The organism is Planktothrix rubescens CCAP 1459/22 (assembly GCA_904830895.1).
Taxonomy (GTDB): Bacteria; Cyanobacteriota; Cyanobacteriia; order Cyanobacteriales; family Microcoleaceae; genus Planktothrix; species Planktothrix agardhii.
On record LR882958.1, the window covers coordinates 2,645,144 to 2,702,814 of the forward strand.

General features: G+C 39.5%; 53 protein-coding genes and 1 pseudogene (2 of these 54 running past the window's edge). 22 read left to right on the top strand and 32 right to left on the bottom strand.

Going from position 1 to position 57,671, the window contains the following annotated elements; genetic code table 11:
• Positions 1 to 116 carry the 5' end (the start) of a Uma2 family endonuclease gene (locus NMG86_RS12420; protein ID WP_026797761.1) on the bottom strand. 451 nt of this gene lie to the left of the window's left edge, so only the first 116 of its 567 coding nucleotides appear in the window; the start codon lies at positions 114 to 116; its stop codon lies beyond the left edge, outside the window.
• Between the two features lie 92 nt (positions 117 to 208).
• Positions 209 to 1,081, bottom strand: coding sequence for an S-methyl-5'-thioadenosine phosphorylase (locus NMG86_RS12425; RefSeq protein WP_026786694.1), 873 nt, complete (start codon positions 1,079 to 1,081; stop codon positions 209 to 211).
• Between the two features lie 309 nt (positions 1,082 to 1,390).
• On the opposite strand from NMG86_RS12425, the gene NMG86_RS12430 reads away from it, so the two are divergent.
• Positions 1,391 to 3,040: a glycoside hydrolase family 10-like protein gene (locus NMG86_RS12430; RefSeq protein WP_081694479.1), complete on the top strand. Its 1,650-nt coding sequence runs from the start codon at positions 1,391 to 1,393 to the stop codon at positions 3,038 to 3,040.
• Between the two features lie 360 nt (positions 3,041 to 3,400).
• Here the strand turns inward: NMG86_RS12430 and NMG86_RS12435 are convergent, their stop codons facing one another.
• From NMG86_RS12435 to NMG86_RS12445, 3 genes are all read right to left on the bottom strand, one after another.
• Positions 3,401 to 5,035 carry an alpha-D-glucose phosphate-specific phosphoglucomutase gene (locus NMG86_RS12435; RefSeq protein ID WP_026797763.1) on the bottom strand — a complete coding sequence of 545 codons (1,635 nt, stop codon included), beginning with the start codon at positions 5,033 to 5,035 and terminating at the stop codon, positions 3,401 to 3,403.
• A gap of 94 nt (positions 5,036 to 5,129) precedes the next feature.
• Positions 5,130 to 6,677 carry a sensor histidine kinase gene (locus NMG86_RS12440; protein ID WP_144018153.1) on the bottom strand — a complete coding sequence of 516 codons (1,548 nt, stop codon included), beginning with the start codon at positions 6,675 to 6,677 and terminating at the stop codon, positions 5,130 to 5,132.
• Positions 6,678 to 6,840: 163 nt separating this feature from the next.
• Positions 6,841 to 7,491: a Uma2 family endonuclease gene (locus tag NMG86_RS12445; protein WP_026798663.1), complete on the bottom strand. Its 651-nt coding sequence runs from the start codon at positions 7,489 to 7,491 to the stop codon at positions 6,841 to 6,843.
• A gap of 179 nt (positions 7,492 to 7,670) precedes the next feature.
• Between NMG86_RS12445 and uvrC the strand changes: the two genes are divergently transcribed.
• Positions 7,671 to 9,530, top strand: coding sequence for an excinuclease ABC subunit UvrC (gene uvrC, locus NMG86_RS12450; RefSeq protein ID WP_026797764.1), 1,860 nt, complete (start codon positions 7,671 to 7,673; stop codon positions 9,528 to 9,530).
• Between the two features lie 60 nt (positions 9,531 to 9,590).
• Here the strand turns inward: uvrC and NMG86_RS12455 are convergent, their stop codons facing one another.
• Positions 9,591 to 12,014 (bottom strand): PAS domain S-box protein, encoded by a 2,424-nt coding sequence (locus tag NMG86_RS12455; RefSeq protein WP_499103733.1) that lies wholly within the window; start codon positions 12,012 to 12,014, stop codon positions 9,591 to 9,593.
• Between the two features lie 687 nt (positions 12,015 to 12,701).
• On the opposite strand from NMG86_RS12455, the gene ltrA reads away from it, so the two are divergent.
• Positions 12,702 to 14,429 carry a group II intron reverse transcriptase/maturase gene (gene ltrA, locus NMG86_RS12460; protein ID WP_026796660.1) on the top strand — a complete coding sequence of 576 codons (1,728 nt, stop codon included), beginning with the start codon at positions 12,702 to 12,704 and terminating at the stop codon, positions 14,427 to 14,429.
• Positions 14,430 to 14,506: 77 nt separating this feature from the next.
• Here the strand turns inward: ltrA and NMG86_RS12465 are convergent, their stop codons facing one another.
• From NMG86_RS12465 to NMG86_RS12495, 7 genes are all read right to left on the bottom strand, one after another.
• Positions 14,507 to 14,938 carry a cache domain-containing protein gene (locus tag NMG86_RS12465; RefSeq protein WP_144018152.1) on the bottom strand — a complete coding sequence of 144 codons (432 nt, stop codon included), beginning with the start codon at positions 14,936 to 14,938 and terminating at the stop codon, positions 14,507 to 14,509.
• Between the two features lie 47 nt (positions 14,939 to 14,985).
• Complete coding sequence (locus NMG86_RS12470) at positions 14,986 to 16,023, bottom strand: BMP family protein (protein WP_043938658.1); 1,038 nt, start codon at positions 16,021 to 16,023, stop codon at positions 14,986 to 14,988.
• Between the two features lie 112 nt (positions 16,024 to 16,135).
• Positions 16,136 to 17,743, bottom strand: coding sequence for a WGR domain-containing protein (locus NMG86_RS12475; RefSeq protein WP_052338708.1), 1,608 nt, complete (start codon positions 17,741 to 17,743; stop codon positions 16,136 to 16,138).
• A 22-nt stretch (positions 17,744 to 17,765) separates the two neighbouring features.
• Entirely contained in the window at positions 17,766 to 18,023 is a 258-nt protein-coding gene (locus tag NMG86_RS12480; RefSeq protein ID WP_043937028.1) for a hypothetical protein, read from the bottom strand.
• 176 nt (positions 18,024 to 18,199) lie between these two features.
• Entirely contained in the window at positions 18,200 to 20,923 is a 2,724-nt protein-coding gene (locus NMG86_RS12485; RefSeq protein ID WP_499103706.1) for a DUF4912 domain-containing protein, read from the bottom strand.
• A 347-nt stretch (positions 20,924 to 21,270) separates the two neighbouring features.
• Complete coding sequence (locus NMG86_RS12490) at positions 21,271 to 21,582, bottom strand: DUF2973 domain-containing protein (RefSeq protein WP_026786687.1); 312 nt, start codon at positions 21,580 to 21,582, stop codon at positions 21,271 to 21,273.
• A gap of 196 nt (positions 21,583 to 21,778) precedes the next feature.
• A complete protein-coding gene (locus NMG86_RS12495; RefSeq protein WP_026786686.1) occupies positions 21,779 to 22,111 on the bottom strand; it encodes a DUF2605 domain-containing protein in 333 nt (110 codons plus the stop codon).
• A gap of 277 nt (positions 22,112 to 22,388) precedes the next feature.
• Here NMG86_RS12495 and NMG86_RS12500 point away from each other — a divergent pair, with 277 nt between their 5' ends.
• The 3 genes from NMG86_RS12500 (at position 22,389) to NMG86_RS12510 (ending at position 25,469) form a co-directional block, all read left to right on the top strand.
• On the top strand, positions 22,389 to 22,820 hold the full coding sequence (locus tag NMG86_RS12500) for a DUF4278 domain-containing protein (protein ID WP_026797767.1): 432 nt from the start codon (positions 22,389 to 22,391) through the stop codon (positions 22,818 to 22,820).
• 122 nt (positions 22,821 to 22,942) lie between these two features.
• Positions 22,943 to 25,105, top strand: coding sequence for a TolC family protein (locus tag NMG86_RS12505; protein WP_026786684.1), 2,163 nt, complete (start codon positions 22,943 to 22,945; stop codon positions 25,103 to 25,105).
• A 55-nt stretch (positions 25,106 to 25,160) separates the two neighbouring features.
• Positions 25,161 to 25,469, top strand: coding sequence for a 2Fe-2S iron-sulfur cluster-binding protein (locus NMG86_RS12510; RefSeq protein WP_026797768.1), 309 nt, complete (start codon positions 25,161 to 25,163; stop codon positions 25,467 to 25,469).
• 54 nt (positions 25,470 to 25,523) lie between these two features.
• On the opposite strand, the gene coaBC is transcribed toward NMG86_RS12510, so the two are convergent.
• The 3 genes from coaBC to NMG86_RS12525 all read right to left on the bottom strand — a co-directional run bounded on the left by coaBC (position 25,524) and on the right by NMG86_RS12525 (position 27,737).
• Positions 25,524 to 26,768 carry a bifunctional phosphopantothenoylcysteine decarboxylase/phosphopantothenate--cysteine ligase CoaBC gene (gene coaBC / locus NMG86_RS12515; protein ID WP_026797769.1) on the bottom strand — a complete coding sequence of 415 codons (1,245 nt, stop codon included), beginning with the start codon at positions 26,766 to 26,768 and terminating at the stop codon, positions 25,524 to 25,526.
• 43 nt (positions 26,769 to 26,811) lie between these two features.
• A complete protein-coding gene (gene isiD / locus NMG86_RS12520; RefSeq protein WP_026786681.1) occupies positions 26,812 to 27,024 on the bottom strand; it encodes a protein IsiD in 213 nt (70 codons plus the stop codon).
• A gap of 89 nt (positions 27,025 to 27,113) precedes the next feature.
• Positions 27,114 to 27,737, bottom strand: coding sequence for an alpha/beta hydrolase (locus tag NMG86_RS12525; protein WP_026797770.1), 624 nt, complete (start codon positions 27,735 to 27,737; stop codon positions 27,114 to 27,116).
• A 279-nt stretch (positions 27,738 to 28,016) separates the two neighbouring features.
• On the opposite strand from NMG86_RS12525, the gene NMG86_RS12530 reads away from it, so the two are divergent.
• The 3 genes from NMG86_RS12530 to NMG86_RS12540 are packed head-to-tail and all read left to right on the top strand — an operon-like array spanning position 28,017 to position 29,963.
• Positions 28,017 to 28,496, top strand: a complete 480-nt coding sequence (locus tag NMG86_RS12530) for a hypothetical protein (RefSeq protein WP_026797771.1) — start codon at positions 28,017 to 28,019, stop codon at positions 28,494 to 28,496.
• A 3-nt stretch (positions 28,497 to 28,499) separates the two neighbouring features.
• Positions 28,500 to 29,228 carry a hypothetical protein gene (locus NMG86_RS12535; protein WP_237157284.1) on the top strand — a complete coding sequence of 243 codons (729 nt, stop codon included), beginning with the start codon at positions 28,500 to 28,502 and terminating at the stop codon, positions 29,226 to 29,228.
• 3 nt (positions 29,229 to 29,231) lie between these two features.
• Positions 29,232 to 29,963 (top strand): GUN4 domain-containing protein, encoded by a 732-nt coding sequence (locus tag NMG86_RS12540; protein WP_141296215.1) that lies wholly within the window; start codon positions 29,232 to 29,234, stop codon positions 29,961 to 29,963.
• 378 nt (positions 29,964 to 30,341) lie between these two features.
• Here NMG86_RS12540 and NMG86_RS12545 read toward each other — a convergent pair whose 3' ends face one another.
• Both NMG86_RS12545 and NMG86_RS12550 read right to left on the bottom strand, forming a co-directional pair.
• Positions 30,342 to 31,631: a Glu/Leu/Phe/Val family dehydrogenase gene (locus tag NMG86_RS12545; RefSeq protein ID WP_026797773.1), complete on the bottom strand. Its 1,290-nt coding sequence runs from the start codon at positions 31,629 to 31,631 to the stop codon at positions 30,342 to 30,344.
• Positions 31,632 to 31,806: 175 nt separating this feature from the next.
• A complete protein-coding gene (locus NMG86_RS12550) occupies positions 31,807 to 32,199 on the bottom strand; it encodes a winged helix-turn-helix transcriptional regulator (RefSeq protein ID WP_026786676.1) in 393 nt (130 codons plus the stop codon).
• A 373-nt stretch (positions 32,200 to 32,572) separates the two neighbouring features.
• Between NMG86_RS12550 and ppsA the strand changes: the two genes are divergently transcribed.
• Together ppsA and NMG86_RS12560 are read left to right on the top strand one after the other, a co-directional pair.
• Positions 32,573 to 35,002: a phosphoenolpyruvate synthase gene (gene ppsA, locus NMG86_RS12555; RefSeq protein WP_026786675.1), complete on the top strand. Its 2,430-nt coding sequence runs from the start codon at positions 32,573 to 32,575 to the stop codon at positions 35,000 to 35,002.
• 255 nt (positions 35,003 to 35,257) lie between these two features.
• Positions 35,258 to 35,560: a (2Fe-2S) ferredoxin domain-containing protein gene (locus tag NMG86_RS12560; RefSeq protein WP_026786674.1), complete on the top strand. Its 303-nt coding sequence runs from the start codon at positions 35,258 to 35,260 to the stop codon at positions 35,558 to 35,560.
• A 137-nt stretch (positions 35,561 to 35,697) separates the two neighbouring features.
• Here NMG86_RS12560 and NMG86_RS12565 read toward each other — a convergent pair whose 3' ends face one another.
• On the bottom strand, positions 35,698 to 36,594 hold the full coding sequence (locus NMG86_RS12565; RefSeq protein WP_026786673.1) for an alpha/beta fold hydrolase: 897 nt from the start codon (positions 36,592 to 36,594) through the stop codon (positions 35,698 to 35,700).
• A 411-nt stretch (positions 36,595 to 37,005) separates the two neighbouring features.
• Here NMG86_RS12565 and NMG86_RS12570 point away from each other — a divergent pair, with 411 nt between their 5' ends.
• Positions 37,006 to 37,479 (top strand): ATP-binding protein, encoded by a 474-nt coding sequence (locus NMG86_RS12570; RefSeq protein WP_026786672.1) that lies wholly within the window; start codon positions 37,006 to 37,008, stop codon positions 37,477 to 37,479.
• Positions 37,480 to 37,615: 136 nt separating this feature from the next.
• On the opposite strand, the gene NMG86_RS12575 is transcribed toward NMG86_RS12570, so the two are convergent.
• Complete coding sequence (locus NMG86_RS12575) at positions 37,616 to 37,939, bottom strand: DUF6439 family protein (RefSeq protein WP_026786671.1); 324 nt, start codon at positions 37,937 to 37,939, stop codon at positions 37,616 to 37,618.
• 44 nt (positions 37,940 to 37,983) lie between these two features.
• Here NMG86_RS12575 and NMG86_RS12580 point away from each other — a divergent pair, with 44 nt between their 5' ends.
• A complete protein-coding gene (locus NMG86_RS12580) occupies positions 37,984 to 38,370 on the top strand; it encodes a sll0565 family protein (protein WP_026786670.1) in 387 nt (128 codons plus the stop codon).
• A 106-nt stretch (positions 38,371 to 38,476) separates the two neighbouring features.
• On the opposite strand, the gene NMG86_RS12585 is transcribed toward NMG86_RS12580, so the two are convergent.
• The 4 genes from NMG86_RS12585 to NMG86_RS12600 all read right to left on the bottom strand — a co-directional run bounded on the left by NMG86_RS12585 (position 38,477) and on the right by NMG86_RS12600 (position 40,960).
• Positions 38,477 to 38,935 (bottom strand): PDDEXK family nuclease, encoded by a 459-nt coding sequence (locus tag NMG86_RS12585; protein WP_036842351.1) that lies wholly within the window; start codon positions 38,933 to 38,935, stop codon positions 38,477 to 38,479.
• 4 nt (positions 38,936 to 38,939) lie between these two features.
• The gene (locus tag NMG86_RS12590; protein WP_026786668.1) at positions 38,940 to 39,446 is read right to left on the bottom strand and encodes a hypothetical protein; all 507 of its coding nucleotides are present in this window, start codon (positions 39,444 to 39,446) and stop codon (positions 38,940 to 38,942) included.
• Between the two features lie 4 nt (positions 39,447 to 39,450).
• Positions 39,451 to 40,113: a ParA family protein gene (locus NMG86_RS12595; protein WP_026786667.1), complete on the bottom strand. Its 663-nt coding sequence runs from the start codon at positions 40,111 to 40,113 to the stop codon at positions 39,451 to 39,453.
• Positions 40,114 to 40,210: 97 nt separating this feature from the next.
• Positions 40,211 to 40,960 carry a DevA family ABC transporter ATP-binding protein gene (locus tag NMG86_RS12600; protein ID WP_043938652.1) on the bottom strand — a complete coding sequence of 250 codons (750 nt, stop codon included), beginning with the start codon at positions 40,958 to 40,960 and terminating at the stop codon, positions 40,211 to 40,213.
• Positions 40,961 to 40,975: 15 nt separating this feature from the next.
• Here NMG86_RS12600 and NMG86_RS12605 point away from each other — a divergent pair, with 15 nt between their 5' ends.
• The 3 genes and pseudogenes from NMG86_RS12605 to NMG86_RS12615 all read left to right on the top strand — a co-directional run bounded on the left by NMG86_RS12605 (position 40,976) and on the right by NMG86_RS12615 (position 42,294).
• Entirely contained in the window at positions 40,976 to 41,581 is a 606-nt protein-coding gene (locus tag NMG86_RS12605; protein ID WP_026786664.1) for a GNAT family N-acetyltransferase, read from the top strand.
• A gap of 63 nt (positions 41,582 to 41,644) precedes the next feature.
• Entirely contained in the window at positions 41,645 to 41,872 is a 228-nt protein-coding gene (locus NMG86_RS12610; protein ID WP_026786663.1) for a hypothetical protein, read from the top strand.
• Between the two features lie 2 nt (positions 41,873 to 41,874).
• A pseudogene (locus tag NMG86_RS12615) lies at positions 41,875 to 42,294 on the top strand (PIN domain-containing protein).
• 55 nt (positions 42,295 to 42,349) lie between these two features.
• Here the strand turns inward: NMG86_RS12615 and devC are convergent.
• The 3 genes from devC to NMG86_RS12630 all read right to left on the bottom strand — a co-directional run bounded on the left by devC (position 42,350) and on the right by NMG86_RS12630 (position 46,484).
• The gene (gene devC / locus NMG86_RS12620) at positions 42,350 to 43,525 is read right to left on the bottom strand and encodes an ABC transporter permease DevC (protein WP_026797775.1); all 1,176 of its coding nucleotides are present in this window, start codon (positions 43,523 to 43,525) and stop codon (positions 42,350 to 42,352) included.
• Positions 43,526 to 43,542: 17 nt separating this feature from the next.
• Positions 43,543 to 44,844: an ABC exporter membrane fusion protein gene (locus NMG86_RS12625; RefSeq protein ID WP_043938650.1), complete on the bottom strand. Its 1,302-nt coding sequence runs from the start codon at positions 44,842 to 44,844 to the stop codon at positions 43,543 to 43,545.
• A gap of 149 nt (positions 44,845 to 44,993) precedes the next feature.
• Positions 44,994 to 46,484 (bottom strand): vWA domain-containing protein, encoded by a 1,491-nt coding sequence (locus tag NMG86_RS12630; RefSeq protein ID WP_026797776.1) that lies wholly within the window; start codon positions 46,482 to 46,484, stop codon positions 44,994 to 44,996.
• Between the two features lie 292 nt (positions 46,485 to 46,776).
• On the opposite strand from NMG86_RS12630, the gene NMG86_RS12635 reads away from it, so the two are divergent.
• Positions 46,777 to 47,415: a TetR/AcrR family transcriptional regulator gene (locus NMG86_RS12635; protein ID WP_026786659.1), complete on the top strand. Its 639-nt coding sequence runs from the start codon at positions 46,777 to 46,779 to the stop codon at positions 47,413 to 47,415.
• Between the two features lie 6 nt (positions 47,416 to 47,421).
• Positions 47,422 to 49,230, top strand: a complete 1,809-nt coding sequence (locus tag NMG86_RS12640) for a DUF3685 domain-containing protein (RefSeq protein WP_026794022.1) — start codon at positions 47,422 to 47,424, stop codon at positions 49,228 to 49,230.
• 146 nt (positions 49,231 to 49,376) lie between these two features.
• Here the strand turns inward: NMG86_RS12640 and NMG86_RS12645 are convergent, their stop codons facing one another.
• The 5 genes from NMG86_RS12645 to NMG86_RS12665 are packed head-to-tail and all read right to left on the bottom strand — an operon-like array spanning position 49,377 to position 53,973.
• On the bottom strand, positions 49,377 to 50,084 hold the full coding sequence (locus NMG86_RS12645) for a Uma2 family endonuclease (protein WP_026794023.1): 708 nt from the start codon (positions 50,082 to 50,084) through the stop codon (positions 49,377 to 49,379).
• A 38-nt stretch (positions 50,085 to 50,122) separates the two neighbouring features.
• The gene (locus NMG86_RS12650) at positions 50,123 to 50,677 is read right to left on the bottom strand and encodes a hypothetical protein (RefSeq protein ID WP_026794024.1); all 555 of its coding nucleotides are present in this window, start codon (positions 50,675 to 50,677) and stop codon (positions 50,123 to 50,125) included.
• An 18-nt stretch (positions 50,678 to 50,695) separates the two neighbouring features.
• Entirely contained in the window at positions 50,696 to 51,889 is a 1,194-nt protein-coding gene (locus tag NMG86_RS12655; RefSeq protein ID WP_026794025.1) for a helix-turn-helix domain-containing protein, read from the bottom strand.
• A gap of 12 nt (positions 51,890 to 51,901) precedes the next feature.
• Entirely contained in the window at positions 51,902 to 53,338 is a 1,437-nt protein-coding gene (locus tag NMG86_RS12660) for a 7-cyano-7-deazaguanine synthase (protein WP_237747611.1), read from the bottom strand.
• 11 nt (positions 53,339 to 53,349) lie between these two features.
• Positions 53,350 to 53,973, bottom strand: coding sequence for a hypothetical protein (locus NMG86_RS12665; RefSeq protein WP_026794026.1), 624 nt, complete (start codon positions 53,971 to 53,973; stop codon positions 53,350 to 53,352).
• Positions 53,974 to 54,619: 646 nt separating this feature from the next.
• Between NMG86_RS12665 and NMG86_RS12670 the strand changes: the two genes are divergently transcribed.
• The 4 genes from NMG86_RS12670 to NMG86_RS12685 form a co-directional block, all read left to right on the top strand.
• Positions 54,620 to 54,931, top strand: a complete 312-nt coding sequence (locus tag NMG86_RS12670) for a DUF6679 family protein (protein WP_026794027.1) — start codon at positions 54,620 to 54,622, stop codon at positions 54,929 to 54,931.
• A gap of 189 nt (positions 54,932 to 55,120) precedes the next feature.
• Positions 55,121 to 55,588, top strand: coding sequence for a CBS domain-containing protein (locus tag NMG86_RS12675; RefSeq protein ID WP_026786656.1), 468 nt, complete (start codon positions 55,121 to 55,123; stop codon positions 55,586 to 55,588).
• Between the two features lie 180 nt (positions 55,589 to 55,768).
• Entirely contained in the window at positions 55,769 to 56,425 is a 657-nt protein-coding gene (gene nblB / locus NMG86_RS12680) for a phycobilisome degradation protein NblB (protein ID WP_026797778.1), read from the top strand.
• 76 nt (positions 56,426 to 56,501) lie between these two features.
• Positions 56,502 to 57,671, top strand: partial view of a DUF262 domain-containing protein gene (locus tag NMG86_RS12685; protein WP_026786654.1) — the 5' portion only. The gene runs 6 nt beyond the window's last position; only the first 1,170 of its 1,176 coding nucleotides appear in the window; its start codon is at positions 56,502 to 56,504; its stop codon lies beyond the right edge, outside the window.

Genomic DNA, 57,671 nt, shown 5'->3' on the forward strand with positions numbered 1-57,671 from the left:
CCTTGGGGTATAGGTTTTTGAATAATTTGACCTTGAATATATTCACTGGCGGGTTTGGTTTCTGGAAGTTTAAGAAAATCTTCTAAACTGAGAGTTTTAATGGGGGATTTTAGCATGATTTATTTTTGACTCAGTTATTAATAAAGATGCGCTTAAGCGCAACAACATGAATTTTATCAAGATTTAGGTGGCATCAGCCACCTTTGGTTTAGATATATTTTTTTAACAATAATTCTAACTGTTGTCTGCGATCAGATGGAATTTGATTTAAGGGGGTTAAAATCGCATATTTCAAGGCAGAATGGGCTTCGGATTTAGGTAAATGATATTTTAAACGGCGCACGGTTTCTTGAATGACTTGTTGAGCATTGACCGCATTTTTATGGAGATTTTGAATTACCATTTCTACGGTGACATGATCATGGTCTGGATGCCAACAATCATAATCGGTAACTAAGGCTAAAGTTGTATAGGCAATTTCCGCTTCCCGGGCTAATTTGGCTTCGGTTAAATTGGTCATCCCAATAATTGTTCCGCCCCAACTCCGATATAAATTAGATTCGGCTTTGGTAGAAAAGGCTGGCCCTTCCATACAGACATAAGTTCCCGATAAATGATAATTAATATCGGGTAAATTTAAACTAGCGATCGCTTCTCCTAATACTTTTGATAATTGCGGACAAAAAGGATCACCAAAGGTAATATGAGCCACAGCACCATTCCCAAAAAAAGTAGAAACTCGTTGATTAGTTCGATCAATAAATTGATCAGGAACAACTAAATCTAAAGGTTTAAATTCTTCTTTTAATGAACCCACCGCCGAAGCAGAAATAATATATTCAACTCCCAAACTTTTGAGAGCATAAATATTAGCCCGATAGGGTAATTCCGTCGGCAAAAATCTATGGGTGCGTCCATGTCTGGCCAGAAATGCCACGCGCATTCCTTCTAAAGTTCCCACCAAAATAGCATCGGAAGGTTGACCAAAGGGAGTATCAATGTGCATTTCCTCCACATCGGTAAATGCCTCCATCTTATACAACCCACTGCCACCAATAATGCCAATTTTAACCTGAGTCATGCTTTTTCCTTGATTAAGTTGTACTCAAATATTGTACCGAAAATTGTGCAGTATTGACTCAGGGAAGATATGGATTTTTTCCCTATTGGGATCATTCCCTTGTAAGATGTCCCCTTCTTAGTTAAGCTATTAATCAGTCATCAGTCATCAGTCATCAGTCATCAGTTATCAGTTATCAGTCATCAGTCATCAGTGAAAGAAGTTAAATTAATACTTAACTCATCAATGATCACTGTTAACGATTTCACAACTGATAACTGATTACTATTTACTGATAATTGATATTAGTCATATCCTTTAACAAAAAACATGAATTGGAACTCCATTAAACAGCAGAATTATTTTGGGTATTTGCGAATTAAACCCTTAAAATATTTAACTCGTTCATTTCAAAGTCAAATTCAAAAAATTAGACTTGGAAAAATTACCAAATTTCAACGATATTTGGCATTAAGCTTTTGTTGTATTTTCTTGGGATTAACCTTAGCTCAATTTCCGGTTCTTTCCACTTCTATTAATATCTCAACAGTCAGACAAGAACTATCGGAAAATTTACTATCTCAGGGAATAATTAATCCGACAAACTCGATTAGTCATCAACGAGAATTTAGGGGAGTTTGGGTAGCAACCGTCGCTAATATTGATTGGCCATCTAAGTCAAATTTATCCGTTGATCAACAAAAATTTGAACTAATTGCTATCCTAAATAGGATGCAAGAATTAAACTTAAATGCGTTAATTCTGCAAGTTCGTCCGAATGGAGATGCCTTGTATAGTTCCAGTATAGAACCTTGGAGTGCGTGGTTAACAGGAACCCAAGGAACCCCCCCAAATCCCTATTATGATCCCCTACAATTTGCGATTGAAGAAGCCCATAAACGCAATATTGAACTCCACGCTTGGTTTAATCCTTATCGGGCAAGATTAAGAGGAAATGCTGCTTTTGCACCGAATCACATGGCATCAAAATTCCCCCAATATGCCTATAAATATGGGGATTTAATGTGGATGGAACCGGGAGCAAAGGAAGTTCAAGATCAAACCTATAATGTGATTATGGATGTGGTACAACGCTATGATCTTGATGGCGTTCATTTAGATGATTATTTCTATCCCTATCCTCAAAGTGGGGTTCCATTTCCTGATAGTCAAACCTATAATGCTTATCGTGCAGCAGGAGGAAATTTAGCGCTATCAGATTGGCGACGAGAAAATGTTAATCTGATGATTAAACGCATTCATGAAGGGATTAAAGCGATTAAACCTTATGTTAAATTTGGCATTAGTCCCTTTGGGATTTATCGCCCTGGAAAAGCTCCAGGAATTGTTGGATTAGATCAATATGCTTCTCTATATGCGGATGTTAAATTATGGGTTGAACAAGGGTGGATGGATTATTTAGCGCCTCAACTTTATTGGAAAATTGATCCCCCTCAACAAAGTTACCCCGTTCTGTTAAATTGGTGGTTACAAAATAATCCTCAAAGACGTCATATTTATGTCGGAAATGCTCTCTATCGAATTGAAAATGAATGGTCTATTTCTGAAATCCAAAGACAGATCGCAATTTCCCGACAAACAGCCCCCCAATTATCTTTAGGAAATATCTTTTTTAGTATGAAGATATTTCGAGATAATCGTCAGGGAGTGAATGAAATTTTCAAAAGTGCGGTTTATCCCACTCCAGCTTTAGTTCCGATTATGCCTTGGTTGGATAATCAACCCCCGGAACCTCCTAGCGGAATTGAAACTAATTCTGGGACGATTTCTTGGATGCCTTCTAATAGTAATGATATCCGTTCTTGGGCAATTTATCAACAATTTTCCACGGGTTGGCAGTTAGTTAAAGTGGTGAATAAAGATACTACTTCTATTCGTGTTAACCCAGGAAATTATGCAGTTCGCGCGGTAGATAGAATGGGAAATGAAAGCGTTGAACAGGTTATTTCTGTGTCTTAAAATTGGGAAGACATAATAACTCCCATTATAGCAAGAGGCAATAGGGAATAGGCAATCTCGCTATAGGTAAATACTTACTGTGAGCAGCTTTTAGCTTTCAAGAATGTCCTAATAGATGTGGCGACTGCTATAACAAGGGAATAGGGGGGATCAAAGTCCCCCTTTTTTATGCAGCAGGGCTGTTTCAAAGTCCAGTGAAAAAGAGTAAAGAAAGAGCGATCACTACCTGATAAAATAAAGAGTAGTCGCTAACTTTTTACAAAAATAAAGATGTTATAGCAGGGAACAGGGAACAGCCCCCTAACCCCCCGTGCACGCAGGGCTAGGGGGGGAGGGAACAGGGGGGAACAGGTTAAACAATTAAGTAATAACAGTGGGTTGTTGACGTCCGGTTATGGTTTTGATTTGGGCAATTTCATCGGCAATAGTAATTAATTCTCCTAGCGCCTCTTGGGGATCTAAATTGTGTTTAGTGGGGTCGGGTTCATAACTTTCTAAATAAACCCGTAAGGTTGCCCCTTTAGTTCCCGTCCCTGATAACCGAAAGACAATCCGAGAACCATCGGTAAACCCAATCCGAATCCCCTGATTATTACTAATACTATTATCCACCGGATCGGTATAGCTAAAATTATCACTATATTCGACTTGATAGGAACCGTATTGTTTACCTTTTAGATTTGGTAAAATTGCCTGTAATTGATCAACTAATTGATTGGCTTTTTCTGTTTCTACTTCTTCATAATCATGGCGAGAATAATAATTGCGTCCGTAGGTTTGCCAATGACTGCGAACAATATCTTCCACGGATTCTTGACGGACGGCTAAAATATTTAACCAGAATAATACCGCCCATAATCCATCTTTTTCCCGAACATGATTTGATCCGGTTCCAAAACTTTCTTCCCCGCATAATGTAGCTTTTCCTGCATCTAATAAATTGCCGAAAAACTTCCATCCGGTCGGGGTTTCATAACAGTTTATGCCTAATTTTGCCGCCACACGATCAGGCGCTTGGGAAGTGGGCATGGAACGGGCTACCCCGGCTAAACCGCCTTTATATCCGGGAACTAAATGGGCATTGGCGGTGATGATGGCTAAACTATCACTGGGGGTGACAAAAAAATTATTTCCTAAAATCATATTGCGATCGCCATCGCCATCGGACGCCGCCCCAAAATCCGGGGCATTTTCCCCGAACATAATTTCGACTAAATCATGGGCATAAACTAAATTAGGATCGGGATGACCGCCGCCAAAATCTTCTAAGGGAATGCCATTGACCACGGTTCCGGGTGCGGCCCCTAAGCGGTTTTCAAAAATGGCACTGGCATAGGGGCCAGTTACCGCGTGCATGGAGTCCACACACATCCGAAACTTACCCGAAGTTAATAATTTTTGAATTAGGTCAAAATCAAATAAGGATTCCATCAATGACCTGTAGGGTTGGACGGAATCAATCACCTCAACGTCCATGGTTCCCAGTTTAAAACTTCCGGGTTGATCTAAATTAATATCAGCCGCCTCCATGATGTTGTAGCGGTCAATCACCAGGGTACGGGCATAAATCGCTTCGGTGATTTTTTCGACGGCTGGCCCACCATTACTGCCGTTGAACTTGATCCCAAAATCTCCTTCTGGCCCTCCGGGGTTATGGCTTGCAGAGAGAATAATCCCCCCAAAGGCTTGATTTTCGCGGATTATACAAGATGCGGCTGGAGTGGAAACAATGCCCCCACATCCGACGAGAACCTTTCCAACGCCGTTAGCGGCGGCCATTTTTAAGATAATTTGAATGGCTTCGCGGTTATAGTAGCGACCATCTCCACCTAAAATTAGGGTGCCGCCTTCATACCCCTCTTGGGTATCAAAAATCGCTTGAACGAAATTTTCTAGGTAATGGGGCTTTTTAAAGGCAGGAACGGACTTGCGTAGGCCGGATGTTCCCGGTTTTTGGTCGTTAAAGGGTTGAGTTGAAACGGTACGAATATTCATGAGAGATTGACGATGGAATGCTTGCCCCAATTGTATCGGTATGCAACTCTCCTTTTAACACTTGTGATAAAAATTCAATCAGTTATCGACAAAACTAAGAAACACAGGGTTGCACGGATAGGAGAATCTCAAAGGTTGTCCCTTTTCCGTCTTCAGAATTACATTTTAGCCGACCATTATGTTTTTCAACCACAATTTGCTGAGAAATGGATAGACCTAAACCCGTACCTTTGCCCATGGGTTTAGTGGTGAAAAACGCATTAAAAACTTGGTCTTGCACCGACTTAGGAATTCCAGGGCCATTATCGGAAATAGAAATGCAAATGGCATCTTCTATAATTGACCCGGAGTGCATTTTGCAGGCTTCGGTTTTAACGGTAATTTGTCGCGGAACAGGTTGTTGTTCTAAGGCATCAATTGCATTAGACAGAATGTTCATAAACACCTGATTTAGTTGATTTGGATAGCATTTGACTAAGGGGATTTGTCCATAGTCTTTAATCACTTGAATTTCTGCATGACTCCCCTTGGATTTTAGTTGATTATGGAGAATTTTTAGGGTTCCATCTAAACCCCCATGAATATCCGCCAATACCATTTCCTGTTGATCTAAGCGGGAAAAATTCCGTAAAGATAGGGCTAAATCATATAAACGATTTGCACCTAATCGCATAAATTCTAAACTCTGTGGTAATTCATTAACAATGGTATTAACCTTCGATGCTTGAATAAAATCTCGAATTTCTGAAGGGGGTTCTGGGTAATAGTGTTGATAGAGGCTGACCAGTTCCATCAAGGTCTGAATATCCTGATTAACATAGGTCAAATTTCCGTGAATTGAACTAATCGGGTTTTTAATTTCATGGGCAATTTCTGTCATCATTTGCCCTAAACTGGACATTTTTTCGGCTTGGATTAATTGAGCTTGGGTTTGTCGTAAATCTTGCAGGGTTTTTTCCAGTTGTAATGCCCTTTCCCGCTCTTGAATTTCTGAAACTCTTAAGTTAGCTTCGACCTGTTTCCGTTGGGTAATATCCCTGACAATGGCTAAAACTTCATTGCTGACACTTTTGACGTAGCGGGCTTCATAATGATGCCATTCTGCATCGCCTCTAACTACATATTCACCCACTTGAATTTGACCCGTTTCTAGGGTTTTTTCCAAATAATATCTTGTCCAATCCCCTAAATCCTTGGGAAACACATCTTCAATTTTTCTGCCGATTACATCCTCGATTTTTATGGGATGAAGATTTTGCTTATCGGGATAATAATCGACCACCACACCTTCGTTACTCAGACAGAACATTAAGTCAGGAATTGCTTGAATTAAACTGCTGGTTTTAGCTTTAGCTTGTTCTAAAACCTTGGTTATTTGATCATATTGTTCTTGAATGGGATTAAGATTTTCATTATCTAAATTGATGGAAACTAATCTAGAACTCGCCAGTGCTGTTTTTAGTTGATAAATTTCTTGATGGGCTTTTCCTAGTTCTTTATCTAAATAACTCCGTTCTGCGATTAAGCGTTCATAATCAGCTAGTATTCTCTCCAAAATAGCATTTTGGTTCAAATCTTCCCATACCGAATCAAACATGGGAGTGTAATTCAAGAAGTCTTTGTGAAAAAGGCACTGACTCATATCTGGATTTCTCCTTTATGCTGTATATATCACTCAGACTTTTGGGAAAACTCCTAAAAAGTTTGTTGAGCGATGGAATCAAGACTAATGTAGCACACCCTTGCCATGATAGCTAGTAATAGAGAGATTAAATTGATTCGTGGTGAGATTAAGTTATCTTGAATTAAGAATTAATAGTCCCCATTAACCAGCGTGTAATACTTCCATCATCTTCGCTTTGGGAACGTTGCAATGCTTCAGTCACTAAAGCTATTTTTAATCCGGGTAAAACTTGGGATTCTTCGATTAATCGACTCCCTTGGTTTTCAACAGCAAAGGCTAAAATTGTATTATCTTCAACATTAACAACCCAATATTCTTGGATTCCTAAGTTTTCATAGAGTAATCTTTTTCGACCAATATCATCTACAAAAGAGGATGCAGCTATTTCAACAATTAAGTTGGGAGAGGTAAATTCATCTAAGTTAATTGGGGAATTATTGCGCGGGGGAAATTGGAAGTTATCCCCAATATAAAATCCGATATCGGGTTGGCTTTCTCTGGCTCCTGTTTTTCGGAAAGATGTGTTAGTAAATCCTTTAATCCGAATATTTTTAATAGCCGCATAAACTAAGATTACCGTTGATAGAATTGTGTTATCGTGTCCGTGTGCTGAACCTAGTGGGGCCATTTCTATCCTCATGTATTCTTGATCATAATAAAACTTACCCTCAGCATATTGAGGATTCTCGGCTAAGGCTAAAAATTCTTCCCAGGTCGCTTTTACCCAAGTATCCGTCGGTATTGTGATTAAAGGAGGAGCTTGAATCATCATTAACACCTAAACCTTAAATTTAGCGTTTTTATAATTATAACAGATCAAACCAATCTTTACCTCCCGATAATTTAGCTAATTCTTGATCAATATTGATCGGCTTGAATAATTGCAACAAAAGTATTGTTATAATAGAATTATAGCAATTCATTTTTTTATATTCAAGTCTAAATCTAATTATGCCATCTGTTACAACTTCTCCTCTAATTAAAGATCCTGAACGGTTAGAAAAACAGTTACGAGATATTCCTCCGGTTCCGGGGGTGTATTTAATGCGAGATGGTCAGGATAATATTCTTTATATTGGTAAGTCTAAAAAATTGCGATCGCGGGTACGTTCCTATTTTCGAGAACAGCATCATCACACCCCCAGAATTTATTTAATGGTACAACAAATTACCGAGATAGAATTTATTGTCACCGATACGGAAGCAGAAGCCTTAGCTTTAGAAGCCAATTTAGTTAAACAACATCAACCCCATTTTAATGTTCTGCTCAAGGATGATAAAAAATATCCCTATTTATGTATTACTTGGTCGGAGGATTATCCGCGAATTTTTATTACCCGTAAACGCCGTTTAGGTAATATTAAAGACCGTTATTATGGCCCCTATGTGGATACCAGGGTATTAAGAAATACCTTGCATTTAATTAAACGAATTTTTCCCCTGCGTCAACGTCCTAAACCGTTATTTAAAGATCGTCCTTGTTTAAATTATGATATTGGTCGCTGTCCGGGGGTTTGTCAACTATTAATTTCTCCTGAAGAATATAGAAAAATTGTGCAAAAAGTGGCGATGATTTTTCAGGGAAGATCGGGGGAATTGGTTGATCATTTAGCGGAACAAATGGAACAAGCCTCGGAAGCCTTAAACTTTGAAACGGCGGCGATAATTCGAGATCAAATTCAAGGGTTACAGTCTTTAAATGCAGATCAAAAAGTTTCTTTACCCGATGATCGTGTGTCCCGTGATGCGATCGCACTGGCGGCTAATTCTCAACAGTCCTGTGTGCAGTTATTTCAAATTCGCGCCGGAAAATTAGTCGGACGCTTAGGGTTTACCGCCCAAGTTCCCCCGGAGTTAAAATCAACGGAAATGGGGTTAATTTTACAGAGGGTTTTAGAAGAACATTATCAATCTGTTGATCCGGTGGAAATTCCTAATGAAATATTAGTTCAATATCAGTTACCAGATGAATCTATTCTAACAGATTGGTTGAGCGATCGCAAGGGAAAAAAAGTCACGATTTTAACCCCCCAACGTCAAGGTAAAGCCGAGTTAATTGAGATGGTAGAAAAGAATGCGGAATATGAATTAGAACGGGTACAAAAGTTAAGCGATCGTAATACTTTAGCCTTAGAAAATTTAGCAGCAATTCTCGATTTACCCGATCTTCCCCATCGGATTGAAGGTTATGATATTTCCCATATTCAAGGGTCAGATGCAGTCGCCTCCCGGGTAGTATTTATTCAAGGTTTACCCGCCCAACAATACTATCGTCATTATAAGATTAAAAACCCCACCGTTCACGCCGGACATTCCGATGATTTTGCCAGTTTAGCAGAAGTGATTGGGCGCCGTTTTCGAGACTATGCTACTTCAACAGATAAACCGGATTTAATTATGATTGATGGGGGAAAGGGTCAACTTTCGGCGGTAGTTACTGTCTTAGAAGAACTGAATTTATTAGAGGAAATTCGCGTAGTTAGTTTAGCCAAACAACGGGAGGAAATCTTTTTACCTGGAGAAAGTTTACCCTTAGAAACCGACTCCGAACAACCGGGGGTTCAACTATTAAGAAGATTACGAGATGAAGCCCATCGGTTTGCAGTTAGTTTTCATCGAAATCAAAGGACTCAACGCATGAAGCGATCGCATTTAGATGATATTCCCGGGTTAGGACATCATCGACAAAAATTATTATTAGCTCATTTTCGTTCCCTGGAATATATTAGAATAGCTACCCCAGAACAGTTAGCAGAAGTGTCAGAAATTGGGCCGAAATTAGCCCAAGAAATCTATAATTATTTCCATTAAAGTAGTGAGTCCTTTAGGACTCAGAAAGCCCTGAAGGGCTTACTACTGGTAGTGAGTCCTTCAGGACTCAGAAAGCCCTGAAGGGCTTACTACTTTTTGATGGGAGGGAATTTCAATAATAAACTCTGTTCCCTGACCTAGTTCGGAATTACATTGAATTGAACCTTTGTGTTTTTCGACAATAATTTGATAACTAATTGATAACCCTAACCCGGTTCCTTTGCCGACGGGTTTGGTGGTAAAAAAGGGATCAAACAAGTTAGATTTAATGTTTTCTGACATTCCTATACCATTATCTGCTATTTTAATCATGATTTTATTTTGATCAATTAATGCAGTTTCAATCGTAATTTGATCGGGATTTTGTTGATTAATAATAGGGTAATTATTACCGGAATCTTGTAAAGCATCAATAGCATTGGAAATTAAATTCATAAACACTTGATTTAATTGGCCTACATAACATTCTACCAAGGGAATAGTCCCATATTTTTTAATCACTTCAACCCCTCGATGTTGAACACTCTCTTTTAAACGACTTTGTAAAATTAATAACGTATTATCAATTCCTTCATGAATATCAACCGCTTTCATATCGGCTTCATCTAACCGTGAAAAATTGCGAAGGGAAAGTACAATTTCTCTAATTCGGTTTGATCCCATTTTCATAGAATTAATAATATTGGGAAAATCTTCAATTAAAAAATCAAGTTCTATCTCCTCCGCAAAATCAATAATTTCAGCCGGGGGGTCGGGATAATGAGTTTGATAGATGTTGATTAAACTTAACAGGCTTTCCGTATATTCTTGAGCGTGAACTAAGTTACCATAAATAAAGTTAACTGGATTATTAATTTCATGGGCAACCCCGGCCACCAATTGACCCAAACTAGACATTTTTTCGGCTTGAATTAATTGGGTTTGGGCTTTGCGAAAATTAACTAAGGCAATTTCGGCTTCTTCTTTAGCTTTTCGTAAAGCTTTTTCCGCCTGTTTCCCATCAGTTATATCCGTAATTGTACCGACATAACCAATAATTTCTCCATCAGAATTTATCTCCGCAGCAGCTTGACCATAAACCCAAGTAATTTTACCGTCAGGACGTTGTAGGCGATATTCAGAATTAAATTGAACTTGATTTTTGGCACAGTTTTCCCAGTTTTGAAAGACTTGAATTCTATCTTCGGAATAAATCGCCCGCGACCAACCTTTTCCCCTTGCTTCTTCTGGAGTTAAGCCCGCAATTTCACACCATCTTTGATTCACATAAAGACAGTTACCCTCAGTATCAGTATGAAAAATTCCTACCGGAGAAACTTCGGCTAATGTTGTGTAAAGTTTTTCAGTCTTCCACAATACTTTTTCTGTATTACGCTGTTCGGTGACATCCACACCCACACTAACAATATAGTCAATTTCTTTAGCTTCATTCAGGAGAACAGTGTCCGACCAACTAATAATTCGTTGCTCTCCATTTTTGGTATTCCAACGAGATTCGTAATATTTAGGAAATTGATCAATCAGTAAAAAGGCAAAATTCGATTTTACTTTAGAGGCTTCTTCTGGGCTTAAAAATATATCCCAAACATAGCGATTTCTAATTTCATCAAAGCTATATTGAGTGGTTTGTTCAAAGGCGCGATTAAATCGGACAATTCGACCTTTTCCATCCATTAAAATCACTAAAGCTCCAGCGATATCTAAAATAGCTGAAATAAAACTTCTTTCTTTTTCAATGGCTGCAAATAACTCATCAATTTGAGTGGTCATTTGATTAAAAGCTGTGGCTAATATGCCTAATTCATTAGAACACTGCACATCAACTTTCGTTTTCAAATCTCCTTGACTAATTTTGATCACTGCGTCGGTTAATTGTTTGAGTGGTAAAATAATTTGCCGACCATGAAATATGCCGATACCAATGGCAAAACCTGTAATTAAAATAACTACTACTCCCATAACAAAAATCATTTTATAAATAGGAGCATAGGCTTCTTTAATCGGAAGTTCAACGACTAAAAACCAATTCATACCAGGAATTAGGGATGTCGCTCCCAAAACCTCTATATTTTTCAATCCTAGATAACGATTTATTTTTAATTTATTTTTATCTAAATTATTATGATTATTAATTAAATTGATAATGTTAGGATTTTGTAAATTCTGAATATCAAAGATGTTAGATCTATTTTTAGATGTGGTAAAGACTTGATTTTGCTCATCCACAAGATAAACATATCCGGTTTTACCCACTTGAGTTTGAGACAGAATAAAACCGAGAAAACTTAAGTCAATTTCAGCAAATAAAACCCCATCAATTCGATCAAATTTATCTCGAATGGCAACGGACATCACCATTTTATATTTTTGATCAGAAGGATCAAATTCAATTGTGCCTACATAATCTTCTTGTTGTTTAAACGGTCGAATAAATAATGGATAATCAGCATAGTTTTTCTTTAAAATTTGATCATCAGTGAGTATAGTGCGATTCGTTTAGCCTAAATTAAGCCGAAAGGCTTATGGGACGGCTAACCCAGTTGTTAAGACTGGTGATAACTGATTACATTTATGGGTGAGTAAAGAAACATCACAAAATCTCAAAAAATAACGAAATGTTACGAAATTCAGAGATAAGTAATAAAAATTTACAAGTCCCATCCCTCAAGTGCTGAGGTGAAAGCATAACCCCTAGTTTGAAATGGGTAGCATCCATCAAGCTAAAGCGGGGTTAAAAGATAGAACTACTGAAAGCCAAATTTGGTAACTATCGAGCAAGAAGTTCATGCGTAGCGCAAGCAAAGATGTGTCTGAACCATCGATACCGATAATGGTGAAAAGGCTAAATCAGGAATAAAACCCATTGGAAAATATGGTAAAGACCTGGTTATCACCAAGCCAAAAGGCAAGGATAAGGGAATAAGCGGTTTATACGCCGACTTATAAGCACAAACCCAATAAACCCGGTGGACAGCATCACGCTAAAAACTTCAAACAAATGTGTAATCGGAACGAAGTAACCCCTATATATCTCTGGAAAGGTCGAAATCCAGTAAGTAGCTAACGAATGATGTATGGGGAAGGGATGGTATCAAAAGCGAATGCCTTGTTGTAATGACAAGGATATGCTGACAGATACTCGGTAATTCCAAAGAAATAGAACAAGTAGCAATGTATATGTCTAAAACGCTGAATAAAAATCAGACGGTGGAATGGAAAGACCTTAACTGGCGAAAGTTAGAAAAGGTAACTTTCAAGTTGCAAAAGCGCATATTTCGAGCGAGTGAACGAGGCGATGTTAAAGCAGTTCGTAAACTTCAAAAAACCCTGATTAATTCCTGGAGTGCCAAATGTATTGCGGTTCGTCGGGTAACACAAGATAACCAAGGCAAAAATACGGCTGGAGTGGATGGAGTTAAATCTCTGAACCCAAAACAACGTATGAGCCTTGTAGGACGATTAAAGTTAACCAATAAGGTAAAACCAACTCGTAGAGTTAATATTCCCAAACCTGGTACAACCGAAACCCGTCCATTAGGGATACCCACAATAAACGACCGTGCATTGCAAGCGTTAGTAAAACTAGCGTTAGAACCAGAATGGGAGGCTAAATTTGAGCCAAACAGTTATGGTTTCAGACCAGGACGTTCCTGCCACGATGCAATCGAAGCAATATTTAGCAGTATTAAGCAAAAAGACAAATATGTACTGGATGCTGATATCTCAAAATGCTTTGACCGCATAGACCACAAAGCGTTAATCTCCAAAATACACACATACCCTACATTAAGCCGTCAACTAAAGACATGGCTCAAAGCAGGGTACATGGACGGAAAAGAACTTTTTCCTACTAATGATGGTACACCACAAGGCGGGGTCATTTCACCCTTACTTGCGAATATTGCCTTACATGGTATGGAAGAAAGAGTTAAGCAATACGCCGAAACTCTAAAAGGGGCAAAAACGGCAAATAGAGTAGCCCTTAGTCTAATCCGTTACGCTGATGACTTCGTGATAATCCATGAGGATCTAAACGTAGTCAAAAAGTGTCAAGAGATAATTGCTGATTGGTTAAGTGACATGGGACTGGAATTAAAACCAAGTAAAACAAAATTGACCCACACCTTCAAAGAAATTGATGGAAATGTTGGGTTTGAGTTCCTAGGATTCCACATACAACAGTACAAAGTAGGAAACTACAGAGGTGCTAATAAAACGAATGGAATACCGCTAGGTTTTAATACATTAATCAAACCCTCAAAAGCCAAAATCAAAACTCATCTTGTCAAGATAGCTGATGTAATAGATTCCCATAAAACCGCCCCACAAGCTGCTCTAATTAGCAAGCTGAATCCAATTATTAGGGGTTGGTCAAATTATTACTCAACAGTGGTTAGTAAAGAAACCTTCTCAAAGGTTGACCATCAAACCTACGACAAGCTGAGAGCCTGGGCAAGAAGAAGGGGAAAAGGGAACATCAATAAAGACAAATACTGGAGAACAGTAGATGACAGAAATTGGTGTTTCAGTACAGAAGATGGATTGAAATTATTCACCCATAGCAGTACGCCAATCATTAGGCATACAAAGATTAAGGGTGAAGCTAGTCCGTTCAATGGAGACTGGATTTACTGGAGTAAACGTCGAGGCGAATATCCTGAGACTCCTAAAAGAGTGGCAACACTTATTAAGAAACAAAAAGGTATTTGTCCTCACTGTGGTTTGTATTTCACAAGTACAGACATTGTAGAAGTTGACCATATTAAACCAACATCGTTAGGTGGAAAAGACACCTATGATAACCTTCAACTTTTACACAAACATTGTCATGACACAAAGACGGCTAGTGATGGTTCTTTAACTAAAACAGTTGAGAATTATGACAATCAACCGTTTTGAATCGTACCTATAACAAAGGTGGAGTTATCAAGGAGCCGTGTGAGGTGAAAGTCTCATGCACGGTTCTGAAGGAGAGGTTAGGGGGGCAACCCTCTAATCGACTCTAACGATGTTATCACATTTCCTTCAGAATTTAAGATAGCAACTAAATGATAAGCATCATTATGACGAACTAATCCTTCTAGCAAGTTTTTTTGAATATCTGGGGGTAAATCAGTTAAGCCTTTAACCCGGGCTAAAAAATTTAATTTTCGTTGAAGATCATCTAAATAGTTATTAATTTGATAGGCTATAACTTGCGATCGCTCTCTTTGTAGAGATTGTAATTGCTTCATCTGAGATTGATAACTCAGATAGATTAATAATCCCCCACTGCTTAAAACACTAATCAATCCAACAATGAGTAAACTACTACGAAGTTGTTTGGCTAGGGAAAAAAAACGGGGGGTTGTAAAGGAAAAAGAACCCCCAAGCATAGATAAAAAATGATGTTTCTCCGCTTGGCTCATGATTTTTCTAATGATAGTGAACTAAATCTATACTGATCTATTTTGATTTATTTTGATTTATTGTAATCTGTTGTTGACCCAGAAGGGGTAATATCAATTTTTCCGGTTATAACTTGTTGTTTGATCTGATTAAATTTGGCTTCCTCTTCGGCTGTTAACGTGCCTCTAAAGGGGGCAAAATCATAAATTTGTTCCCGCAAACCATATTTATATTGTTTGCCTTCCCAGCGTCCTTGCTGAACTAAAGTGGCAATTTTTAAGACTAATTCAGGAATATTCTGTAGAACACTGGTTAAAATTTTGCCCGGGACTAAGTTATATTGATCTTTCGTCCAACCAATCCCATAAACCTCTGGTTTTTCACTGGCTAATTTTAAAGCTGAAATTCCAGCTTCGTTTGCGTTAATTGCCATAATATCTACTCCTTTTTCCAACCAATCTAGGGCAACTTTATTACCTTTTTCTGCATCTGTCCAAGTTTGTAAAAATTTAGTATAGACTTCAATATCGGGCTTGGTTGCGGTTGCACCCCGCCTAAATAATTCTGCTTCTTCTTGATAAACTGAGTAATCATATCCCACCATGTAACCGACTTTATTAGTTTTGGTTTTGATTGCGGCTAATGCTCCGGCTAGATAACCTACTTCCCCGGAACGAAAAGCAACCGCTCCTAAATTTTTATTATTTCCAGAATAGCTTGTAACCAAAGCAAATTTGATGTCTGGAAAATCTTTAGCCACCTTTTCCATTGCCTCAATATAACCACCACTATGACCGATAATTAAATTATATCCCTGTTGGGCATAGCGACGAATTGAGGCTTCAACGTCAGTATCTGGCACGTTTTCAGTATAATTAATTTCAGCATTATATTGTTTTTCAATTAATTTTAATCCTTCATAACTGGCTTGACTCCAACTATCATCTTTTTTTATGGAACCCGGTAATATACTAGCTACTTTAAATTGACTCTGGGAATCGGAGGTTGTCAATTGTTCTTGATTCAACTGACTACAACTGACAATAATCACTAAAGTGATGATTCCCAGTAGGATATTGGTCAATAATTTTGGGGTTTGGAGCATACAATTCCTGAATGTTAAAGGCAATAAATAACACCTCGATTTAGAGAGTCAATATCATAGAGTAGGTATGACATCTGATCAACTTAGTAGATGCTTCCTTCTGCTATCTTCCCTAGCCACAAGCCCAAACAAACGCAAACTGATCTTTATGGGTTTTGCATTGCAGAATATGGGCAATTCCCAGATCACCAAACGCATAGTTAAGGTTTTGCTCCGAAGCTAGTTGAAACACTTGCCGCATTGGAGCCTGACAAACGGGACAGCCTGGACACTCCATACCCTGAACCCAGCGCGGGTAGCCCCCCAGCTTATCGCTCTCATCCGTCGGGTATAGCTCATCGTAGTTATCCAAATCATCCAGACCCAAACGCTCCATCACCCCGTCCCACAAGTCATTTTCCTGCAACCGCTCCCAGCCGCTTACCAGCGCCACCAGATCATCAGGGTCGGGATAGTCTTCAATTTCTAGCCATTCGGTGATGGTCTTGGCTGGTAAATAAGTTCCATAATCTTCTCCATCAATTTGCGGTAGTGGTGGAGTTGAGCCCATACCCACTGGTTGTACTACACGAATTCTAACGTTTTTAATTAGGAATGGAACTCTACCATAATAAATTGTTCCTTCTTCTACCTCGAACCCACATTTATCAGACATACAGTGGAACATTTGCAATAGACCTGTACCAAACTCCTCACGGACAGGTTCTGGCAATTGACTCAAATTCAGTTGCAAGAATAGTTGCAGGGGCTCGGCGCAACAGGGGCAAGGGGGCCAGGTTTCATCTATTCCCAGCCAGGGACGACCGGAAAACTTGGAAGCTAGGCGATCGCCATCCCCTTCAATCACAATCGGCTTCCAGGCGGGACGAACAAATTGGGTAATATTGAGATTAGAGTTAGGAGAATCATTTACTATTTGGGTAGGTAAAGGTGCTCCAGAAGATTGGGATGGGCTTGGCTTCCCTTTAGGCAATAGCACATAGCCTTTTTTCAACTTTTCATTGATTTTCTTATAGGCAGCAGTTACGGCTTTTCTGGGACTGCCATAGGTGCTGTTGTCGGTTTGTCCCGTCGTACCAATACGCCCATAGCGGAACGTGACCGTTAATCCACTCACCGTGACTTCATAGAATTTGTGGGACTTGTCATCGGAAAATTCTAGGTAAATGGGTTCATTGATATGACCTGGTGTATAGTAAGGGTCTTCACCGCGAATGGTGGAATGGTAGTATTCTTCGGCCGCTTCTTCGGAATCAAACTCACGCAGTTCGTCAGATAACAGATTTCCACCATAACCAGTATGAATGAACCTTACCTGCCGACCATCTAGGGTGATATTTCCATAATTAGGCATTTTACCCGTATCGATCTCAAACTGATGGTTATTTAGATCGGGCTGAGGTAAGGGATAGCAAGGAAAGTCATGATTCCGTGATTTATTACTGGGAATCAACACACTCCCACCCAAGAAAAAACTCCCATCCGCTAGGACAAATAATTCTTCAGTGAAAGCCGGGTTTGTCCAAGTCAGTAAAACGGAGCGACCATCGGTTGAGATGGTGTAATCACCCGAACGATGATGGTTTAATATCTCGCAAGTGCCATTGGGTTCAAATAAATAAGGGTATTTCTTATTTTGCAGCCAGATGGAACCCGTTAGTTTTAGGTGAAGATATTTTTCTGGTTCAGAGGATAATTGAGGTGGGGGATTCTTAGGCATAGACACTTGGGTATTTTTATAGTCAAATATAACTCAACTCCATATCAACTTCGGTCATAATTTCTAAAAACTCCTCTTTTCCCTCCCAAGGAGTAGCTAAAAATTCTTTCATCTGATTTAGTTTATCCTCCAGGGTAATTTCTTGAATAGATTCTTTTTGATTAATCTCGGAATCTCCTTCTCGTATTTTTCGAGCAATATTTTCTAACAACCATAGTTTTTCAACTAAGGATAAATTATTGATTGATTTTTCTATTTCTAATAATTGTGGTGAGATCATGTTAAATTGTCCTTTAAATTTGGATGGGTTTAAATTTTTGATATCAATTATAAAAGATGCAAAAAAAATTAACACGAACATTTGATGTGATGATTGAAGATTTAGTATAAATTAGATAGGCTGTCAGTTTTCACTAACAGCCTGTTTAATCTCTAAAATTAATCTTGTAGAATTTGTTAGAGTCTGAAAAAGGTTTTTCCTCTCAAGTCTTCATCCCAAGGAATATTAATAAATTGGTAATTTTCCCAGTCTGTGGGATAAACAGGAGGGATATGAATATGATTTGATCTGACTAAGATTAACCAACGTCCATCTACGGTTAAATAACCCAATTCTGCGATATAATCCCGATCACTCATGGGAATAGAAATATGCCATTCTCTAGCCATCTCATCACACTCATATTCCTGCACCGACAATGGCGGCTGGGTATCAAGATCAATTGCAGTCACATCATAAACCCGCAGGAGAAGGTGTTTTCCTCCTTGGTGACGTAGATGTTCCTTATGTTCGTTGGGAATATCCCAATACGCATAGGCCCAATTTGGGTCACGGGGTAACAGGAAAATCTGACTTTGACCATATCCATTGGGTAATGGTGGAAGTTCCTGGTCTACATCCGCCAGGGATGGCTCAAATTTTATTTCCTTTCCTACATTAAATTTAGTAGCCGCTACGCCTGTTTCTGAACGAACATCTTGATGAGATACTCCTAATTCTATTTCTTCATATCCCCCCGTAGACGGGGGGTTGGGGGGGGCAGATTCTACTGCTATTAACTGATGATCAACCTTAGCAACTGTTGATTGTATTTCTATAATATCTGATTCCAAAATAACATATTTATTCTGAATTTCAGGCTCAGATTCTACTATTTCTAAAACTGGTATTTCCGGTTCCGTTAATTGATAATCAACTTTAGCAAGTGTTGATTCTATTTCTATAATATCCGATTCCAAAATAACAGATTTATTCTGAATCTCAGGCTCAGATTCTACTATTTCTGAAACTGGTATTTCCGGTTCCGTTAATTGATCATTAACCGTAGCAACTGTTGGTTCTATTTCTATAATATCCGATTCCAAAATAACAGATTTATTCTGAATTTCAAGCTCAGATTCTACTATTTCTAAAACTGGTATTTCCGGTTCCGTTAATTGAGCATCAACCGTAGCAACTGTTGATTCTATTTCTATAATATCAGATTCCAAAATAACAGATTTATTCTGAATTTCAAGCTCAGATTCTACTATTTCTGAAACTGGTATTTCCGGTTCCGTTAATTGAGCATCAACCGTAGCAACTGTTGATTCTATTTCTATAATATCAGATTCCAAAATAACAGATTTATTCTGAATTTCAAGCTCAGATTCTACTATTTCTGAAACTGGTATTTCCGGTTCCGTTAATTGATCATCAACTTTAGCAACTGTTGATTCTATTTCTATAATATCCGATTCCAAAATAACAGATTTATTCTGAATTTCAAGCTCAGATTCTACTATTTCTGAAACTGGTATTTCCGGTTCCGTTAATTGATCATCAACTTTAGCAACTGTTGATTCTATTTCTATAATATCCGATTCCAAAATAACAGATTTATTCTGAATTTCAAGCTCAGATTCTACTATTTCTGAAACTGGTATTTCCGGTTCCGTTAATTGATCATAAACCGTAGCAACTGTTGATCCTATTTCTATAATATCTGATTCCAAAATAACAGATTTATTCTGAATTTCAAGCTCAGATTCTACTATTTCTGAAACTGGTATTTCCGGTTCCGTTAATTGATCATTAACCGTAGCAACTGTTGGTTCTATTTCTATAATATCCGATTCCAAAATAACAGATTTATTCTGAATCTCAGGCTCAGATTCTACTATTTCTGAAACTGGTATATTCTCAATTTGTGTTTTTGTTGTCAAAAATTCTGCAATTACAGTTTCATCTTCATCCGGGTCAATTTCATTGATTAATACTACTTCTGAAACTTCTTCAATTCCCCCATTTTTAACAGGATAAAATTCCGGCTTAGGAGAGTTTGCGGAGATGAAAAATTCTCCTTCCGGTGGGATTTTAACCTGATTTTCAAATAGGATTAATTCATGCGGGGGAATGGCGATCGCAGAATCTAAATTATCCCTCTCCGATTCTATTAAACTAATAGATGATCCTTGGGTTTGTAGATTATTTTCTAGTTGAAACGTTTCCGTCTGATGCCGTTTTTGAATAATAGTACGAGGGAGAGAAACAGTAGTAACTGCTGGAGAAAATGGTGTTTTTAAAGGTTCTATAAACGGGTAATTACTATTAGGAGAAAATGGTGTTTTCAGAGGTTCTGTCAAACTATTAAAGTCCAGTTTAGTAGAATTTTTCTGAGGTTGCTCCCCGGTGACATCGGGTTTTGTAGATAAGGGAACAGAAATAGGGTCTTCTTGTTTTTTGACTGGGGACTTAGAACGTTGAGCTTTCAATTGTAAATTAACCCATAAACCCAAAAACGGGATCACAGGGAGTAACCACCATAACCAAATCGGGATTTCTCCTTCCGTTGCGGGAACTGCCGTCGGCTGTATTTGGGAAGATTGCCCCACTAGGCTATCATTGTTCGCGTTAGTTTGGGGTGAACCCGAATCAATCTGGCTCAATAGAATCTGTTGTTGAGAACTCAACCCTAACCCAGAATCTGATCCCGGTTTGGGTTTCAACTCTCCTACTGGGGGAACAATATTAATATTCCTAACCTGTGGGGGAGACAACAAGGACGACTCTGAAAGCGCGGAAGAATTGACGCTAGAGTTAGAGTTCCATCGAGAAGTCGCCCAGGCGATGGGACTCGTCGCTATTGATAACAATAACGTTAAGGTCAATATCGATGTATCTTTTTTATTTAACAACATATATATAGCAATCCTAAATCAGTTGTAATATTTCCATCTATCTCGACCCCTCCCAACCCTCCCCTTAGTAAGGGGAGGGCTAGGGTGGGGTTCTATATTCTGATCGCAAATCATTTAAGATTGCTATATAACCGCAAGCTGTTGACCGAAAATCCGAGGACGCCAGCCCCCAAATTCATTGGCGGGGATTAGTCCGATGGGGAATTCGTTCCCCATAATTTCTAATTTAACTGAAAATCACAGTTAACGATCAATATTTGAGCTTAGTCTATCAGAAAATTGGAGTATGGGGGACTGGGGCTAAGTCCCCGGGAATATCATATTGAATTCTTAATGATTAATGTTTTTTATTCATCGTCATGAATATCATCCCCATAACCGGGAGAAGATTTATATAAATTATCTAATTGATTTCGCGCATCTTGAACGGACAAAGAGCGCATCACTAACAAAGGTTCATTAATTAAATTTCCCGTTTCATCGAGTAGTTCTGGATGTAGGGTTTTTCGCGTCTGTCCTGAATTATTTAACCCGCCATAGTTTCGAGGGTCATGAAGTTTATGGGATTCCATACTCACTGTCAAAAGACTTTGAATTAAATTCCGAACCGCGAGAAAAGCCAAAATTGTAAAAGCTAAGACGTAAACTAAATGTAACATTTTTATCTCCTTAATGCTAGGGTTTATTTGGTTAATCTAAAGCCGTTTTCTAATAGAAAGGGTATTTTATTTTAGAGCTTGATCCGGGGTGGGTCATTGAAACTCTCATTTACCTGGATTTTGATATATTCTATCAACAGATTGAACCTTTCTACTTAAAAAGTTGATTAATTTTTGGGGAGTTCAGCCTCCCATCTCAATTTTTGACATGATTAGCCTGTTCTACCCGAAAGCGAGTCGCCACTTGCCAACATTCTGTCAATAGTTTATGCCAAGGCATTAATACGGTCATTTCTATTCCAACTTGTCCCCCCGTGGCATAAAACATGGTTTTGGTCGCTATCACCTTCTGTTGGGCTTGGATAATTCGGTTCAACAGGTCAGATTGTTGAGGCTGAGTCAAAAAGGACATCTCCTCCGTTTCTAAAAGATGGCGCGATCGCTCAAACCAGTATTCAAAATCCTCTAGTAGCGGTTCTAAGATCGATTTGAGAAGCTCTGACTCTTCGGGCAAGTTGGAACTTAGCATGGATGGTTAGATTAAGACTTCAGTATAAGACAATATTAACACTCTTTACATTTCTTAATAATTTTCTTAACAAAAGTTTTATAGCCATGGATCTAAACCAGAATCAACCCTCTCCCCCAACGCAAATTGAGAGATCATTCTTAAATAATTGTTAAGTTTATGGATATAACCCGAAAAAGTGTAACAATGAATACAGAAATAAAAAGATCATTTAAAATTCATTTACAATTTGTCTCAAAGACAGTCCCTTTAAAACTAAGCTCAGGAGAAACAGCAGATGAAACTAACCTATCGTGGTCATCAGTACGAAACCTCTTTTTCGCCAGTTGATCTGGTAGAAAGCGAATTAACAGGCAAATATCGGGGTCAAAGCGTCCACCTTCACTATCCTCGCCATGTTCCCGTGCCTCAAACCCCGCACCCCCTGAAATATCGGGGTATTTCCTACGGAAGTACGGAGCCACAACATCCTCATCCTCTGCACGAAGTCAAAGCCATTGCCTCCAACAAAAGCCAAGTGGCGGAAACCCGTGGAGGAGCCTTACTCCATTTAGCCGCATCTGAGAAGCCACTGGACGAGAATCTGGCAAAAGTTCATGCCGATCATTTATGCCGTTTACTCGACCGTAGACGTCAAGCAGCAGTGGCCCGGGGCGATCTTCATCTGCTGCGTTTATTAGATTTAGAAGCAGAACATATTGCCTGCTAGAGCAAGGCTTGACCCGGTTGGGTTTGAGCGATCCCATCAGATATCTAACATCAAAAAACTTAGGAATATTGCTTCCTTAGTCTAAAATTGTTTCTGGACTTGTAGACAAGAAAAGAAGCCTTATGTCCGTTCTTCGTAATTTGATGGCTGTGGGAGTGAGTGGAGCAATCACCTTAATCAATGTGGGGCCAGGAACAGCAGTTCCTTCCCCCATTGCATCTCAGGATAAATTGCCTGACTCGAATACAACTCAACCGCAGGATTTTCAACAAAATTCAACCAAATCTCAGTATCCGGCTCCTGAGCAAGCAGAAACGTCTTTACCCGCAGAAATCCTAACTTCAACCTTTAAACAAAATCCTACAAAATCTCAGTCTAGGGCTTCTAGTCCTGGCCGTCGGATCATTGATAATCTATTAATGACAAAGGAATCCGTTACTGAGTCTTCGATACCATCGAAATTACCCACGCCAGTTTTTAAACAAAATCCTACAAAAACCGCCCAACAGCCTGCACCCATGACAACGGCATCCACTGGTGTTGAAGCAACACCGAGGATGACCCCGGCTGTTTCTAACCCAACAACCGCAGAGACTCCCCCAACACCAACAACTAGGGTCAACCCCGTTTTTAACTTGCCCCATCCCCTAGGGAACAATAGACTATCCTCGCAAAACAATAGTCTCCAAGAGATTGAGGTTGCATTACCCAATCCCTCTACCCAAGCTGCAACCCTAACCGATTCTGTGAATCGAGTTCAGCAATCTCAACCCACTCAACTGGCTCAAGTCAGTAGACCCGCTTTAACGGTTCCTGACCTGACCCCTCCCACGACTCCCTTTCCCCCTCCGACTCCCAATGGAACCTTACAAACCAATCCTCCCCGGATTCTGCTCCCGAGTAGTGATCCCTTGTATCGCCCCACCTTACCGGAACAGGTAAATATTGAGGAAACGGTTCCTGTCACCCTTCAACAAGCGATTGATTTAGGGATTCGGAATAATGAAAATGCCAGTATTGCCCAACTGCAAGTTGAACAAAGCTTGGCGGCGGTCAGGGAAACCCAAGCAGATTTATATCCGAGTTTGGTCTTTCGTTCCGGTTTTTCTCGCAATGTGTCTGCTGCGGAGGACTTACAGGTTCGTGCAGCCAACCGTACCCTACGAGTGAATAGGTTCAATAACGTTCCCGGGGCGAATGATAGGGAATTTCAGACCCGCTATGGAACCTATTCCTTTGATAATTCCTTTCAATTGCAGTACGACCTGGGAATTAATGGATTGAGAGGGGCCAGAATTAAAGCATCAGAAGAACAGTTACGGATTCTGGAGTTAAGGTTAGAAACGGCCTTAGAAGAAATCCGATTTAATGTGGCTCGTTCCTATTACAATTTGCAAGAAGCAGATGCGGCAGTGGAAATTCAAGCGGCTGCTGTGCGAAACTCTCAAAAGAGTTTAGAGGATGCCGAAGCTTTGGAACGGGCTGGGGTGGGAACCCGTTTTGAAGTGTTGCAAGCTCGTGTCACCCTCGCCAATAACCAACAGGATCTGACTAATTCTCAGCGCAATCAATTTCAAAGTCGGCGAGAACTGGCCGCGCTTCTGAATATTGATGAAAATACGAATTTATTGGCGGCTGACCCGATTGCTTTGGCGGGAGCTTGGGATTTAACCTTGGAAGAAACGATTGTTCAAGCCTATCAAAATCGGGCGGAGTTGGAAGAACAGTTAGCTGAACGCGATCGCGCTCAACAATTACGCCGGGCTGCCCTAGCCGCCACTCGTCCAAATGTTACCGTGGGGGCGACTTACAACGTTTTGGGAAGAATCAATGATAACCCTGATTACCGGGCTGTGCGGGGCTGGGCCGATGGCTATGATGCTCAAGTTCAGTTATCTTGGAATTTCTTTGATGGGGGTGCGGCTAAAGCTCAAGCCCGACAGCGTGAGTTAGATATTGGTATCGCGGATGAGCGCTTTAATCAATTACTGAATCAAATTCGTTTGGATGCGGAACGGGCTTACTATGACCTCCAAGCTAACTTTGATAATATTCAAACCTCTAGTTTGGGGGTTGAGGAAGCAACGGAAGCGTTACGTTTAGCGCGTTTACGGTTTCAAGCCGGGGTGGGAACTCAGTTAGAAGTGATTAACCAAGAAACGGACTTAACCCGCGCTCAAAACCGACTCCTCAATGCCATTATTGGTTATAACCGTGCTTTGTCTGCCTTGCAACGGGCTGTTAGTAACCTTCCGGGGAATATTCTGTCGGATTATCCTCTTTAGTTGACAATTGCTCAAAACTCTACCAGTTAAGATTTTAGGAAAATAGGACATCAAAATGGGTAATATCAGATTCGTGAGTGAAAACAAGGAAATCATTGCCGCGGACGGGGCAAATTTAAGAATTAAGGCCCTAGAAAACCAGATTGATTTATATACTTTCACGGGCAAAATGATGAACTGTGGCGGTTATGGTCAGTGTGGGACTTGTATTGTGGAAATTGTCGAAGGTATTGATAATCTTCCTCCCCGCACAGAGGCTGAAGCCCGGATTCTGAAGAAAAAACCCGATAGCTATAGATTGGCTTGCCAAACTATTGTTAATGGCCCGATTAGTGTTCAAACTAAACCGCAAAAACGGAAGTAAAGAGGATCACGGATTTAGGATTGCTATAGTTATTAGTTATTAGTTATTAGTTAATTAGATAAAATCAAATAACTGATGGGCTAATTGTAACTTGCTACAAACCCCAACTTCTAATTTCTGTCCCTGACGACTTAATAATATCCCTTGATTGGTTTCACTACTAAATCCAGCATTAGCTAAATCAATCGGATTTGCGACAATAGCATCTAAATTTTTTCGCTGTAATTTATCTTGAGCAGGTGTTAAAATTTCCCCGGTTTGTGCCGCAAATCCGACTAATTTTTGGTGAGGTTGTTTCATTTTTCCCAGTTCTGCTACAATATCAATAATAGGTTCTAATCGTAGTTCCTTGGGTAAAAGAGCTTTGGGTAATTTATCCTGACTATAAATAGCAGGTTTCACATCTCCCACGGCCGCTGCCATCACTGTTATATCTGCTTGGGGAAATCTGGCGATCATTTCCTGATACATTTCCTCACTACTGGTGACAGAGACTAACTCTACTTCTGGCAAATTTCCCAGTAATTCCGTACTCATGGGGCCATGAACCAAGGTGACTGAGGCTCCTCGGTGAATTGCTGCTTGTACTAAAGCCAGTCCCATTTTACCCGTTGACGGGTTGCCAATAAACCGCACCGGATCAAGATGTTCCCGGGTTCCACTCGCACTAATTAATATTCTTTTTCCAATTAAATCTCGCTTGCCTTTGGTATTTAATAAAGAATTAATATGAGCTAATATTTGTTTGGGTTCAGCCATTCTTCCGGCTCCTGGCGTGGAGAAATTGCCTGGGTTTGTGGCGGGAAGATCACAGGCGAGAATTCCGGTAGTGGGAGTAATACCATGAAATCGAGAATCAGTTAACAGAAGTTGCCAATTGCGTTGTACCGAAACCTGTTTCCACATTTCTCGATTCATAGCTGGAGCGAGTAACACCGGACAACTAGAGGCTAAAACCGTATTGGTGAGTAAATTATCCGATAATCCTGTAGCTAATTTAGCTAAGGTATTAGCGGTGAGGGGTGCAATCAAAAAAATATCCGCCCATTCCCCTAACTGAATATGTAAGGGACGGCCGTGAGTTGGTTGCCAGAATTCTTGATCCGTATAGGCCCGATGACGGGAGAGAGTCGCAAAGGTTAAAGGAGTAATAAATTCTTGGGCTGAGTCGGTCAAAATCGCCCGCACATCAGCCCCAGCTTTCGCTAAAGTTGAAACAATTTCACAGACTTTATAAGCTGCAATGCCCCCACTAATTCCAATTAGAATATGCTTGTTTAAGGTGGAAGGCAAAATCATTTCTATTCGTTAATCCAGTTGTAACCTAAAAACGATCAAAGAGTTAGGCTTCATCATAGGCTTCAAGGTCGAGCAAGTAAACATAGGGTTCCACTAGCTCTGGACGTTGAAATGCGATCGCGCGTAACAAATGCCAATCATTGAGTCCTTCAAAGGCATTATCATAATCATCTCCTTCCAGACGAGCAGCAAGTTCAGCCACATCATCGGCCGTTAGAGTGGGAATATTCGGTGAGGATCGAGTCAAGGTTGTCATGAGTTAAACCTCCCGTGAATTGCATTTGCTTTGAGCACGACTAGGCGAAGTTACCATTAATGGATAACCCCACCTCTATACTAAGGCTATTAGGTTGATTGTGGCATCAAATCCATAACAAAACTTTTTATTAATCCTAAAACCTCGGGTCGAATTTCATGACCCATATTAAATTCTTGGTACTGAACTTTTGCCCCCAACTGTTCAAAAGCAGTCCTGGCTTGCTGGGCGGCTTCTATTGGCACAATTGGATCTTGTTTTCCATGAACAATTAATACCGGGGGTAAATCATGGTCTAAAGGTTCGGGGGAAAAATGCAAATAACCACTTAAAATAATTAGACCCGCTAAAGGAAAATAACGTCCCATATCCAAGGCCATTGCCCCCCCTTGGGAAAATCCCCCTAAAATAGTTCGGGACAGGGGAACTCCGGTACTCGCTTCTAAGGATTCTAGCCATTCCCTGACCTGCTGTTGGGTTTCGGCTAATCCTTCATATTCAGGGGTTTCCAAGGCGTACCAAGCCCGTCCCATCGGGGCTTGAGGATGGGGAAAAGGGGCTTGAGGAAAGACAAATTGATAGTCGCTCAAACGCAACATCGGAGCCAGGGAGGTGAGATCCTCAGCATTTGCTCCCCAACCGTGCATTAGTACAATTAACCCTTGAGGGGGTTTGCCAGTTTCAGGGGGGATGGAGATAAACTTTAAGGCCATGATTGTCGTTGATTTTTAACCTTCATGGTTTATAAAATAACATGGGAGATTGAAAACTCAGTCTAGGATTAAATTCGACATTCCCCCTAGTCTGTTAGATAAGCTTAATTCCTATATTGAGGAGACAGGCACAACGAAGACTGATGTTATGATTAATGCGATCGCCCAATACATCGGTTGTGTTGATAGCGTGCCGTTGACGCAATGGATGGCTGAGTTGTAACGGCAAATGAATCAACTGAGAGATTTAGTTAAGAAATAGTTTAATTAAGAGAAAAAATGAGCGATCAGCAACGGTTACAAGATTTAGAAAGAAACCTGCAAATTCTCTATGAAAAATTGGGAGAGTTTGAGCAGGAGTTGATTATCACTGCACACGCTCCTACAAAATTTGAACTCAGACAGCGAATTAAGCGTGAGATTTCGCCCAGTATCCGACGCTATGAAGCCGAATATTGGGAGCTTTACCCCCAAGAAGCAATTCTGATTTCTGAGGAAGAAGCCGCAACCCAGTTAGTGAGAGTAGAGCAGGCAGTTGAAGCCATTGAACGTATCCCGCAGACTGAGTATCCTCCAGAACTCATGAGCCTATTACAAGAAATCCGCACTAAGTTAGACGAAGGAGATAAAGCAGCATCCGCCAAGTTGAAAGTCGCACTGCCTTTAATTCCACTCCTTGCATCTTATGAATTAGAGATGGATACTGAGGCAATGATGTACAAAACTTGGGAGTCACTTAAAAAGATAGTGCGGAGATAGGAAATGTCTGAGGAGAAGTTAAAGCAAGCTCTTAGAAATTGGCAAAATAAAATTGATGATCTTGAGTATGAATTATCAATGACTTCCTATTGGGATTTTAGTAAAAAAGATTATATATATATGCTTATTAAAGAGTATAAAATTAAAATTAATGAAATCAGCAAGCAAATTAAATTAATTAGTATTCCTGATCCAGAAGAAATTAAAGAAGAAACTAAAAAAGCAGAATATATGATTGATAAAATTGAAAAAATGAGCGATCGCCAACGGTTACAAGATTTAGAAAAAAACCTGCAAATTCTTTATGAAAAATTGGGAGACTTTGAGCAGGAGTTGATTATCACTGCACACGCTCCTACAAAATTTGAACTCAGACAGCGAATTAAGCGTGAGATTTCGCCCAGTATCCGACGCTATGAAGCCGAATATTGGGAGCTTTACCCCCAAGAAGCAATTCTGATTTCTGATGAAGAAGCAGCAACCCAGTTGGTGAGAGTAGAGCAGGCTGTTGAAGCTATTGAGCGTATCCCGCAGACTGAGTATCCTGATAAACTCATGGAACTATTAGAAGACATCCGCACCAAGTTAGACGAAGGAGATAAAGCAGCATCTGCCAAGTTAAAAGTCGCACTGCCCTTAATTCCACTCATTGCATCTTATGAATTAGAGATGGATACCGAGGCAATGATGTACAAAACTTGGAAGTCACTAAAAAAAATAGTGCGGAGATAAGAAATGTCTGAGGAGAAGTTAAAGGAAGCACTTAAAAATTGGCAAGATAAGCTGGCTCATTTTGAGTATGAATTGTCCTATACAGCTAGTGCAGAAAAGAAGTTTGAGTTAAGGAAACAGATTGAAGAATGCGACACAGAGATTCAAAGATTAAAAACTAGAATTTCTGCTGTACTCTTAGAGCAGGAGCAAAAAAAGCAACAGCTAAACTCACCAAATATTCCCCAAATCGTAAAAATTGAACTTAAAAGTGAAAAGGGGGTTGACTACTCTCAACTGCGTGATCTTTTAGCAGCAGGAAAGTGGCAGGAAGCAGATGAGGAAACGGCAAGAGTGATGTGTCTTGCTGCGGGAAGGGAAGAAGAAGGATGGCTGCGAACAGAAGATATTGATAACTTTCCCTGTGAAGATTTACGCACCATTAACCAACTTTGGTTGCACTACAGTAACGGTAAGTTTGGTTTCAGTGTTCAGAAGGAAATTTACCAAAGTCTGGGAGGCACAAGAGAGTATAATGAGGAGGTATGGAAGAAGTTTTGCGATCGCGTCGGTTGGCGTGTAAAAGGGGAGTGGTTGTACTACGAAGACCTAACTTTTGATCTGGAAGCGGCCCCTGTGGGCCACCTCCCGCTTCAGAAGGCGTTGGCTTCGTGTTATGAGAGTTGGGAGGTGAGATGTTTTTGGTGGGATATTCGGGGGTTGAGTGTGCCTCTTCTCTCGCGCAGAGACTTGTAACCTTTAGGATATAAGAACTCCAGGCTTTTTGTCAAGCTTATTTTTTAGTCTTTTTTTTACACAAACATCGGCTTTTTCCTAACTCAATACCTGGCACGGCATACCTGAGAAAGCAAGGGTTTCCAGTGATGAACTAGCAGCCAAGTGAATCCATTGCTTTGTTAAACGTTCAAGAGTTATTAAAAAATTGCATTGCCACTTTCGGGTCATACCAGTTGGCTAACACAAACTTTTCAGCAACATCTCGAATTTCATCTTAATCAGGACTTACGCAGAAACCCGGTTTCTTGTTCCGTTTTTATCAATAAAGTCTACTGTCCTTAAGAGAAACCCGGTTTCTTGAGCCTCATGTGTAAGTCCTGATAAAGCGTAAACTAATTAAGGATACAAACCCCGATCTTTTAAGGCTTGAGCCACTCGACCAACCCCTAAAGTATAGGCTGCTAATCGCATAGAAACCCCCCGTTGTTTGGCTCGTTCACTTACACGAGCATAGGCCTGTACCATCAGATGTTCCATTTCTGAGTTAACCCGTTCTTCATCCCAGAATACAAAGGATTGACCCTGTACCCATTCCCAATAACTGACGACCACACCTCCAGCATTAGCGAGAATATCGGGTAAAACCATAATTCCCCGAGCTTCTAACATTTGATCAGCCAATAATGTAATCGGGGCATTAGCAGCTTCAGCGATCATTTTAGCCTTGATTTGATCGGCATTTTCTTCGGTAATTTGATCTTCCATTGCCGCCGGAATTAACACATCACAAGCTAATGTTAATAATTCGGCATTGTCAATCGGTTCACTATCAGGAAATCCCGTGATATCATGATTGTTTTGAGTCGCGTAGACTTGCAGGGCTGGAATATCTAAGCCATTTTCTGAATAGATCCCGCCATGGACATTAGAAACCGCTAAGACCTTCGCTCCCGCTTCATAAAACAGTTGCGCCGCAGCCTCCCCGACTTTTCCGAAACCCTGAATCACAATGGCTGTACCTTTGAGGGATTTACCCTGTTCGGCTAAGGCTTCCCGCACGGCAATCATCACGCCCCGTCCGGTTGCCATTTCCCGTCCTTTCGACCCACCAATGGATAGGGGTTTTCCGGTTACAACTCCCAGCACCGCCCGCCCCATATTCATCGAATAGGTATCCATAATCCAGGCCATTTCCCGGCCTCCGGTTCCCACATCGGGGGCGGGAATATCGGTTTCTGGCCCAATATCTTTAATCAGTTCACTCGCGTAGCGACGGGTGATCCTTTCTAACTCGTTAATACTATATTGGTGGGGGTCAAAGCCAATGCCACCTTTAGCACCCCCGTAGGGAATTCCCAATAAAGCGCATTTCCAGGTCATTAACATCGCTAGGGCGGAGAGTTCCCCCAAGTTCACCGAAGGATGATACCGTAAACCTCCTTTATAGGGGCCAAGTACATCGCAATGCTGCACACGATGTCCGGCTAAAACCTCAACTTTACCGTTATCAAGTTTGACCGGAATTGAGACGGTGACAACTTTGCGGGGTTGTTGTAATACCACCAGCACATTGTCATCGAGATCCAATTCAACCGCCGCTTGTCCTAAATAGCTACAGGTGCGATCGTAGGGACAAATATAGGCTGGAGTCGGTGCGGGATTAATTCTGACGGGAGAGGATACCATTTGCAGACCTCCTATTGAGATCAGATAGTTGAATTTGTCTTCATATCTGTAGCCTAACCTGTGATCCCGAAGAAAAGGTTAAATTTGTAATAATTGTTACAGAATTTTACGTTTTTGAGTGATGGGGGAGGAAATAGGGAACAGTTTGCTTTCGTAATTCGTAATTCGTAATTCCCTAAACCCCCAATTCTAGGGGACAAATACAGTGACTATCCTTTAACCAGTGTTCTCCCACCTGTTTCAAGGCGACTAAAATCGGTTGAAGTTCCCTTCCCTTATCGGTTAGACAATATTCTACCCGTGGAGGAATTTCAGCATAAACTGTGCGGAGGATTAACCCATGTTTTTCTAACTCCCGCAAGCGGACAGTCAGGGTTTTGGTACTAATTCCGGGTAACGATTCTAATAATTGATGGGTGCGTTGGTGTCCCTGAAATAACTCCCGCAGGATGGAGATTGACCATTTTGTTCCGATTAACTCTAGGATGAACTCAATGGGACAAATGGCGTCCAGACATTGGTTGCTTTCCCAGATTTCCGTGGTTTTGTAACATTCCTTAACTTTCATTCGCGCCTCCTAATAAAACTTAACGTTTCTTAAAATATCTCTCAGAAGCCGATAGGTCGTTATTCTTTCCTTTAAGTAACTAAGACTATTTTAGCAAGAGGGATACCGATTTCCCACAGAAGAAATAAGATAAAAGTAGGAACAATTAAACGCCAACAATTGAGTCAGCTACCCCTGCTCTCCAACTTAAACAAAATTGAACTAGACGTTTAAACTATGGGGATCAAGGATTTTTATATTGTAAAGGAAATGTTAACTCCGTCGAAAGACAGAAAAAACTAACCTTTTCCTTCAACGGACTTATTTTGCAACAAAAGTACACAAACCCTATCTAAGTATTAGATAGTCAGTTGCGTTTGGAGAGATTTAAACCATGTTAAAAACTTTACCATTTAAACCCCTATCTCAATCTAAAGAACAAGCCTTAATTCTGTGGTTTGATCAAGTCGGAATTAAAGATATTGGGTTAGTCGGAGGAAAAAATGCTTCTTTGGGAGAAATGATTCAACAATTACAACCCAAAGGAATTAATGTTCCCCAAGGATTTGCAATTACAGCTTACGCCTATTGGTATTTTATTACCTATGCTAATTTAGAACAACAACTCAGACAATTATTTGCCAAATTAGATGTCGAAGATCTGAAAAATCTGCGTGATTGTGGTCAACGGGCGCGATCGCTAATTTTAAATACCCTATTTCCGCCAAAATTAGAAACAGAAATTCTATCCGCCTATCAAAAACTTAGCGATCGCTACGGTCAAAATACTGATGTTGCTGTGCGTTCCTCCGCCACCGCCGAAGACTTACCGGATGCTAGTTTTGCTGGACAACAAGAAACCTACTTAAATATAAAAGGAGGTAAAGCTGTCTTAGATGCAACTCGTCAATGTTTTGCCTCTATTTTTACCGATCGCGCTATTTCCTATCGGGCTTTAAAAGGGTTTGATCATCTAAATATTGCCCTCTCCGTCGGGATTCAAAAAATGGTACGTTCCGACTTAGCCACATCGGGAGTTATGTTCTCCATTGATACCGAAACAGGGTTTAAAAATGCTGCCTTAATTACGGCAGCTTATGGGTTAGGAGAAACCGTTGTTCAAGGTGCAGTTAATCCCGATGAATATTTAGTTTTTAAACCCACCTTGCGGGAAGGATTCAAACCTATTTTAGAGAAACGCTTAGGGACAAAAGCGATTAAAATGGTCTATGAAATGGGACAAACTACCAAAAATATTAATGTTCCGATTTCTGAACAGAAAAAATATGCCCTCTCCGAAGATGAAATTCTAAAATTAGCCCAATGGACAGTGATGATTGAAGATCACTATTCTCAAGTCCGACAATGTTATTCGCCGATGGATATTGAGTGGGCAAAAGATGGCTTAACTGGAGAGTTATTTATTGTTCAAGCTCGCCCAGAAACCGTACAATCTCAAAAAATAGGTCGGGTATTAGAGAATTATAAATTGCAAGGTCAAGGTCGCATATTAGTTACAGGTCGGGCAGTTGGGGATAAAATTGGACAGGGAAAAGCCCGCATCATGACTAATATTAAAAATATGGATCAGTTCCAATCTGGGGATGTATTAGTTACCCATCGCACTGACCCCGATTGGGAACCAATTATGAAAAAAGCCAGTGCAATTATTACTAACTCCGGGGGTAGAACTTGTCACGCGGCGATTATTGCCAGGGAGTTAGGAATCCCGGCAATTGTAGGATCAATTAATGCCACGGAAATCTTAAATACCGGAGATAAAATTACGGTTTCCTGTGCGGAAGGAGAAGAAGGAAAAGTCTATCAAGGTTTAATTCCTTTTGTGGTGGAAGAAACGGTATTAGACCATCTTCCCAAAACCCATACCAAAATTATGATGAATGTGGGAAACCCGGAAGAAGCGTTTAAATTATCTGCTATTCCTAATGATGGTGTTGGGTTAGCGCGGTTAGAATTTATTATTGCCAATCATATCCAAACTCACCCCTTAGCGTTAATTCATTTTGATCAATTAGAGGATCAAACCGTCAAACAACAAATCGCCGAATTAACCGAACAATATAAACATAAACCGGATTTCTTTGTAGATAAACTTGCCCAAGGAATTAGTATGATTGCGGCGGCATTTTATCCCAACCCTGTTATCGTGCGGATGAGCGATTTTAAGAGTAATGAATACGCGAATTTATTGGGGGGTCGGCAATTTGAACCTATCGAAGAAAATCCGATGATTGGTTGGCGGGGTGCTTCCCGATATTATGATCCGAAATATCAAGAAGCATTTGCCTTAGAATGTCAAGCGTTAAAACGGGTAAGGAATGAAATGGGATTAGCAAATGTGATCCCGATGATTCCTTTTTGTCGCACACCGGAGGAAGGGAAAAAAGTCTTAGCAGAAATGGCAAAACACGGGTTAGTTCGCGGTCAAGAGGGGTTACAAGTTTATGTGATGTGTGAATTACCCAGTAATGTTTTGATGGCGGATGAATTTTGTCAGGTGTTTGATGGGTTCTCAATTGGATCGAATGATTTAACCCAATTAACGTTAGGATTAGATCGAGATTCTGCTTTAGTTGCCCATATTTTTGACGAACGGAATGAAGCAGTAAAACGGATGATTGAAATGGCAATTACTACGGTTAAAGAATATAATCGTAAAATTGGAATTTGTGGTCAAGCACCGAGTGACTATCCTGAATTTGCTCGTTTCTTAGTGGAATTAGGAATAGATTCCATCAGTTTAAATCCTGATTCGGTGTTGAGGACAACTTTGGATATTGCTCAGATGGAAGCATCCCTCTAGGTCAACAGGTGTAATATAGTGTAAGTCAATCTCTGCTTTAGCATCTGCTAGAGCAGTTTTTTTGTAGGGTGCGCAATATTCTATCCTTTAATCGCTAATTTAACCACAAAGACACAAAGACACAAAGACACAAAGACACAAAGACACAAAGACACAAAGAAGTTGTAAACACTAACTTTGATCTTCCGAGTTGTTTTAAGTTAAATTATAGATGGAGTTAATTGTTAGTCTTTAATTGAAATTAAATATTTATTTATGCCAACTCAATCCCCTCGTTGTGTGTTAATTTGTCAGCATCAGTCTTGCCAACTCCAAGGGTCTAGTAAAGTTCTGGAGGCTTTCCAAAATTGTAATATTGAGGGCGTCACAATGGAAGCCAGTGGTTGTCTGGGTCAGTGTAATATTGGCCCGACGGTGCGAGTAATTCCCGATGAAATTTGGTATTATCGGGTTACACCGGAAGATGTTCCCCTGATAGTTGAACAACATTTAAAACAAGGCGAACCCGTCCAAGAAAAACTCAACCCCCGCTTTCATCCCCGATATCAATATTATTAAACCGTTGTTGCGATTCATCGCATCTTGATTATTAAACCGTTGTTGCGATTCATCGCATCTTAACAACCTTGACTAATGAGCAAAGGATTTATTATATCCCCCTTAAAAAGAGGGATTGAGAGGCCATAATTAAGCGATTAAACCTGTTCTAAAACCCAAGAACGAATAATAATATTAACCTGTTCAGGAACTTCATCATGGGGACAATGACCCGCATTTAGAAAATATTCCTGTAACTGGGGATAATATTGATGAAACTTGCCACTTCGTTCTCGACATTTCATCCAAGGATCACCCTCTCCCCAAATTAATAATAGAGGAGCAGTTAACTGATTTAATAATATATCAACTTTTTCTCCTTGGGGACTTTTGAATACTGAGGCAAACACCTGCGCTGCACCAGGATCACAGGAGGGAAGATAAATTTCTTCGACTAATTGATCGGTAACTGCATTGGGATCAAGATAGACTTTAAGTAGGGTTTTACGAATAATTGAACGGCGTTTTGTCCATTGAAAAATTAAAAAACTTACCCAATCTTGGCGAAATAGCGATCGCATCGTTTGAGAAATGGCCTTTTGCCAAAAAGTCGGTTCTGGACGGGGATCAATCTCCGTAAATGGCCCGGCACTATTGAGTAAAATGATCCCTTTTGCCGTTGATGGATATTGGGCGGCAACACATAAACACGCATACCCTCCTAAAGAATTTCCAGCTAAAATCACGGGTTGACCAATCACCTCCGTAATGAAGTCATGGAGTTGATCTCGCCACAGTTGTCCACTATATTCGACCTGGGGTTTTGCCGAACGACCAAACCCTAATAAATCAATTGCCCAGACCTCAAAATCCGATTGTAACCCTTGTATATTTTTCCGCCAGTGGTCAGTAGAAGCCCCAAACCCATGCACCAGAAGCAACGGTGGACGCTGGGGATGACGTTCACCCGCACGGACATAGTAAATGGACTGATCTCGCCACTGCCAATATTGTCCTAGGATCACTTCCGGGCTAATTGTTGGGGGGGTTATCATGTAGTTTTATCAAAAAATGTTAAGTTACATTAATAATATTAACAAAAGTATTATAAGAATGAAAGCTAATTTGGTCTTTTGTATCAATAGCTACTAACTTTTATCCATTAGGATAAATCAAGAGGGTTGATTTTATCATCATAATCAACAGTCAAATCTCGGTCTTTTCTTGACTGTTTTACTGCAAAATTCCTTGATTTATCGAAGGTTGAGATTGCTTGTATTTCAGAAATAATACAAAAAAATACACTATTTTTCAAAATCAATTGTGTTTTTTCCTATTCTTTTGGTAATCTAATGAATGAACGGGTACTCACGCTCACCCACTCAGATTAAATTCCAAAGTAAGAGAGAATTTATAACTATGTAGGGTGTGAGGTTTATCCACCACGTTGCCAGGGAGTTTTCCGTGTGATTGCTTTAACATCGCGTCCGGTTAAACGAAACTGGGTCACTATCAGCTTTGCTTCCACATTGTATCTCTGTCCAGTTTTGGACTTGCTTCTGTATGACATTCCAGACCCGTTGCAAGCCGAAATTCGTCTAGGACTACAGGAAGCTCTTGTCAATGCTGCCAAGCACGGCAATAAGCTAGACCCAAGTAAAACAGTAGTCGTCCGTTTTTGTCTGATTCAAGATTATTGTTGGTGGATTATATCAGATCAGGGCGGTGGTTTTAAACCTCCTTGTCAATGTCAATTGCGTCAGGAGGAAGATTGCGAACAAGAAACCCACGATTCTAATTTACCTCATGATGAACATGAATGTGGACGGGGTTTGTACATTCTCTATCAAATCTTTGATCGTGTGCAATGGAATCGAACCGGAACAGAACTGACGTTATGTAAGAAAGTGGCAACTGCTTATAGACGACAGGATTGGTAATAGTTTCAATATGTTAAAATCAGTTAAAACTACTTATTCCATAGGGAGTTGAGCAACTATCGGTAGAGATTTGATCTCTAATTTTGTCCTAAATTGCTTGATTTCAACTCCCAATTTTAGGGTTAGTTCATGATAGTTATGACTTATTTTTTTTAGTTGTGCCATGGGTAGGACAGGGGGGAGCGGAAATCAATCGTTCTAACCAACCCACCGCTTGATTTAACCGAGGAATAACTTCTTTCGGCTGATTCTTGAGCAGAAAGACTAAGGCGGCTGCTAAATGTTCCCCAGCGCGAGCATTGCGGTCAGACTTGAGGCGGTGCCAGTCTCGTTCAGGAATGGCTAACCGTTCCGACAGGGCTTGGGCGAGTTCTAATGTGCTATACTCGCTGAGACTAGCCGTGCGCGGACTGAGATTAGGGTGAGAAAGGTCGGGAGTCGTGGAATTGATGTTGGTCATAAATGATAGTGTTAATTGCGGGGTGAATTCGGTCTTTTATTATTATGGCAAGTCAACCATCGTCTCAACCCCCATCAACGAATAATTCTGATCAGGATGGGACTCAAGATATTGAACAGGGGTTAACAGAGGTTGAACAATCTTTGATTAATCTTAAACAACGATTGACGCAAATTCAACAGGATGAACGGCGTCAAATTGAATTGAAAAACCGTATTGATGAAATTATTCCTCAAATTCGTCAAACGAAATCGCAACAGTTAAAAGAGGAATTAAACCAATTAAAAACGCAGTTAGAAACTATAGAATTTGATTTAGAAAGTCGTTTGGTGACTTGGGGAAGTTTTAAGGAACCTTTTTGGCAAGCGGTTCGTTTTGGAGGGTTAGGAATTGTCATCGGTTGGGTTTTAAAATCTTGTTCTGGGGGATAGAAATAAAATGATATCAGAAATTCGGGAACAACTCCAACCTTGGCGAGATGTCGATAAAAATATGTTTTTAGTCAAACAAAATTCCCACTTTTGAAATCAGTATATCTTATCTAAATTGCTTCCAATCAATTTTATCACTTTCTTTTAATTTGGGAATATCTTCTACTGCTGTATAGTATTGATCTGTCTTTGCTAATACATCAACAAGTGTTAATAAATGAATGGTAATATTTTCCAAATGAGGATGACCGAACAGACGTTCTATAAAAGTTGGTTTATATCCTATACCTGAAAGCATAATGCAGATTACAGCACGATGGTACATTATATCAGCATAGAAAAGCTTGGCATGATTAACATCTAGTTCAGATTGACTGAGCTTACTTTGGAAATAAATTAAGCCCCTATCTTCTCTATAAAGTACACCATCTATCCCACCATCTTTACCAGGAGGGCCAGGGTGAAAACCTAGAATTTGTGCAAAATCACGACCAAGTTCTTGTTTTCGTTGAGGACTAATATTAACTATCCCCAACGCGAGATGATAAGCAATATACTTTTCCACTCAGTTAATTATTGGTAAATAAAGAAGGCAATTTTTTTTGATCAACTAAACGATAATAGAGTAACTCTATCCCAGTATTGATATAAATAAAATACGCATCTGCTATTCGAGACTTCAAGACAAGATCAAGATTAGACTCAAGTATCTCAAAAGAGATAAGTTCATTATCTTTAGCTACAGATTCAAGTTTTTTTCTGAGTTCTTGAAGTGATAGTTGATTTTGTTGAATTTCATTATATCCATAAGCAAATGCGATATTCAGAAGATTTTTCTCATCTGAACGCAGTTTTTCTTGAAGTTTATTGAGCTTAAGTTTTCCTTCTTGCAATAACTGTACTGGTTTCGGTAGCATTGTTTCTTCCTGCAAAGACTCTCGAATTGATGATTCAACAATTTCCCCTATATACTCTTCATGTTTCTTCTGTTTTTCATCTTGACTTCGAGCCATCAAAGCTGGATCACGGCGTTTTTTAGGTGGTAGCGTTGAGGACTTAGGATGAATTTCTGCCATTGTATTACTCCATTATAACTCTATTGTAATAATCCCAAAGATGTTCGCAACCCAAGTGATTCCATATATATTCATAAGGTGGCTTGAAAACGGTATTTCCAACTTCCTTGGGCAACCAATCAACAGGTTCAAGCACCTGATAATCATTATAGCGACTATCAATATACTCTTGAAAATCAGCCAGGACTACTCCGATAGGCACTATCTTTACCATTGGAGCAGTTATAGGGCGAATCATCTCCAGTGTTAATAGCATATCGTTTAAGGCATCAAATGAGCCAATATCATCCCTCTTAACTGTTAACAGTACCAAATCGGGTTTGATCTGTATTAATAAAGTTGATATTTCTTCCAAACTGGGTAAGACATCAATTACAATGTGATCAAATGATTGTTTTTTAATTAGCTTTTCATAGTTATCTACCCAACTTTTATTTTTAACCTGATTGCTTTTTGTGAAAATATAAAGCATATCTTCTTGAGTAATTAGGATTTCACCACCTAGTTTTGGTACTGATCCCTCAGTGAAAAACCTAAAACTACGAGCCGATGAGTCGGCATCTACTAACAGCACTCGATTTCCTGTCTCTAGAAAAACTCCTGTAATATGAATAGCTGTTGTTGTTTTACCAACTCCACCTTTATGATTGACACAAATAACTTTCATGCTTCAATTTAATAGATTAATTTGCTATTATAAAGTTTGTATGCACATCCAGTAAAACCTGCTAAGTCTAGTATATCCTAAATTGGGGATAATAAGACTACATTTTTAACTGATTATTGGGTGTCAGTTCAGAATTAGTAACTAATGCTCCATCTTCCATTTTAATAATTCGATCGGCAACATCTAAAATCCGGTTATCATGGGTAACAATTAAGATAGTACAACCCTGTTCTTTGGCTAAGGTTTGCATTAAATTAACCACATCTCTCCCCGAATGACTATCAAGGGCTGCTGTGGGTTCATCGGCTAATACAATGGGGGGATGACTAACTAATGCCCTGGCGATCGCAACTCGTTGTTTTTGTCCTCCAGATAGATTATCAGGATAATAATTTAAGCGATTTCCTAACCCAACTTTTTCTAACATTGCCGTGGCTTTTTGCTGGATTTCTGTACGGGAAAATTTACCCTGAACTTCTAACCCCATTTGCACATTTTGTAACGCCGTTAAGCTACCATGTAAATTATGAGCTTGGAAAATATAACCTGTATTTCGTCTGGCTTTAACTAAGTCTCCTGAACGCGCACCTAAGAATTCTCGTCCTAATATATTTAAACTTCCCGACTGTACAGAACGTAAGGCTCCAATTAAGGTTAATAATGTGGTTTTTCCTGAACCAGAGGGGCCAGTCATAATCACAATTTCACCGATGGTAATTTCTAAGTTAATATCATATAACACTTGTTTTTGCAATTGCCCTTTTCCAAAATAATGATCTAAATTTTGAATTGCAATTGCAGCATTGCATTTTGTGGAATCTTGAATATCTTGGATTTGAGTTTGCATGGAGTTAACCTAAAAATGGATATTTTTTTAGAAACGAAACGGTTAATTTTACGGCAGTTTACCGAACTGGATGCAGATTTTTTATGGAATTTAGATAACGATCCCAGGGTGATGAAATATATTAATGGCGGACATCCCACACCCAAAGAAGTTATTCAGACTCAAACGTTACCGAGATTTATGAGATATTATAGCAGATATTCATATTTTGGGGTGTGGGCTGTTGTTGAAAAAGCAACGGGAGAGTTAATGGGTTGGGTACATTTTTTGCCAGCCATTGATCATCCTTTTGCAGTAGCGTTAAATCTAGTACAACCCAATGAAATTGCGTTAGGATATCGGTTTATTTATAATAGTTGGGGGAAAGGATATGCAACGGAATCTTGTCAAATTTTAGTAGATCAAGGGTTTTCAGAATGGAGAGTAAAACGAGTTATTGCTTGGGCATTAGTGGCTAATAAAGGCTCAATTCGAGTGATGGAAAAGCTAGGATTAACCTTGGAAAAGCAGTTTAGATTTAGTCAACATCAACTCCCCTATTTTAGTTTTGAAGAACGTCAAGCTGTTAAATATAGTCGGAGTAGATCGGAAATCCCTCCAGAAACCGGGTTTTTCCGATAACTTTTCCATAACTGATTTTATAATCTATAATAGATGTTATCAAGTCTAGCTGGAATAAAACTGATGTCAAATCAAAGCCTATACAGTATTAGTCTGGAAAGTCAAGATATTATTATTAAATTTAATCGAGAGATGGTAAATTTGGAGTTATTAACTCAATTTTTAGAATATCTTGAGTTAGAATCAATTCGTAATCGTAGTCAACTGACAGCAGAAGAAATAACTAACCTGAGTCAAGAAGTTAATCAAGAAGTTTGGGATAACTTAAAGTCTAAGTCTTGGGTTAGTTAATTATGTTAACTCAAAAGCCGATTATTGTTGATACCAATATATTGTTTTCTGCATTACTTAGGGAAAATTCTCGTTTCAATGAATTATTGCTAACTTCAGAGTATACGTTTTTTGTTTGCGAACTTGTATTTGTAGAACTATTTAAGCGCAAGGAAAAAATTATTCAACTTAGTCATTTAACCGAAGAATAAATTATTCAAATCTATTATATTTTGCTAAAACGTCTTCATCTCTATAAAGAAGATTTAATTACTTTAGAATATCGTAGAATAGCTTACGAACTATGCCAAGGTGTTGATGTGAGTGATACCCCTCATGTAGCATTAACACTGCAATTGAATGGATTATTATGGACTGGAGATAAAAAATTAAAACTAGGCTTAAAAAACAAAGGATTTGAACAATTTTTTGAACTCAAATAAATATCAACCCAGTTCTTTTACTCCTCATTCACAACTAGACACTTAGAAGTAAGAATCAAAAGATATCGGCAGGATCGGCGGCTTGTAATTTACGAGTGGTGATCGCACCGGATAACATACACATGATAATCGTTAATATTAACACTTGAACTGCTCTAAATAAAGTCATATATAACGGTAAATTTGTGGCTTGTCGGGTTAAACGATATAAACCTAAAGAAATCGTAGCACCCGGAATAAATCCCATAATAGCTAAAATAATTGCTTCTTCAAAAACAATCCCTAATAAATAGGCATTTCTAAATCCCATGGCTTTAAAAGTGGCATATTCGGGGGTATGATCAGAAACATCTGTAGCCAAAACTTGATAAACAATAATTACCCCGACAACAAACCCCATGGCTGTCCCTAAACTAAACACAAATCCAATAGCAGTGTTTTTTGACCAGTAATCTTTTTCAAAGGCTAAAAATTGTTCATTGGTTAAAACTTTTACATCTTTGGGTAAATAATTTTGTAGGTCTGTTGCTACTTTTTCCACATCATAACCCGGTTCAATTTTAATCAATCCAGCACTAATTCCGCCTGGTTTTCTTCGGGGAAATAATCGTAAAAAATTGCGATCGCTAGTAATTAATGTTCCATCCGCAGCAAAGGAAGCCCCAACTTTAAATAATCCAGCAATTTTGAGGGTGCGTTTTTCCAATTCTGTACTAACAATTTCACCCTGATCAACTTTGTCAATAACTTCTTGATAATCTCCTCTGGAAGATCGATCAAATAAAACCTGATCGGGTAATTTAATCACCTCTAAATTTTGTTGAACTTCAGGTAAATTAAAAGCTGACTGACGCGGATCAAATCCGATGACTAAAATCGCTGTTTTTTTCCCAGTTTTAGGGTTTTTCCAATCGGAAAAATTAACATATAATGGGTCTGCGGATTTCACCCCTGGAACATCCATTGCTTGATATAAACGTCGCCGGGGTAAGGTTGATAAATTAACTAAATTTCTAGCTTGGGGACTAATAATAAAAATATCCGCATCTAAATGATTATGCAATCTGGTATTACTATCATATAATGCTGTTTGAAATCCTAATTGCATAAAAATTAAAACATCGGCAAAGGCAATGCCTGACAATGCCACTAACATTCGGGCTTTATCATGACTTAATTGCAACCATCCTAACGGCGTTCTATTTGTTAATCTCTGTATAAATCCAATCATAAATTACGAATTACGAATTACTGGTTAATGGTGACTTTAACCTGTAAATTAGTTAAACTAGCAGCTTTTTTGCTAGAAATATCATCTAATTTAACTCGAACTTCGATAACTCTAGCATCAATATTTGTGGTCGGATCAATATCTAAAGCACTTTGTTTTTTGACTCTTAACCCAACTTCTTCAACTGTACCTTTTAAGGGTTCAGGTAACGCATCAGCCGTAATAGTTGCTATTTGTCCCGAATGTATTTTAGGAATATCACTATCATAAACTTCAGCAACGGCATACATTTGTTCGGTTTGTCCCAATTCAATAATACCTTCATTAGAAATTAGTTCTCCGGCGTGGGTATTCACCTCGATCACCCGTCCGGCTTGGGGCGATCGCACATAGGCCTGTTCTAAATTGACATTAGCTTGTTTAACAGAGGCTTGGGCCTTGGTTAACTCACTTTTAGCTAACTTTACATCCACTGGACGGACTTCGCTAACGGCCGTTAAAGTCGCTTGGGCTTCGGCAATTTGTTGGTCAACGGTGGCGATGGTGCGGCTAAGGTTAGCTTGGGCTTCTCGAATTTGTTCCGTGCGGCTGCTAATAGTTTCGTTCAGGTTAGCTTGGGCTTCCTGTAAGCGTTTGCGACTGGTTTCGGCCTGCAAACATTGACTATCCCGATCTTGGGCGGATACGGCCCCATCCTGATATAAATTGTCGTAGCGTTGACAGTTAGTTTCAGCGTTGTTGAGTTCCGCTTGAATCCGGTCTAGGGTCGCTTTTTGGGCGCTACGTTCTCCCCGCAATTGGGCTTCTAAGGTGGCAATAGTGGCTTTTTGAGTGATAATTTGCCCATCTAACTCCGCTTGGTTGCCCTGAAATCGGGCTTTTTGGGCCTGAATATCCCCCTGTTTCGCCCCGGCTTGAACTTGCTCTAAACGGGCAACGGCTACTTCTACTTCGGTTTTGGCTTGTTCTAGGGCCGATTGTAGCCGATCTCGACTATCCAAAATTGCGATCGCTTGTCCCCCCTCTACCAAGTCTCCCTCTTTCACTAATAATTGATCTACCCGACTCCCTTGGTTGGACTGGGGGGCAGATAGTTTAATAATTTCTCCCTGGGGTTCTAACCAACCTAACGCCGTAACGGTTTTTATTTCTGGGACAACGGTTTCGGGTAGGGCTGCGGGTTCGGCGGGAGTGGGACGATACCGCCAGAAAGTATAGGCCATTAAACCACTCAAGGCTAGGGTAGTTGCTGTGATCAAAATCCCCGTATGGGGTAATTTCGGGGATGAAAGTTTACCGACTGTTGTTTGGCGTACCATAATTTTTTCTCCCGCCCAATCTTAAAACTAAACTGTTTAGTTCAGTATATCACAAAAACCGTTGTTGCGCTTCAGCGCATATCCCCGTTGTTGCGCTTCAGCGCTCCAAGAGGGGCTAAAGCCCAACAACGGGAAATCCCTAAGAGGGGCTAAAGCCCAACAACGGGGTTGTTAGCGGTTCTAACTTCTAGGGTGACATCTCCTAATTTGCGTTGTTCTCCATCATGGAGTTCTTGTTTAAGAATTTTCATCCCTCTTTCCTTCATTTCCTCGTCAAATTCCATAATAATTTTTTCTCCTTCGGTGTAGATTTTAGCAGTAATTGGGGGATATCCTTGACTTTTTCTGAGGTAAATATGGTTATTTTCTGAACTTCCTAATAAAACTGGTTCTGCTCCTAAATTAATCTTAGTTTGTTCGTTAGGTGTCCAATAAACAATTAACCAAGATTCCCGACTGAACTGTTCAATTAAAGCAATCATTAAACCAATAAAAAATCCAATAATTGCCGCCCCAATTAATCGCCCCACTAAATCACCCGATACGGCCGAAATAATCAGAAATCCAATGGCTCCGGCTGTTCCACCCATGGCCCCGCCCTGCACCGCCCGCCCCCGTTGCAAGTTCGGAACAAAAAAAGACATTCCCCCACCGACCACCGAGCCTAAAATTGTCCAGCCGATAATTCTGCCCCCAATGGCCAGAATCGGAATACCAGCAAAGGGAATAAACAATAGTTGACCCACTCCTCCGGCCACCAGTCCCGCCATTAAACCCCCGACAACACCCATACCCGCTTGTTTGGGAGTCAAGAGACGGCGACGGAGGTAATAGTTTTGGCCAGCAATTAAGGCTAGGGACGTACCAATGGCCAAAAGTGCCGTCCATCCGCCTATCCGTAAAACCGAGTAAATAACGCTATAATTTCCCGTGGGGCCAGATTCCACCAATTGACTGCTATATATGGCTTTTTCCGCCTGTCGAAAGGCTTGCTCAAAGTCACCGGAGTTCACATAAAAAACCCGATCAGGGTCGCCCGTTAGTTTAGCGAGAAAATTGGTATCAGCATCCCCTGTAGCAACCGCAACTAAGTTAATATTCTGGGATGCAGCTATTCTCATTGCCGACAAGGTTTTTGCCTGTTCCCTCTTGAGGTTTGTGTTTGCAAACCCTGGTTGTCCATCGGTGAATAAAAGAATATTGCGCCGTTGTGGGGTTGACTGGAGTTCTTGAGTGGCAGCGAGTAGGGCCTGATCCATATTAGTACCGCCCCCGTCAGAAATTCGGGCGATCGCTTCTTCTAAAGTAGGTTTATTGTCAGTTAAACTAGCCGCAGTTTGAACATTAGTACCAAAGCCAAATACAGCTAAACGATTTTCCGATAAATCTTGCCGTTGGACAAAGGCTTGAGCCGCGGTTTTGACTTCTCGGAGTTTGCCATCATCATTCATACTGCCAGAAGTATCAATTAGTAGCACAATTGCTAAGGGAGATTGATCGACTTTGGGGGAAATTTTTGTTAATTGTAATAGGGGTTCACCGAATATTGTTGCCGCACCTAAACAACCCATAGCACCATATAAACCAAATAGTAAAGGTTTGCTCAGTTTTTGTCGGAGTTGTCCAAAAAAATTGTTCATAATTTTAGTTTTTTGTATAATAACAAATTAACATTTAACGATGAATTTTTACACTAATAACCGTTATCCCAGACGCGCCGTGGCACGTCTCTACGTACTCAAGATTGCTACATCAACCTAGCAATAAATTCCAGAAAAAATTTTCTAATTATTGCCAAGGGGAGATTATCGGCTAAAATTGCTACAATGTAGGGAATTATAGGAGGAATTTCTATTGAATGTATTGGCCTGAGTCGATTTTCCTCTGGTGGTTTCAAAACACACTCATTCACAAATCTCCTCTGTATTTTTTATGGACGCAGTAGAACAGACCGAAATCTCCCAGTTGGATAGTATTTGCGAGAAAGCAGAACAAATTTTTGAAGGGGCGCTGCAAGAATTTTTAGTCCATGGGTATGCGGGTACCAGTATGGATCGGGTTGCTGCATCGGCGGGGGTGTCGAAGGCAACGGTTTATAACCATTTTGGGGACAAAGAAGGGTTATTTATTGCCCTGGTTAAGCGGTTAGCTCAGAAAAAATATCAAATTATGGTGGAGTCCCACAAAGCCGAATTGATGGAAACTGAACCTGCTGTTGTGGTGCGACAAATTGCTAATACAATTTTAGATAATTCCTTGGATGATCAAGAACATTTAGCTTTTGTTCGGCTTGTAATTGGGGAGTCGGGGCGATTTCCAGAATTAGCTAAAACCTTTGTGCATCATTTGGGAAAACCAGGAATTGAAGTTTTAACAGAATATCTAACAACTCAGTGCTATATTACTATTCTTGACCCCGAAGCGATGGCGCGGGTAATTATTGGAACCCTAGCCCATTATGTATTAATGCAAGAGATTTTGCAAGGTAAGGAAATTATTCCGATGGAACGGGATCGAATTATTAATACTTTGGTGGATTTAGTTGATCACCACCCGAAACCCGAAATTTAATGTTTTATGACCTCATCTACTGTACGACTTTTAATCATTGATGATGACCCTATTTTTCGGATGGGGTTACTAAGTGCATTAGAACCGTTTTCAGATTTGGAAGTTGTTGCAGAAGTTGAGAGTTTAGAGAGTGCCTTCAGGGTTTTAGAAACTGAGATTAATTCAGAGGAGCAGAAACCTGTTGATTTAATTATTTTGGAATTGGGGTTAAAAATTAAGGAAAATCCATCGGTTAAAAATCATCCTATTTTGGATTTTTGCCAACAGTTAAAAACTCAATATCCTAAAATTCTGATTTTGTTGTTAACTACAGTTAAACAACCACATTTATTACTAGCAGCCCAAAAAATTGGGGTAGATGGTTATTGCAATAAGGGGATTCCAGTTAGAGAATTAGTAATTATCATTAATCAATTAGTCGCGGGAGAACGCTATTGGTTAGAATCTTTAGCTGCATTAAATCGAGAACCATTTGTGGGAATAGTATCTCGAAAAACTGGATCATTTTTGGGAAATATTCAAGGGTTTTTAGTTCAACCAGGAATGCGACAAATTGAACAAGCGATCGCAGAAGTTAATCAAGAAATTAAACGAAATTTAGAACAATTCAATCAACAAGATACTATTACGATTATTAATAAGTTAATTCTGACGGGAAAACGGCGGGAATTGTTAACAGCAAGGTGGATTGTTAGTCAACTTTCATCGGACAAAACCTCACCCAGTCTTGAGGTATCTGCTCAGGTTTCTAGTGATGATTTTAATTATGATAATTATGAACCTCTGAATAACTATCAAAATAGTGCTTTAGTTATCACTTCTAACCCTACAAATGAGCAAAGTTCAGGAATTGTAGCTAATAATTTAAAATCAGTTTTATTTGATAAAACCGTAATAAAACTGCAATCAGGATTAATTAATTTAACCGGAATGCCTTTAGAAATTGATATTCTAAGATTATCTAAAAAACGAGAATTGCTATATATATTGTTAAAACAATTAGAAATATTATTAGATGAATTAATTTTGTCTGACCTGCAATATGAACAACTAGCCGAAAAAATACCTAGTTTAATTACAGACTTTTGGCAAGCTGCAACTTTCGATTTTTTTGGGAAATATTATACTGTGATTAAGAATAATCAAAATATTGAAATTGTGACAATTATATTAAAAGATGCTGATTTGATTCAAAACAATATTTTAAATAAAATCCCTTTAGTAAAAGATTTATTTGAGCATTTATTATTTTGTAGACCCTTAACTATTGATAATTTATCCTGTCCGGCGGGAGGTTTAGACGCAGTGGAACGTGCAGAAGCGTTATTACAAAATCTGTTAATTCAAGTAGCAAATGCGATTATTCAACCTTTACTCAATTATTTTTCAGATTATGAAGAAATCAAACTCAAATTTTATGATCGACGTTTATTATCGACCCGTGAAATTGAGAAATTTAGGAATAGTTTATCCTGGCGATATCGTCTTGATCAATATGTCGCCGAACCCAAGGCAATTTTTGAAAGTTCTTATTTACTCCTGGTTTTAGGAGAAAGAGGAATTCAAAAACAGGTAATTTATTCCCCCCGCCGAGATGAGTTAGAAAAGTTATCAGGAATTCCATTAACGATAACATTAATATTAGAAACCCGTGATGCGGTTGCTCCTCCTCTACGGGCGACGATTTCCTTTGTTGGAAGTGCGATTATTTATGTTTTAACTAATGTTGTCGGTCGAGGATTGGGTTTAATTGGAAAAGGGATTTTACAGGGAATTGGCACATCTTTTCAAGATAATCGGATGGGGAAAAAGTGATAGAATTGTTAACTGTTGATTATGAAAAAATAGGGTCGAGTTTCTCAAGATTTGGGTTTATTTTAATGAATAAATATCTAGCAAAACCCGCCCCTATATAAAAATCCGTGAAATCAGTGAAATCCCTCTAAATCCGTGATCATTTTTTATTCGGGGTTAATTCCAAGCGATCGCAACTGTTCTGCTAACCTTTCAGCCCGTTGACGTTCCTGTTCTGCTTGTTGTTCAACTGCTTGTAAACGCTGTTGAGTTTGTTCAACCTCCTGTAACGCCGTATTGAGTTGTTGAGAAATGTCTAAATAACTAACAAAAGGTTGACCATCGGGACGATAAAGTTTTAATTCTTCCTCAGAACAATTAAAACGAATTCCCAAACGAGGACTCACCCAATTTTCCATTATTTCAATCACTTCTAAACCATTTTCTCCCCGTAACCAACCCGTCAAATCATTCTTATCTGGATCATAAATATAGTATTCTTCCACACCATAACGTTGATAAAAGACCTGCTTTTTATTCATTTCCGTCAAGGTATTTCCCGGGGAAAGAATTTCAAAGGCGACTTGGGGGGAAATGTGATTTTCTTTCCACTGCATATAAGATCCGCGATCGCCTTTAGGAACACCAAATATTACCATAACATCCGGTGCTTGACGGATTTTATTATTTCCCTCAACAGCATACCAAAGTAAATCACCCGCCACAAATACGTTAGGATCATTAGCAAATAACCATTCTAAATTATGGTAAATAACCGTAATCCAGCGAAATTGTTTGGTATTATCTGACATGGGTTTGCCATCGCTATCGGGGTAAATAATATCGGTTTTTGATCGTTCTTCTATTCCAACCATAACCCTCCTGTTGTTGATAGATGATTGAAAAAATAGATTTATCTAATAGTAGCATTTTTCCACCAACTCAGCAAAGGATGATTTCTATGGGGAATATACCGTCCTTTAACTTGGATATTATCAAGTACAGTCCGTAATTCTTCTGAATTAAGGTTAGCTGATTCTGACCAATATTTAATGATTTCTAAGGTTGAAAAAATCTGTAGATTAAGTCCTTCTTTTTGACAAAATGTGATCGCTTTTTTATCATCTGTTGCCATAGCATATTCTCGATGAACAGCGATCGCACAAGTCGCTGATTCACCATCATCTCCAAGTTCAAAGACATAATTAATATAAGTTTCTTCCTCAGCTTCTGACTCAAAATCTACAACTATAAGTAGATCTTGCTCAATCGCCATCTGCAACTGAACTGCGCCCTCGTTTTCCTGATTTTCAAGTTTTTGTAGGGTCAATAGTTCGCGTGCTTTAACTACTTCTGTCACCACAACCTGGGCTGGAATAGCCTTTAAGATTGGTAGGAAATTGCCCGACGCGCAAAAGTTTAAAATACAGCAAGCATCAAGAACAAGATGGGAGTGTTGAATCAACATAAAAAATTCTCCCAAATTCTACGGTTGACGTAAATCTAAATGGGCAATTTCCTCTATCATTCCACTTGAATAATCCCGTAATAATTCCGCAATCCGACGAGCTTCTATACGATCAACCCCTAAGAAATTGGCAAAACGTCCTTCTGTAATCAGCCCTTGATCGAAAGCTTCAATTGCAAGGTATTGATAGTGAATGGGAAGCATATCAGTGCGCTGTGGAATTTCTTCTAACCCAAGTTCTTGTTGAACTTTTCTAACTTTTAATCCGCGATCGCGCAGTCGATCCACAGTACCAGAAGGTATCAGTTTTATAGATTCTAAACGATTACCAAGGGCTTCAATAGATACCCCATAATAATGAGCTAAGGTAAATAAATTAGTGGGAGTAAACTTCCCGTGAGTCTGGTACATATCATTAAATCGTTTAAGTAAACCACTGGTTGGCATTAGAAAATAGTCAGGGAAACTGTCAGCTAGTCGTTCAGTATCTGGCTTTCTTTGGTATTGATTTTCATAGTCAAGTACAGGCTTGCGTCGATGCGCTAGAAAATGAAGATATTCATGAGCAAGTGACCAACGCCGCCGATCTTCTGGGTGTTTAGCATTAATCGCAATACAGCCACCAAGTTGTTCATCGTAGCTATATACACCTGAATATTTAGATGGCATTTCCAAATAGAAAATACGCAGTCCTACGCTCTGTTCTAAAACATCCCTAAGAATGGGAATCGGGCTATCACCAAGCCCTAATCGTTGACGTTCTGCAATGGCAATACTTTCTGCTGCTGCCTCTATTGGCATATTCGTTACATCATATTCTTGAGGATAATTCCGAGGTAAAGGAGCATCCATAATTTTCTCAAGTTCTAAATAGTTTTGACAGAGTTCCTCTAAGCGCCAAATTGCCGGATTAATTTGGGCTTCTTCTGTCTCGCTACGTCGATAAGCGGCGCGAAATTGAACTTCAAACGGCTCAATAATAGGGCTTTGTCGAACAAAATTACTAACAGCCTGCCCATAAGCACGAGCCAGTTTAATTAGTTCGTTGGGTTTAAGGCGACGTTCTCCTTTTTCAATAGCAACAATAGTTGTTCTTGCAGCATCAATAATTTGAGCGGCATCAGCTTGAGTCATGCCAGATTTCTTCCGCGCTTGTTGCAGTCGTTCACCCAATTGGCGGAGATCAATTTTATCGAGAATGTTAACAGTCATAATGTTTTTCCTTCAACTTGACTGAACAGTAACTAGACGTTGATCTGATATCTGGTGATTGTTTTCTTGATCTAACATACCAACCGAAATTTGTGGCTCTACCGCATCCCATTCAGAAAGATACGTTTGATAAAGCTGTATTAGACGTTGTTGCATTTGAAAAGGTAACAGATTTTCTGATTCAGAACTTTGATCCACAATATCCTCTAGTTCTAAGAATCTTTTGGTTAAATTCTGCCACTGAAGGTTAGGGTTAGTTGAATTATTCAGCAACTTTTTGAGCATGGTAACTTGTTCGAGCATATTTTGCAGATACAAGCTTGGATCTCCTGCTGGTTTTTCGCCATGAAGCACAACATAACGGGTTTGATCGTTCATATTTGAAGCAGCGATCGCTTGCCGTCTTAAAAGGCAGGAAGAACAATATCCACATTGAAAGATTTGCTTCTTGCGATGTGGACTATCACATGAAACTGTTAGCGATACTAAGTTGTTTCTGTCATCTTCAGCTAAAGCTTTGCACATTTGAGCTTTAGTCCAAAATAGGAAAGGATTTTTTATTCTAAATTCTTGTCCTAAAAGCTCTGAAACAATATCGCTCACCATAATTAAAGTCAATGGGTGAACAGATCGAGTGTGATCTAATCCAACAGCAGATTTACGGTAGGGAAGATTGATTGCACCAATTCCATTTTCATAAACAAAAAGCTCTTTCTGACCCATCAAATAAGCACAAGCCGAACCCAATAATGTAAATACAACACCTCGCGCACGGGAAATTTTATTTTTTCGATGCTGTTTGCTATCAGAAAAATGAATTGGAACTCGGCAAAGGTTGAGACGATTGGGGAAATATGGATTGAGTGCTTTGAAGACTTTTTGCTGAAGATCATGGGTATTATGATTACTCCCAGTTCCAAACAACATAAACGGCTCTGTATCACTGGCTTGAAGTCTGGTATAAAGACCTGCAAGAGCATCAAGTCCGCCACTCCACAATGCTACCTCACACCCTTCAGGAACGATGGGAAGAATTTGCTGTTTTTCAATTGTTCGGTCTAGTGTAGTTCGTTTTTGGAAATCAAAAGACCATCGGCTCCCAGTAGTCCATTCAAGCAAATTTTCTAATTTTGCATGAAATATACTGGTATTTAGTAATTCGGGATGACGCACAGGAAGCACTACAAAAATATGCCTCTGCTCTTGGTGTAAATGTTGTAAGACAAGACGATCACTAGCTTGGATTGCAACCGCTAGGTCAATTAGATCAGCAATGATTGATGGAAATTCCTGCCAGACGCGATATTTAAAATCCTGATCATCTACAGTAATTCCTATAGTGCTTTCCTTACCGCTTGAGTGATCGATAAATCGAACCTTTCCATTACTATTCAAAATGGAGTCAAAGTGTAACGTATAATCGCTATCGTAGGTGTAGTGTTTTTTCATAATATTTAACCTCATCGAAGGTCTTCATTTAGGTCTATTGGTTTTTGTGCAGAACGGTGAGGTATAGGCAATTTTTCTATACTGTGATGTTTAATAGCAGTTTTAGCCCATTTGCCTATAACATCATCGATAATTGGCTTAATTTCTCCAATACGTTTTGAAAGAGTTGCTTGATCAATTCCGTCATGATGTGTAGAGGTGAGTGGAACCCGTTCCTTAAATTCAGATTCATAGACAGTTTTCATGTATCTGTGCAAAAATGTTTCTATAGTGTTACTAGAATCTATGTATTGTCCATATCTGAAATCGTGAAGTAAGCTCTTGCCAGTGAGACGAACAACTTCTTTCAAGCGATGTGAGCCATCGGCTTGTTGCACTAACTTATCAAATTCCAGAGTCAAACCAGCCCAGTTCACAGGGCTATTCTCAGCAGCACTAATAGCTCTATCTAAAATCTCCGCCATGGTTTGGGCAAGCTGAACAGGAAGATCTCCTTTTTTCACAATGTCCTTCTTGAATGCTTGCATAAGAACATGAGCACACTCATCAATCGTTGCTTTTCCTTCACAAAGCCACTTATAAGGCTTTTGATAAATCCCTCCGAGCCTGCTGTGAATAATATCTCCATCAGCCATAACATCACCTCCAACAGTTGGGGTTTCTTTTCACTCTCATGGTAGTGTCCCAACCTGTCATTGTCAAGTGTTAAAATTATTTTTTTTTAAAAATGTCAGATTTTGACGAGAAGAATAGTAACGACGCCCCGGTACAGATTAAATGCCATTTCTGATCTAGGAATATTAATCTTTGTAAACAAAGATTAAAGAGTCAGGTTTTATTAACAGGACTTACGCAATTGCGTAAGTCCTGTTTTAGTTAAATTTCCTTACGTTCTATAGAAAAGCCTTGACCTATATGATGATAGTCATTGGAGGCTGGGCGATCGCTCCTATTTGAGTCACCTCCTCAAGTCAAACCATGGGAGCGATCGCAGTTGCAGAACTCAAAACCTATAGAGTACATTTTTTCCATCACCCATAGCAAGATTGGCTATTCCCCGCCCTCCAAGAATCAAACAACCATTACGGGGTAATTTATTTAGGCTTTATTGAAGCTAAATTTATGTTAAGGGTTAAAATATAAGGACAACGGTTTTGACTAGACTGATCACCTTGTAATCCGGTATACTACCAGGTGCTTAGGTATCCTGTTAAACCTTAAATACTTAGGTTCACAGGTGAAATTCAGATCAGCCAGCGAACTTCTCAGGAAAAGTAAAAAATGCTACATCGCAAGATTTATCAACTTTGTTGTGACGGTCGGGAAGTCTCTATTTTCTTACGAGATCAGCAACGTTGGATTGAGAAAGCTCGAATTACAGACATTGAGGGAGATCTAGTCACGCTACGTTATGAGACAGATGAGGAGGATGAGGTCTGTTCTTGGGAAGAAATGATCCGCATAGAAAGCATTGGATCAATTAGTCAGAAGTTGGCCTCCGTTCCCAGGTGCTATTTTGATCTGCCAGTTTCTGAAGATTGTCCCGAAGCGGAACAAATTCATAATCCCACTTCCGAATCTAGTCCCGAATAGGTTGGACAATTGTTGTTCAATCCAATTTTCCAAGGGAATCAAGCTCCGTCCTTATCTCGACAGGCTCAGTGGCTTGATGGGGCGGATTTTTCTTGTGTTGGCTTGAGATTTGGCGGTTGCAGCAACAAGTCAGGGCTACTAATAACTGATATGATCGGGATTGGAAAGTTTAACAAACACGCAGAAATCATGCCCAAGACTGTTGCTGAGGTGATGACCCCGAATCCAATCCTGGTTAAGCCAGAGATGCCACTCAGAGAAGCACTGCAACTGATGGTGGAAAGACATATTGGTTGTTTACCTGTGGTAAATGAATCCGGCCATTTGGTGGGTTTTATCTCGGGAACGGATTTGATGTGGCAAGAAAGCGGTGTGACTCCACCTACTTATATTACTTTTCTTGACAGTATTATTTACCTGGAAAATTTTTCCCGGTATGAACAGGAATTGCATAAGGCATTAGGCCAAACTGTGGGAGAAGTGATGACTCCTGCCCCGATTATTACGATTACCCCTAATAAATCTTTATCCGATGCCGCCCGGTTATTGAATGAAAAGCGCATTCATCGTTTACCTGTGGTGGATGATTCCGGTAAGGTGATTGGGATTCTCACCTGTGGCGATATTCTGCGGGTGATGGCAATGGCAAAGAGTTAAAATTTATCGGATTTTGTGAATAAAAACAAGGCTGGTCGGGACATTAGGTTTTGACCCTGGCTTGGTGTTCGTTTTTGCCAAGTTTTTAAAAAAATATTGATCTATTGAAGTCAAAAAATATGATATTATCCTGATCATTTCAAAACCATTTAGAGCGTTCATTTCAAAACCTTAATTTTTATGACAATTACCCCTGAATCTGTTGAGAAGTTGTTAAGTTCTAGTGATTTTGGCGATCGCTTGCGCGGTGTCAATCAACTCCGACAACTGCCCCCAGCGATCGCTTTTGAGTTAATTCAAGTCCCGATTAAAGATAGTAATAGTCGGGTACGATATGCGGCTATTAGTCAGATGGCAACTTTGGGGAAGCAGGATTTAGAAACCTCCTATCAAGTCCTGCATTATCACTTATTAAATGATCCTGAAATTGATGTGCAATCGGCGTCGGCGGATGGGTTAGGGGCGTTGAAACTTAAGGATGCTTTTGATGATTTACAAAACATCTATAATACTACGCCAGAATGGTTACTTAAACTGAGTATTGTGGCGGCGGTGGGATCAATAGAAGAACCTCGCGCTTTTGAATTATTAGAAACAGCGCTTCAAGATGATAATAGTTTAATTCAAACCGTTGCTATTAGTGCATTAGGGGAATTAGGGGACAGACGAGCAGTTCCTTTATTAGTTCCTTATGTGACCAATTCAGACTGGCAAATTCGCCATCGGGTCGCCCAAGCGTTAAGTCGTTTAGGGGGTAGCGAAGTTGAAACTATGTTAAAACAATTAGCGGAGGATGAAGTTGAGATTGTGGCTCAAGAAGCTAAGGCTAAAGTATAAATTTGAGGGATAGAATAACCACACAAACAGTTAGGAATGCTACAATACCTCATAATGCTGACGGAGAATTGAGAAAATGCTATTTGCGCCCGTTGAAGAAAAAATGTGGGAGAAATCTTCCTCAAAACGTCAAAAAAAAATGTCTGATGGAGAAATTAATGATAAATACTCCTCACAAGAAAACCGAATTCTAACTGAAATTAATCGGGAAAAACTCCCTAGCTTTGCTGAAGCTTTAAAGAAAAAAGGATATATGAATGTACAGCCCGTTTACCAAAGAAGACCCCGATGGGATGCCAAGATGAAGTCACGATTAATTGAGTCATTCCTAATTAATATTCCTGTTCCGCCCATTATTCTGTTTGAAGAAGATTACAATTCTTATGAAGTCATGGATGGTCAACAGAGAATTACAGCAATTAGAGAGTTCTATGAAAACAAACTCAAACTAACGGGACTCGAACTTTGGCCAGAAATCAATGGACGTACTTATGATCAACTTCCAATTAAAGTTAAAGCAGGAATTGATCGACGATCTATTTCATCTATTGTTATTATTGCAGAATCAACTTCTGATCCTGAAATAGCTTTTTTCCTCAAACAGAAAAGTTTTGAACGTTTTAATACCGGAGGCGTAGATTTAAGTCAGCAGGAAGTACGGAATTGTTTGTATCAGGGGAAGTTTAATTCATTATTGCTGGAATTATCTCGTGATCCTATCTTTACTCAATCTTGGGGAATTCCTACAGATGAAAATGACCCTGATTTATTAAACAATAATCTTTATAAAAAAATGGAGGATGCAGAATTAGTGCTTCGTTTCTTTGCCTTGAGGAATGTAGACCATTTTCAACGGGGAATGGAAGGATTTCTTGATCTTTATATGATCAAAAGTTTAAAATTTTCTGATCAGGATATTTTAATCCTAAAGGAAGTATTTTTAAAAACAATTAATCTAGCTTACCAAATTTATAATGATAATTTATTCAAACCCTTCGATCCAAAATCTATGACTTGTTGGAAGAAAGATTCCTATAAAGCTTATTATGATGCGGTCATGGTTGGATTTAATCGACATTTGGATGAAAGAGAAATTTTAATCAATAAAAAAACAAGAATTATTGAAGAAACAAAGAAACTCTTTGAACGGGAAGAATCACGTCTTTTAACAGGAGGTGGGAAAAGTAAAGCGGAAATTCAGCAACGAATCCAACTCTTTGATGATATGCTATCGCAGGTTATTGGA

Bases quoted from the DNA above. Each gene is read 5' to 3' on its own strand.
- NMG86_RS12425 (WP_026786694.1), bottom strand. From the start codon at position 1,081: ATGACTCAGGTTAAAATTGGCATTATTGGTGGCAGTGGGTTGTATAAG.
- NMG86_RS12430 (WP_081694479.1), top strand. From the start codon at position 1,391: ATGAATTGGAACTCCATTAAACAGCAGAATTATTTTGGGTATTTGCGA.
- NMG86_RS12435 (WP_026797763.1), bottom strand. From the start codon at position 5,035: ATGAATATTCGTACCGTTTCAACTCAACCCTTTAACGACCAAAAACCG.
- NMG86_RS12440 (WP_144018153.1), bottom strand. From the start codon at position 6,677: ATGAGTCAGTGCCTTTTTCACAAAGACTTCTTGAATTACACTCCCATG.
- NMG86_RS12445 (WP_026798663.1), bottom strand. From the start codon at position 7,491: ATGATGATTCAAGCTCCTCCTTTAATCACAATACCGACGGATACTTGG.
- uvrC (WP_026797764.1), top strand. From the start codon at position 7,671: ATGCCATCTGTTACAACTTCTCCTCTAATTAAAGATCCTGAACGGTTA.
- ltrA (WP_026796660.1), top strand. From the start codon at position 12,702: ATGTATATGTCTAAAACGCTGAATAAAAATCAGACGGTGGAATGGAAA.
- NMG86_RS12465 (WP_144018152.1), bottom strand. From the start codon at position 14,938: ATGAGCCAAGCGGAGAAACATCATTTTTTATCTATGCTTGGGGGTTCT.
- NMG86_RS12470 (WP_043938658.1), bottom strand. From the start codon at position 16,023: ATGCTCCAAACCCCAAAATTATTGACCAATATCCTACTGGGAATCATC.
- NMG86_RS12475 (WP_052338708.1), bottom strand. From the start codon at position 17,743: ATGCCTAAGAATCCCCCACCTCAATTATCCTCTGAACCAGAAAAATAT.
- NMG86_RS12480 (WP_043937028.1), bottom strand. From the start codon at position 18,023: ATGATCTCACCACAATTATTAGAAATAGAAAAATCAATCAATAATTTA.
- NMG86_RS12485 (WP_499103706.1), bottom strand. From the start codon at position 20,923: ATGTTGTTAAATAAAAAAGATACATCGATATTGACCTTAACGTTATTG.
- NMG86_RS12490 (WP_026786687.1), bottom strand. From the start codon at position 21,582: ATGTTACATTTAGTTTACGTCTTAGCTTTTACAATTTTGGCTTTTCTC.
- NMG86_RS12495 (WP_026786686.1), bottom strand. From the start codon at position 22,111: ATGCTAAGTTCCAACTTGCCCGAAGAGTCAGAGCTTCTCAAATCGATC.
- NMG86_RS12500 (WP_026797767.1), top strand. From the start codon at position 22,389: ATGAAACTAACCTATCGTGGTCATCAGTACGAAACCTCTTTTTCGCCA.
- NMG86_RS12505 (WP_026786684.1), top strand. From the start codon at position 22,943: ATGTCCGTTCTTCGTAATTTGATGGCTGTGGGAGTGAGTGGAGCAATC.
- NMG86_RS12510 (WP_026797768.1), top strand. From the start codon at position 25,161: ATGGGTAATATCAGATTCGTGAGTGAAAACAAGGAAATCATTGCCGCG.
- coaBC (WP_026797769.1), bottom strand. From the start codon at position 26,768: ATGATTTTGCCTTCCACCTTAAACAAGCATATTCTAATTGGAATTAGT.
- isiD (WP_026786681.1), bottom strand. From the start codon at position 27,024: ATGACAACCTTGACTCGATCCTCACCGAATATTCCCACTCTAACGGCC.
- NMG86_RS12525 (WP_026797770.1), bottom strand. From the start codon at position 27,737: ATGGCCTTAAAGTTTATCTCCATCCCCCCTGAAACTGGCAAACCCCCT.
- NMG86_RS12530 (WP_026797771.1), top strand. From the start codon at position 28,017: ATGAGCGATCAGCAACGGTTACAAGATTTAGAAAGAAACCTGCAAATT.
- NMG86_RS12535 (WP_237157284.1), top strand. From the start codon at position 28,500: ATGTCTGAGGAGAAGTTAAAGCAAGCTCTTAGAAATTGGCAAAATAAA.
- NMG86_RS12540 (WP_141296215.1), top strand. From the start codon at position 29,232: ATGTCTGAGGAGAAGTTAAAGGAAGCACTTAAAAATTGGCAAGATAAG.
- NMG86_RS12545 (WP_026797773.1), bottom strand. From the start codon at position 31,631: ATGGTATCCTCTCCCGTCAGAATTAATCCCGCACCGACTCCAGCCTAT.
- NMG86_RS12550 (WP_026786676.1), bottom strand. From the start codon at position 32,199: ATGAAAGTTAAGGAATGTTACAAAACCACGGAAATCTGGGAAAGCAAC.
- ppsA (WP_026786675.1), top strand. From the start codon at position 32,573: ATGTTAAAAACTTTACCATTTAAACCCCTATCTCAATCTAAAGAACAA.
- NMG86_RS12560 (WP_026786674.1), top strand. From the start codon at position 35,258: ATGCCAACTCAATCCCCTCGTTGTGTGTTAATTTGTCAGCATCAGTCT.
- NMG86_RS12565 (WP_026786673.1), bottom strand. From the start codon at position 36,594: ATGATAACCCCCCCAACAATTAGCCCGGAAGTGATCCTAGGACAATAT.
- NMG86_RS12575 (WP_026786671.1), bottom strand. From the start codon at position 37,939: ATGACCAACATCAATTCCACGACTCCCGACCTTTCTCACCCTAATCTC.
- NMG86_RS12580 (WP_026786670.1), top strand. From the start codon at position 37,984: ATGGCAAGTCAACCATCGTCTCAACCCCCATCAACGAATAATTCTGAT.
- NMG86_RS12590 (WP_026786668.1), bottom strand. From the start codon at position 39,446: ATGGCAGAAATTCATCCTAAGTCCTCAACGCTACCACCTAAAAAACGC.
- NMG86_RS12595 (WP_026786667.1), bottom strand. From the start codon at position 40,113: ATGAAAGTTATTTGTGTCAATCATAAAGGTGGAGTTGGTAAAACAACA.
- NMG86_RS12600 (WP_043938652.1), bottom strand. From the start codon at position 40,960: ATGCAAACTCAAATCCAAGATATTCAAGATTCCACAAAATGCAATGCT.
- NMG86_RS12605 (WP_026786664.1), top strand. From the start codon at position 40,976: ATGGATATTTTTTTAGAAACGAAACGGTTAATTTTACGGCAGTTTACC.
- NMG86_RS12610 (WP_026786663.1), top strand. From the start codon at position 41,645: ATGTCAAATCAAAGCCTATACAGTATTAGTCTGGAAAGTCAAGATATT.
- devC (WP_026797775.1), bottom strand. From the start codon at position 43,525: ATGATTGGATTTATACAGAGATTAACAAATAGAACGCCGTTAGGATGG.
- NMG86_RS12625 (WP_043938650.1), bottom strand. From the start codon at position 44,844: ATGGTACGCCAAACAACAGTCGGTAAACTTTCATCCCCGAAATTACCC.
- NMG86_RS12630 (WP_026797776.1), bottom strand. From the start codon at position 46,484: ATGAACAATTTTTTTGGACAACTCCGACAAAAACTGAGCAAACCTTTA.
- NMG86_RS12635 (WP_026786659.1), top strand. From the start codon at position 46,777: ATGGACGCAGTAGAACAGACCGAAATCTCCCAGTTGGATAGTATTTGC.
- NMG86_RS12640 (WP_026794022.1), top strand. From the start codon at position 47,422: ATGACCTCATCTACTGTACGACTTTTAATCATTGATGATGACCCTATT.
- NMG86_RS12645 (WP_026794023.1), bottom strand. From the start codon at position 50,084: ATGGTTGGAATAGAAGAACGATCAAAAACCGATATTATTTACCCCGAT.
- NMG86_RS12650 (WP_026794024.1), bottom strand. From the start codon at position 50,677: ATGTTGATTCAACACTCCCATCTTGTTCTTGATGCTTGCTGTATTTTA.
- NMG86_RS12655 (WP_026794025.1), bottom strand. From the start codon at position 51,889: ATGACTGTTAACATTCTCGATAAAATTGATCTCCGCCAATTGGGTGAA.
- NMG86_RS12660 (WP_237747611.1), bottom strand. From the start codon at position 53,338: ATGAAAAAACACTACACCTACGATAGCGATTATACGTTACACTTTGAC.
- NMG86_RS12665 (WP_026794026.1), bottom strand. From the start codon at position 53,973: ATGGCTGATGGAGATATTATTCACAGCAGGCTCGGAGGGATTTATCAA.
- NMG86_RS12670 (WP_026794027.1), top strand. From the start codon at position 54,620: ATGCTACATCGCAAGATTTATCAACTTTGTTGTGACGGTCGGGAAGTC.
- NMG86_RS12675 (WP_026786656.1), top strand. From the start codon at position 55,121: ATGCCCAAGACTGTTGCTGAGGTGATGACCCCGAATCCAATCCTGGTT.
- nblB (WP_026797778.1), top strand. From the start codon at position 55,769: ATGACAATTACCCCTGAATCTGTTGAGAAGTTGTTAAGTTCTAGTGAT.